Source organism: Haloprofundus salinisoli (genome assembly GCF_020097815.1).
Lineage (GTDB): Archaea > Halobacteriota > Halobacteria > Halobacteriales > Haloferacaceae > Haloprofundus > Haloprofundus salinisoli.
The window spans coordinates 1,421,287-1,475,266 of record NZ_CP083663.1 but is presented as its reverse complement, the minus strand read 5'-3'; the positions used below and the strand labels follow the sequence as shown (position 1 = coordinate 1,475,266).

Genomic DNA, 53,980 nt, shown 5'->3' with positions numbered 1-53,980 from the left:
GCGTCGCGACGGTCGACGACGTGCGAGCGCTCCGAGAGGCGGGCGCGGCGGCCGTCGTCGTGGGGACGGCGCTGTACGAAGGACAGTTCACACTCCGGGAGGCGATGTCGGCGTAGCGTGAACCCTCAGTGGCGGAACCGGCAGCCGAGACCGCGTTCGAGCGTGTCGACGGTGCCGATGGCCGCGAGCAGGACGAGTACGACACCGAGTACGACGCCGGTGAACGTCATCGAGGACACGAACAGCACTCCCGCGACGAGTGTGAGTGCTATGGTCAGTTCTCGCTTCATCGATGCTCGGTGAGAGAAACTTCAGATATATCAAAAGGCAGCAGACGGCTGTCTGCCTCGCGTCAGACGAGTGTAAACGCAGTGTCCAATTGGGTGGATCGGAACTGCGTGAGCGCGTCGTGGGTGTGTGAGAGCGCAACGGTGATACGCGCGGCGTTCGAGGTGCGAGCATGAGCGACCGCACGGCCGCCGTGTTCCGCGAGACGGCGGAGACCACCATCGACCTCACGCTCGACGTCGACGGCACCGGCGAGGCTGACGTCGACACCGGCATCGGCTTCTTCGACCACATGCTGACCGCGTTCGCCAAACACGGCCTGTTCGACCTCGACGTGGAGTGCGACGGCGACCTGCACGTCGACGACCACCACACCGTCGAGGACGTCGCCATCGTGCTCGGCGAGGCGTTCGAGGAGGCCCTCGGCGACAAGCGCGGCATCGTCCGCTACGCCGACCGCAAGGTGCCGCTGGACGAGGCCGTCGTCGGCGTCGTCGTCGACGTGAGCGGTCGCCCGCACTTCGACTTCGAAGGCGCGTTCTCGCAGGACCGAATCGGCGACTTCACGAGCGACATGGCGCGGCATTTCGCGTACTCGCTGGCGATGAACGCCGGGCTCACCCTCCACGTCGACGTCGAACGCGGCGTCAACGCCCACCACGAGGTCGAAGCGCTGTTCAAGGCGCTCACGCGGGCGCTGGACGACGCGACCCGCATCGACGAGCGCCGCGCCGACGACACGCCGAGCACGAAAGGCGAGTTGTAAGCCGCAGAAACCCACGTTTTTCTCACTCGACGCGCCGAAACAGGTCGGGGTAGTCTCGGACGACGCCCTCCGAATCGACCGCAATCTCGGCGGAAAAACCGCTCGTCAGGCTCTCGTAGCGGAAGCGCCCGCCGTCGGCGTCGACGGGGTCCAGACAGGTGTACTGCTGCGCTACGTTCGACACCTCCAGCGACGGAACCGAGACGTACACCATCGGGAGCGTCGCCGACTCGCCGGCGGCGAGGTCCAGACGACGGATCGGGAGCGCGTTCGTGAAGGGCGTCGCCGAGATGTCCACGTCCAGGCAGCCGTCGAGTTCGGGAATCGACGCGCCGTCGCCGTCGGTCCAGCGTCGCTCTCCGTCAGCGACGAGTCGGAGACCTGCGTCGCCGTCGAAGGAGTCGACCGACACCGAGCGGACGCGTCCGTCGGCGTTGCAGTCGAGCGCGTAGCGAATCCGAAAGCGGTCGTCGCCGCGCGAGCCGAGAACGACCGACTCGGCCGACAGCGGCTCGGTATCGTATCGAAGGTGTTCGAGACCGACGCCGTCGTCGGGTTCCCACAACACGTCGTTCATACGCGACCCGCGCGGACGAACACGAAAGCGCGTTCGGTCCGTCGTGACGGGGTTCGTGGCTCAGTCGCGGTGCAACTGTCCGTTTCGCTCGGCGAGCACGCCGCGGTCGACGGCGTAGTCGAGAATGTCGCGGACCTGCGAGTCGTCGAGGTCGTACGCGCCCGAGGCGAGCGACTCGATTTCCGCGCGGTCGACGGGGAACTGCCGGTTCGAGAGCAGGCGCATCACGGTTCTGAACTCGGCGGGTTCCTCGTCGCGTGCGGCCGTGTCAGCGCCGTCGGGTTCGTCGCCGTCGTCGCTCTCGTCACTGTCGGGAGCGGACGTGTCGGCGGCGTCGCCGGTGCCGTCGTCCGTCTCGTCGGTGACCGGCGTCCCGATGGTGACGCCCTCGGCGTCGGGCGCGAGCGGGTCGTCGAAGTCGGTCGTGTCGATGGCGTCGCCCGGCGGCGGTGCGGTGGGCGTCGGTTCCGGGTCCGACTCCGGCCCCGTCTCGCTGGGCGGAGCGTCGGCAGTGTCGATGGCGTCGGCGGCGTCCGCGTCGTCACCGAGCTTCGGCGATGGAGGCGACGTGTCGGGTGCCGAGGGGTTGTCAGCTGCCGAGGGGTCGTCCGGCGCCTCACCGCCGCCGAGCACGTCGACGACGGGTTCGAGGACGGTGCCGAGTTTCCGCCGGCAGGTCGTACAGAGCACGACCGTCCGCTGCTGGTTGTCGGTCGGGGCGAACCGCGGCGGGACGACGGCGAGTTCGGTGAGTCCGTCGCCGATCTCTCCGCAGAAGTAACACGAGTCGAGGTCGGCCATACGCCAGACGTGCGGGCCGGCGGCTAAAAACCCACGGCGAGGCAGGCGGAGACGGCCACAACTAAGACCGCGAGGCGCGCAGCCACTCGCAAGCGAATGTTCGACGAAATCATGGAGAAGTTCGAGGGAAGTCCGAGCCAACAGGCGGTCATCCGCCTGCTCCTCGAACGCGGCTTTTCGGTCAACGACGAGGGACGCGTCGTCTCCGGCGGCATCGAGATTCCGAACACCCAGATCGCCCGCGAGATCGGCGTCGACCGCCGCGTCATCGACTCGACCACCGAGGCGATTCTCGAAGACGACGACCTGCGGCCCATCTTCCAGAATATCAGCGCCATCCCGAGTCTGTTGAGCCTCGCGCCGGTGCTCGACTTGGCGGCGCTCACCGTCGAAGTCGGCGACGCCGACGAACCCGGTATCGTCTCGACGATTACGACGCTGTTGGCCGACGAGGGGATCAGCATCCGCCAGACCATCAGCGAGGACCCAGAGTTCACCGACGAGCCGAAGCTCTACATCGTCACCGACGAACCGATTCCAGGGGATCTGCTCAACGAGATTTCGGCGCTCCCGTTCGTCCGGCGAATCAGTCTGGCCTGAGTGGTTCGGGCCTCGAAGAGCGACCGTCGATGAACAGCGTCATCTACCCCGACGCCTCAAGAGGCGATATGGAAGAGCCGACGACGACGCGGACGGGCGAGTCGACGACGGAGAGTGCGGGACTCTTCGTCGCGCGTCTCGTCGCCGGACAGGCGGCGTTCGTCGCCGCGACGGTTCACCTCTGGTGGGGGTTCCCGCGCCTCCTCGTCTACCTACAAGCGGGGTCGTTGGCCGACCCGCGGCCGTACCTGTTCGTCCCCTCGGGACTGCTACTGCTCGGCGTCGTGGGCGCGATGCTGCTCGGTCGCCGCGACCGAGCGCTGTACGCCGTCGCCGCGGCGGTGCTCGCGGCGTACGTCCTCGGCTACGCCTGGTGGCATCTCGGCGACCACGGCGGGCTCGTCCCCGGCGGCCACGCGCGGGGCCCGCTGGCGACGATCCTCGAACACCTCCTCGAAGAACCGCGCGACTTCGTGTCGATGTTCGCCGAACTCGTCGGCCTCGGCGCGTTCGCGGCGCTGCTCGGACTCGACCGCTGAGTCGAACCGGTGAAACGACAGAGACAACCCTTTCTCCCCGCGCCCCGCGCACACGACCATGACCGATGCCTATCGAACCGTCGCCGGGCGGGCGAGCGCGCAGTTCGAGGTCCGCGGGTCGGAGTTCATCGGCTACGTCGCCCCCGCCGACGGCGTCGACGCCGCGGAGGCGTTCATCGCCGAAATCGAGGAGAAGCATCCCGACGCCACCCACAACGTCCCCGCCTACCGCGTCCCCGCGGGGCCCGTCTCGGCGTCGAACCCGGGCGAGGTGATGCTTCGGGAGTACCAGAGCGACGACGGCGAACCGACCGGGTCGTCCGGGAAACCGGCGCTGAACGTGCTCGTTCAGCAGGATATCAGGAACGCCGTCGCCGTCGTGACGCGCTACTACGGCGGGACGAACCTCGGCGTCGGCGGCCTCGCGCGGTCGTACTCCCGCGCCGTCAAGGAGGTCGTCGAGGCGGCAGGCGTCGTCGAGGAACTGCCCCACGAGACGCTTTTCGCGGAAGTCGAGTACGACGACTCGGGGACGGTCCGCGGCATCTTAGAGAGCGCGGGCGTCGAGTTCGACGCCGACTACGCGGAGTCGGTCCGCTTCGAGGTCCGGGTGCCCGTCGACGACGCCGACGCGCTTCGGGAGCGACTGCGGAACGCGACGAGCGGTCGGGTCGGACTCGAGTAGTCGGACGCGTTCGAGGGGCGAACTTCCGGCAACGACACACTGACAGCGGCGGCTTTCCTCGCATCGACCATGAGTGAACGAGACGACGCGTACGAGGCTATCGTCGTCGGCGGCGGTATCGTCGGCGCGTCGACCGCCTACCATCTCGCCCGCGAGGGCGTCGAAACGCTGCTCGTCGACCGCCGCGACGAGGGTAGAGCGACCGACGCGGGCGCGGGCATCCTCTCGGCGGCGACGAGCAGTCGCGGCAGCGACAGCACGTGGTTCGACTTTGCGACGATCGCCGTCGACTACTACGAGGACCTGGTTGCGGCGCTGGAAGCGGAGCAGGACGGCCCGCACGGCTACGCGAAACGGGGCCTGCTGAACGTCGCGTTCGGCGACGACGAAATCGAACAGTACGACGACGTGCTCGAACGTATCCGCGAGCGACAAGCCGCTGGCGAGCCCCCCGCCGAGGGGACGATTCACGAACTCACCCCCGAGGAAGCGCGGGAGCGTTTCCCGCCGCTCGGTGAGACGAAGCGGGCGTTCTACTACGACGATGCCGTCCGCGTCGACGGGCAGACGTTCGAGGGGGCGCTCCGCCGGGCGGGCGAGGCGCACGGCCTCGACACGCGAGAGGCGAGCGTCGACTCGCTCGTCCTCGACGGCGGCGAAGTTCGCGGCGTCGTCGTCGACGCGGCGGGTGAAGCGAGCGAGGAGGACGACGCGGGCGAGAGAGGAGAGATAGTCGCCGACGCCGTCGTCGTCGCGGGCGGCGCGTGGTCGAACAGTTTCGGCGAGCAGTTGGGCGTCGAGATTCCGGTCGCCCCCCAGCGCGGCCAGATCGTCCATCTGGACCTCGACACCGACACCGAGGGATGGCCCATCGTCAGCCCGTATCGCCACAAGTACATGGTGTCGTGGGACGACGGCCGCGTCGCCGTCGGCGCGACCCGCGAGACCGGTGCCGGGTTCGAACCGAAGACGACCGTCGACGGGTTGCACGACGTGTTCGGGGAGATTCTCCGGGTCGCACCGGGACTCGCCGACGCGTCGCTCCGGGAGGTTCGCGTCGGACTGCGACCGCTCGCCGAGGACGGACTGCCGGTGCTGGGTGCGGTCCCCGACGTCGACGGCGCGTTTCTGGCGACGGGCCACGGCCCGACCGGCCTCCAGCTGGGCCCGTACAGCGGGAGGCTCGTCGCCGACGCGGTTCGCGGCGAGGACGTGAGCGAGGAGCTCGAACCGTTCGGCGTCGAGCGGTTCCGAGCCGTCTGAAGAAGTAGTTACTCGTCTGAAATTTTATTGCGACTCCCCGAGTAGCGGCGCGTATGCTCCTCCAGACCGGTCTCGGCGAGCCCTCGTTCGCCGAATCCGCACCGAGACTCGCGCTCGTCGACCTCCTCTCGCTCGTCGCGTTCGCGGCGACGTATCTCGTCGTTCGCACGCTGTTCGTGGCGTTCGTCGAGTGGACGACGGGCGGCGCCCGGACTCGCCTCGGACGGGTCGGGGCGACAGCCGCGAAGGGGTACGCGCTTCTCATCGCGCTATCGACGGGACTCGGCGTCGCCGGGTTCGGGAGCTTCCAACTCCTGTTCTCGCTGCTCGGTGTCGGCGCAGTCGGCGTCTTCGCGGGCGTCGTCTACCGGGTCGAACGCTCGCTCACGGGGCGGCAGCGGTCGTAACGAGAGAAAAAATCAGAGAACGCGACGTCCTCTCGTCAGTCGGTCGTCGGCGACGCCGACGACGGTTCGGCGCGTTCGCCCTCCATCTGGCGGCGATTCCGTAGCGCCAGCGCGCCGAACAGCACACCGCCGACCGCACGGAGCAGCAGGTCGAGCGTCAGTATCTCGACGCCGATGCTCATACCCGCCCCAGACAGCAGCGTGAACAGCGGGTCGAGCAGCATCTGCGGTGCCATGAGCAGAATCGACGAGACGGCGAACAACGCGCGCTCGGCGCCCCCTACCGGCGAGTAGAAGTAGCCGATGATGGTCGGCCCGAGCGCGAGCACGCCGAGGAACAAGCCGACGATGGGAACGGCCACCTCCGGGACGAAGTAGCCGAGGTCGGCCACGTCGGCGAAGGTGAGGATGTGGTACTGCTCGGTGCTCTCGCCGCGGATGAGCAGGATGCCGGGCGAGAAGACGAACGCGAACGGCACGATGGCCTTGTTCAGCGAGAGCGAGAACGCCTCGATACCCGTCTTGAACGGGTCGGATTTGGCGACGCCGGAGGCGGCGTACGCAGCGACGGCGACCGGCGGCGTGATGTCGGCGATGACGCCGAAGTAGAGGATAAACAGGTGCGCCGCCAGAAGCGGAATGCTCGCCAGTTCCGCAATCGCACCGCCGAGCAGCGCGACGAGGATGATGTACGTCACCGTCGTCGGCATCCCCATCCCGAGGATGATAGAGGAGATGGCGGTGATAACCAACAGCAGGATGAGCGACCCGCCGGAGACGGCCTCGATGAGCGCGACGAGGTTCGGACCGAGCCCGGAGACGCTGATGACGCCGGGGATGACGCCCGCGGCGGCGACGGCGACGACGACCACCGTCGCGGTGCGCGCGCCCGCCTCCATCGATTTGAGGACGAACGTGCCGAAGCGGTAGGCGTTGTTGTCGGCGAGCGAACGCCGGCCGAACGTGGTGGCGGTCTTCTCGGCCGCCTCGTCGACGGCGGGGTCGTACTCCAGAAGCGGCGCTCGGAGGTGCGGCCGCGCGAGGAGGAACGCCGCGCTCACGAGCACGATGATAGTACCGAGCTGTCCGGCGGCGGCGTCGAGCGCGGCGCGGGGAGCCATCCCGCCGGTTCCCGCGCCGGCCAGCGCGCCGCCGATGCCCGCGCCCGTCAGCAGATTCGCGACCGTTTCGAGCGTGAACAGCGCGGCGATGGTCCCGATCAGCGGCAGGCGCGTCCGCTCGTTGTAGGTGGCGACGAGCGCGATGAGCGCGATGATGGCGACGATGGTGTACCACGCCGAGCGCGACACCGAGTAGCGGATGCCGATGAGGTAGACCAGAAGCAGCGCGATGGGCGCGAGATAGAACCAGCCGCTACGCAGGTGCTTACCGACGGCGACGAGCTCCGAGGGGTCGACGCCGCCGATGCCCGCCCGCGATGCTTCGAGGTGCACCATCACCCAGACGCCGAAGAAGAAGACGATGGCGGGAATCGTCGCGGCGATGATAACCTCGTCGTAGGAGACGCCGACGAACTCGACGATGAGGAACGCGGCTGCACCCATCACCGGCGGGAGAATCTGCCCGCCCGAGGAGGCGGAGGCTTCGACGCCGCCGGCGAACTCGGGGCGGTAGCCGGAGCGCTTCATCAGCGGGATGGTGAACGCGCCCGTGGTGACCGTGTTGGCGATTGACGAGCCGCTGATGGTGCCCATGAAGCCGCTGGAGAGGATGCTCGCCTTCGCGGGGCCGCCCTTGCGCGACCCGGTCATCGAGTACGCGAGGTCGATGAACCACTGTCCCGCACCGCTCATCTCCAGAAACGCCCCGAAGAGGATGAAGATGTAGATGTAGCGGACGCTCACCTCGACGGGGACGCCGAAGACGCCGTTTGCGGTGTTGTACCAGAGGTTCTGGATGACCGAATCCCACGACGCCGACGGCGTCGAGAGGATGCCGAGGTACGGGATATCCTGGGGGATGTTCCCCGCGTACCGCGCGTAGAGGATGAACGCCGAGACGATGGCCGTGAGAAGCGCCCCGAGCGTCCGGCGGGTCGCCTCCAGCACGAGCAACACGCCGATCGCACCGAGGACGTACGCGTACGACGCATCGTCGAGCGGAATCCCGAGCGCCGAGACGATGTCGACGAGCGGCGCGAGGAACGGGTAAATCTCCGCGGTCGTTCGACCCGACCCGACCCCGAGTGCACGCATCGTCTGGACCTCGTCGTAGTCGGTGATCATGTACGCCGCCGTCAGCGCCGAGAGGAAGACGAGTACGAGGTCGACGGGCGTCACCCGCCGACGGGACGGGTCGGCGATGGCCCAGCGGACGCCCGAGCGGACGCTCGTCGCCGCTCGCGTCGCCGGATGGTCGGGCCCGTAGGCGCGTTCGAGCCCGGGGACGACCCGCGAGAGTCGCCGCGAGAAGAGGCCGTCGGGCGACGTCGCCGGGTAGAGCATGAACGCGAGGATGAGTGCGAACACGACGTGAATCGCGCGAATCTGTAGCTGTTGGAGCGCCGCGAGGCGGACGGTCCCGACGACGGGCAGCGTCACCTCGAAGATGAATCCGTGGGCGGCGAGCCACATCTGAAACGCCGAGAAACAGATGCCGATGAACGCGACGGCGACGGCGGCGACGCCGCGGAGGTTCCGTTTTCGCTCCAGTTCGTCGATGAGTTCTTGCTTCTCCTCCTCGGAGAGTTCCGCTTCTTCCGGTGGGGTATCGTCGACAGTCATGGCATCATCCGTTGGAGTATACTTCGGTGTTCGACGTGAATCCGTACGGTTTCGCCGCCCGAACGCGCGACGAGGTCGTACGTCCTCTCGCCGACGTGGAGTCTGTGACCGGCGACGTCACCGGGAGAGACGTACAGTTCCGACAGCCGCACGTCGTCGGGGCGATAGACGAAACTGCCGTTCTCGCGGGTGACGTTCGCCTGCGCCGGGAATCCCCACCCGTAGGAGGCGAACTCCATGCGCGTCATCACGAGTTCGTCGCCGCGGACGGCGTACACGTCGCGGACGGCGCTGCCCTCGACGCTGTGGTTGTACGCGAGCGTCACCGGGGTCTCGTTTTCGACCGGCGTCGTGAACAGACGCTCGCCGGAGTCTGCGTCTTCGACGACGAGAACGTGTTCGGGTTGGGTCGCCACCGCGCCGCCGGCGAGGACGAGCGCGAGCGCGACCACAGACGCGAGTGCGAATCCGACCGAGCGACGGCCGAAGCGGCCGCTCATGGGCGGCGCGAAGAACTGATAGTCGGTCGAACGTGCATCTGTACGGGTCAGGGAACCGCACCGCCGCGTGCGGTCGGCCGAGCGGAGTGGGGTCGAGTGCGCTTAGTTCGACTCGTTGCCGCTCGTCTCGTTACCGCTCGTCTCGTTACCGCTGCCGCCGGTGCCGGCGGAGTCGAAGTACGCCTGCGCGCCGGGGTGGAGTTCGATGGACATGCCGTCCTGGGCGGTGTCGGCGGTGATGAACTCCTGTTTGATGTTGATCTGGTCGGTGTTCTCGAAGATGGCTTCGGTCACCGACTGAACGACCTCTTCGGACTGTTCTTCGTTGGTCGCGATCATCGCCTGCACGGCGACGGTCTGGACGGGTTCGTCGATGCCGCTGTAGGTGCCGGCGGGAATCTCGTCGTCGGCGAAGTACGACCCGGCCTGCTTGACCTGCTCGCGGGCGTCGCCGGAGATCTCGACGAGACGGATGTTGCTGTTGTTGGCGAGGTCCTCGATAGCGCCGACCGGCCAGCCGCCGACGACGAACGCCGCGTCGACGTCGCCGTTCTGAACCTGCTCTGCGGCCTGCGAGAAGTCGGTGTTCTGCTCGGTGTAGTCGGTGACGCCGACGGCTTCGAGAATCTGTCGGGCGTCGACCTGCGTCCCGCTGCCGAGGTCGCCGGTGTTGATGGTCGCGCCGCTGAGGTCCTGAATCGTCTGGATGTCGGAGTTACCGGGCGTCACCACGTGGATGGTCTCGGGGTAGAGCGTCGCCACGCCGCGGATGTTCGGGATGGCGTTACCCTGGAACGCGTCGATGCCCTCGCCGTTGACCGCGAAGTACGCGACGTCGTTCTGCAGGAGCGCGAAGTCGGCGTTGCCGCTGCCGAGACTTCCGGCGTTCTCGACGCTGGCACCCGTCGACTGCACCTGCAGGGTGTAGTCGGTGTTCGACTCGACGACGCTCTTGAACTGGTTCGACAGCGGGTAGTACGTGCCGCCGGTCCCGCCGGCGTGCCACGAGAGTTGATTGTTGCCGCCGTTTCCGCCGCCACCGTCGCTGTCGTTTCCGCCGTCGCCGCCGTTGCCACCATCGCCGCCAGTGCCGCCGTCGCCGCCGTCGCCGCCGTCGCCGCCGTTTCCACCGTCTGAACAACCAGCGAGGCCGACGAGGCCGGCCGCACCGGTCGCAGTGATAAACTTCCGCCGATTGAGATAGCGAGCCATACCTCTGAATGTCGCCCAGAGATATATATTAGTAACTGTCTCACAATGTCAACTAATCTCATGCATAGGAGAGTATCTTAGATAGGTAACACTAGTCGGCGGCGGCGTCCTCACCACCGGCGGACCGTTCCTGCTTCCGAAGGCTATTCCCGAGGGGGTACGAGAGGCGCGGTATGCGACACGTCAGCGCCGCTGATTACCACGACATCGCCAAGCCGGAGAGCCCTCGGCTGTCTCCGGACGGCGAGCAGGTCGCCTTCGTCCGGAAGGTGCCGACAGACGACGAATCGTACGAAGCGACCATCTATCTCGTTCCCGCCGACGGCAGCGACGAGCCTCGACGGTTCACCGTCGACGAGGGCGTCGATAGCCAACCGCGTTGGAGTCCGAGCGGCGACCGCCTCGCGTTCGTCTCTACGCGCGGCGAGGACGACGACCGCCCGCAGCTGTGGGTCGTCCCCAGGGACGGCGGCGAGGCCCAGCAGGTAACGGAGGTTCCCGGCGGCGTCAGCGCGCCCGCGTGGAGTCCCGACGGCAGCCGAATCGCGTTCGTGCAGGCGACGACCGAAGACGAACGCGAAGCGGAGCTCGATTTGAGCATCGCCGACGAGGAGGAGTACGAGCGCGAGACGCCCGACCCGCGGGTCGTCGACCGACTCGTCTACCGCCAGCTCGCCCGCTACATCGACGGCACGCGCGGCCACGTCTACGTCGCCGACGTCGAATCCGGAGAGATCGAACGACTCACCGACGGCGACTACGACCACAGCAGCCCCTCCTGGAGCGACGAGACGACGCTGTACTACACCTCCAAGCGCACCGAGGACCCCGACGACAACGTCTACGTCGACGTGTTCGCCTACGACACCGAGGCGGGCAAGGAAGAACACGTCCTCCAGACGACCGGATGGGGCACGGGTCTCGCCGTCGCCGGCGACGGCCGCGTTGTCTACGCTCGTACCCCCGAGGACCGCACCTCGATGCGACAGACGGACCTCGAACTGTTCGACCCCGACTCCGAGGAGACCACGACGTTGACCGCCGACATCGACCGCACCGTCGGCGCGGTTGGCTTCCAGTGGGACCCCGACGAGGAGTTCGTCTACTTCGTCACGCCCGACGAAGGCGACTACGTCTGCCGCCGCGTCGACGACGGCGGAACGGCGGTCGAAGTCGTCGCCGGCGACGGCCACATCACCGACATCTCGGCGGGCGACGAGGCGGTCGTCTACGCGAAGAGCGAGTGGGACCATCCCGGCGACGTCTTCGTCTCCGTCGGCGGCGACGAGACGCGCCTCACCGAACTCAACGCCGACTACCTCGCCGACCTCGACGTGGGCGAACCCGAGGAGCTCCGCTTCGAATCCGACGACGGCGTCGAGGTGCAGGGCTGGGTGCTGACGCCGCCGGAGTTCGACGACTCGCAGACGTACCCGCTGGCAGTCGAGATTCACGGTGGCCCGCACGCGATGTGGTCCACCTCGGGGACGATGTGGCACGAGTTCCAGACGCTCGCGGCGCGCGGCTACGTCGTCTTCTGGTCGAACCCGCGAGGGTCGACCGGCTACGGCGAGGCGTTCGAGATGGCCATCGAGCGCGACTGGGGGAGCGTGACGATGACCGACGTGATGGCGGGCGCGGAACTGGTCGCCGAGCGCGACTACGTCGACGCGGAGAACGCCTTCGTCACCGGCGGGTCGTTCGGCGGCTTCATGACCGGCTGGATCGTCGGCCACACCGACTTCTTCCGCGGCGCGGTCGCCCAGCGCGGCGTTTACGACCTCTCGTCCTTTTACGGGTCGACGGACGCGTTCAAACTCGTCGAGTGGGACTTCGGCGCGAAGCCGTGGGACGAACCGGAGTTCCTCTGGGAGCAGTCGCCGGTGGCTCACGCCGCGAACGCGACGACGCCGACGCTCGTCGTCCACTCGGACAACGACTTCCGCGTCCCCGTCAACAACGGTGAAATGTTCTACCTCTTCCTGAAGAAAAACGGCGTCGACACCCGCCTCATCCGCTACCCGCGCGAGGGTCACGAGCTCTCGCGCTCGGGCGAACCGGGCCACGTCGTCGACCGCATCGAGCGCATCGCCCGCTGGTTCGACGGTTACTCGGACCACCACGACGTCCCGCCGGCGCTGGAGCGCGGCGACGACGGCCTCTCGGCGGGAGAGGACGGGGACGACGCGGACGGCGACGAAGAATAGAGCGCTCGATAGCCCACCCCTGCGCTCTATGGGACCGTTTCGACAGGAGCGCGCCCGCGTCAGACGTGCTCTCTGCGGAGGGTTTCGAGTCGAAGAGAGGGGGTTCGAGAGGACGAAGAGGCGGTCGGGGGCGGACGCGTCAAGCCGACGACCGAAACCTTCCTATTTGGGCATCGACGGCGTACTTTCGGCGATGAGTGGACCCAAACTACTCGTTCCCGTTCGACTCTCCGCGCCCGAACCGTTGCCGCCGACGTTGACCGAGACGCTCTCGTGACGCGGTCGTGATGGGCGAGACGACCCGCGACGTCGAACGCGACGTGTTCGGGCCGGTGTCCGAGCAGGTCGCCGATGAGACGGGCGAACCCGTCTTCGTCGTCAGAAGGGGTTGAAAGGTTGAGAGGGAGAAGCGTGCGCGTCGCTACTTCGTGCGGAACGCGCGGTCGCCGGCGTCGCCGAGGCCGGGGATGATGTAGCCGTGCTCGTCGAGGTGGTCGTCGATGGCGACGGTGAGCAGGTCGGCCTCCTCGAACTGGCCGCCGACGCGCAGCAGCCCGTCGGGTGCCGACACCGCGGAGAGGACGAACAGATTCTCGAAGCCGTCGGCCTCCTCCAGTACGTGGTCCAAGACGGTGCACATCGTGCTCCCGGTGGCGAGCATCGGGTCGGCGACGATGACGGTGTCCTTCTCCGTGATTTCGGGGAGTTTCACGTAGTCGATCTTGATGGGGAACTCGCCCTCGTCGTTCATGCCTGCGTCCTCGTCGCGGCCGGCGCTGATGACGCCCTGTTTCGCGCGAGGGAACGCCTTCAACAGCCCCTCGACGAACGGGGTGGCGGCGCGGAGGACGTTGACGATGACGACGTCGTCGAGCCCTTTCACGCACTCGCCGGTCGTCTCGGCCATCGGCGTCTCGATGGAGACGAACTCGGTCTCCATCGCACCGTCGATAATCTCGTAGCCGGCGATGCGGCCGAGTTTCACGAGGCCTTTCCGGAAGGCGACCTGTTCGGTCTTGACGTCTCGCAGCTTCGAGAGCGTGTCCTTGGCGAGCGCGTGGGTGATGAGGTACGCGTCGTCGCGGTCTTCGATGGGCATGTGTAGAGCGGAAACGCCGAACGACATAAAGAACCTCATCGCCGTCTCCGCGGAGGAAAGAGTCACGTAGGCGGCGGACGCTCGGCCGCAATCGAACGTTTACTCGGTGAAACCGTCGGGAGGGTCTGCACGGTCGGAGTTCGGTGAGGAATAACAAAGCGTGCAGTCGCAGAGCGACATCACGATGTCCCCGACGACAGAGTCCGCCCGGGCCGGGCCGAGCGCGGAGACCAGATGCGACGGCGAGTATCGAATCCGGGGCTACGAGGCGGGCGACGGAGACGGTCTGCTGGCGCTCGACCGAACCGTGTGGGACCGCCAGCGCGGCCGCGAGTGGTTCGAGTGGAAGTACGTCGAGAACCCCTACGTCGACCACGTCCCGATTTTCGTCGCCGAGCGCGACGGCGAGATAGTCGGCGCGCGACCGTTTCTCGTCCTGCCGCTCCGCGGGCCGGACGCGACCGGAATCGCCTTCCAACCGGCGGATACGATGGTCCACCCCGACCACCGGCGGCGAGGGTTGTTCACGCAGATGACGACGGCGGCGCTGTCGTACTACGCCGACGCCGACGACGGTCCCGACCTCTACTTCAACTTCCCGAACGACGCGTCGCGGCCGGGTTACGAGAAACTCGGCTGGCGGGACGCGGGTCGGCGGACGACGTTCTACCGGGTCCAGAACCCGAGTTCGCTCGTCGGTACCCGCCTCAGCGAGGTCGGCGAGTCGGTCGCGCGGTTGACGACGCCCGTCGCCCGGCGCTACTACCGAAACCGTGACAGGGCCGCTCGAACCGACCGCCAGTTCGTCGTCCACAGACACCGAACGCTACCGGTCGACCGCCTCGCGGCGCTGTACGAGCGGTCGATACCGGACCGACTCCACGCCCACCGCGACGCGGCGTTCTACCGCTGGCGCATGGGGAGTCCGCTCTGGGGACGGCTGACGTACGTCGTCGAGAACGACGAAGGGCCGCTCGCCGCGCTCGTCGCACGGACGCGAACGACGAAGGACGGCGTCACCATCACGCAGTTCGCCGAACTCGCGCCGCTCGTCGGCGGCGACGAGTGGCTGACCGGCGTCGCCCGACTGTTCGACGCCGCGCTCGAAGAGCACGCCGACTCCGACATCGTCGCCGTCTCCGAGAGCGGAGTGCCGCGGGAGTTCCTCGCCGAGCGGGGCTTTCTCGCCGACGACGAGCGGCCGCTGTCGCTTCTGACCCGAAGTCGAGTGACCGTCGTCTCGCGCCCGGCGACCGAGAACGGGCCGCGGGAGTTCGGCGGCGTGCCGTTGGACGAACGCGAAAGTTGGTACGTCTCGTTTCTCGAACGAGACACGACGTGAGTCAGTGTCGTCGGTGCACTGACGGGACGCGGCGGCGAGACGCACCAGCGAGAGGCGGCGGCGAGACGCACCGACGAGTCAGGGCGACGAAACGAACGGGGACCGTCAATCGAACATTTCGGACGGAAGCGTCGCGGGAAACCCGTTTTCGAGCGAGCAGGACGCCCGTTCGTCGGCGACCACCATAGTCGAACCAGCCGGCGGTCGAAACAATCAGGCGGATGACGATAGCCACCGGATAACGATAGCCGAGAGAACTGACCCGAACTCGATGACAGAGACACGAACACGGGCGATAGCGACGCTGAAACGGGTATACAGACTCGGGCTGCTCGTGCTCAGCGTACCCATCGTCCTCGGCGAGTACTTCGACTCCGACACCGGCGCGGCCTACGGCGTCGACTTCGGAACGAAGTGTCGCCTCGTCGCCCAAATGTTCCGGAACAACCTCCGGCTTCCGACGGGGTCGTCGTTCGTCGAACACCTCGTCGTCGCCGCGAAGATACTGCAGATACCGCCCGGCGAGGAGGGCGTCGTCGTCGAGTGCGGCTGTTATCTCGGCGGGAGCACGGCGAACCTCTCGCTCGTGACGGGACTCTGCGACCGGAAGCTCGTCGTGTTCGACTCCTTCGAGGGGATGCCCGAACCCGACGAGAGGGACGAGGCGCACGTCCTCATGCAGTCCGAGCAGGTACACACGTACGAAGCCGGGTCGTGGCACGGGTCGCTCGATGACGTCCGCCGAAACGTCGCCGCTCGCGGCGACATCGACGCGTGCGAGTTCGTGGAGGGCTACTTCGAGGAGACGCTCCCGGCGTTCGACCGCCCGGTCGCGCTCGTCTTCCTGGACGTGGGTCTTCGAGGCTCGGCGGAGACGTGTCTCGAGGAGCTCTGGCCGCTGCTTCGACGGGAGGGGTATCTGTTCACTCACGACGTGAAACACATGGAGATCTCGTCGCTGTTCTTCGACCAAGCGTGGTGGCGCGACCACCTCGACAGAGACGCGCCCGGACTCGTCGGCGCGGGCAGCGGCGTCGGCCTCCACCCGCAGCGAAACGGCTTCGGAAGTCTGCTCGGCTACGTCGTCAAAGACCCGCGACTCGACCGGTTCGAGTGGGTAGAAGAGCGCGGCGCGGGAGCCTACGGCGACGAGATGCTTCGAGACGAGTGAGTAGACCGACGCCCCGTCTCCGGTCGCTCACCGGATGATGAGGAAGGTCAGCACCATCAACGCTGCTGTCACTCCCGCGAGTCGCTGCCAGGTGAAGGTGAGAAAGCCGACGAATTCGAGGCCGTAGAGCACGACCGACGCGAAGACGAGCGACAGGACGAGGTTCATCACGAACAGAACCCGCGGGTCCCCTTGAGACTGCATAGCGCCTCTGGTTCGGCGCACCACTTAGCTTCTTTGTGCAAGCGTCCGTCCCCGACGTATGCGACTCGGGAACCGTGACGGGACGCCCGTCGACGCCGTGCCGTTTCTCGTCGTGGCGTCGCTCACCTTCGGGCTGACGTTCGCGTTCGGTCCCGCCTACGGTCTCTCGCTCGGCCTCCCGTTGACCACCGCCGTCGCCGCCTCCGCAGTCGTTTTCGCCGCCGCCACGGCAGCGGCGTACTACCGACTCGTCTGGACGGCCAACCCCGACATCCGACGGGAGGTGCCTGCGGACGTGCGCCTGCTGAAACTGCTCTACTTCGTGCTCGCGGTGGTTCTGTTCCTGTCGTTTCTCTCGGTGCTGCAGCTGTGAACTACCCCACCCTACTTCGCTCGCTATGCTCGCTCCCCGAGGACGGGGCATCTACCTCCGTGTTCCGGTGAGCCCGGTTCGTCAGTCGGCGACACTTATCGTACCGCGGCGTCACGGACGACCCATGCACGAGGTGACGGTCTCTCGGTTCGTCCGCGCGCCCCCGCGGGTCGTCCGACGCGCGCTCACACCCGAGGCGATAATCCAGTACGAGGGGAGCTTCGAGGTCCGCGGCGTCGAAGAGACCGAGGACGGCCCCGTCGTCGTCGCCGGCACGAGTCGCTTCCAGTTCGCGCTCCGCTTCGAGACGCTCGACGACGGCCTCTACTACGAGCAGGACGGCGAGGCGGGACCGTTCGACGCGATGGAGACGACGGTGACCGTCGCCGCCGAGAACGAGGGGTCGCGGGTGACGACGCGCTCGTCGGTGAGTCTCGGCCTTCCGCTGTCGACCGTCACCGACCGTGTCGCGGCGTGGAAACGGAAGGGCGAGTTGAAGCGCGCACTGGACGCCTTGGCCGCGGACGTGGGGTGACTCAACGTAACGTGCCGAGTGGCGCGAGTCGGACGGGTGCCCGACTCAGGGTTCGGTGACGACGAGTTCCTCCCCCTGTCTCGGGAACGGGTTCTCGAACGCCCCCCAGTCGGCGTCCATCTCCTCGTCGGTGAGCAGACAGTCGTCGAGCGTCGCCGTCGTCGCCTCCTCGTCGAGATCGGTGCCGATGACGACGAACGCGGTGCGCCGGTCGCCCCACTCGTCGTCCCACGCCAGGTCGCGGCGGTTCGCCCGGTACAGTTCCTGGTCGACCTCGGGGAGACTCGCTATCCACTGACCGGCCGCCTCGGCGCGCACCGACGGCCCCGCCTGGCCGACGACGATGGGTGATTCCCGCCCGGCGACCCAGCAGGTTCCCTTCGAGCGGACGACGTTCGATGGGAGGTCGGAGAGCAGCGCGGCGAACCGTCCGGGGTGGAACGGGCGGCGGCGACGATAGGTGAACGACGAGACGCCGTACACCTCGTCGGGATGGCGGTGGTCGTGGCCGTCGTGTTCGTCGTGACCATCGTGGCCGTGGTCGTCGTGACTGTGACCATCGTGGCCGTGGTCGTCGTGACCGTCGTGGCCGCGGCTCTCGTCGCTCGCGTCGTCGGCGTCGAGCGCCTGCCTCCACCCGGCCATCTCGGCGGCCGTCGCCGGGTCGTACAGCTTTCGGTCGAACAGCCGATCGGGGTCGACCGCCGACTCCGTCGTCCGGAGAATCTCGGCGTCGGGGCTGAGCGCCCGCACCATCTCCTCGACGGCGGCCATCTCCGCCTCGGAGACGAGGTCGGCTTTGTTCAGGAGCACGACATTGGCGAACTCGACCTGCTCGACCAGCAGGTCCGAGAGCGGACGGCTGTCGTCCTCGTCGGTGCCGCGGCGCTCGGCGACGCCCTCGCCGCCGAAGGCGTCGTAGAACAGGCGACTGTCGAGCACCGTCACGAGCGAGTCGACCTCGTACAGCGCCGCCGCGCGCGACCCGGTGGTGAACAGGCGCGCGACCGGTTCGGGTTCGCTGATACCCGAGGACTCGACGACGAGCACGTCGAAGTCGCGGTTCCGCGCCAGTCGCGTGACCGCGGTCTCGAGGTCGTCCTGCAGTTCGCAGCAGATACAGCCGTTCGAGAGTTCGGCGACGCCGTCGCCGACCGAGAGGTCCGAGTTCGCGCTCACCAGTTCCGCGTCGACGTTGAGGTCGCCCATGTCGTTGACGAGGACGGCGATGTTTCGGTCGCCGGCGTTTCGCAGCAGCTGGTTGAGCAGCGTCGTCTTCCCCGCACCGAGGCTCCCGCTGAGAATCGTCACGGGAATCGTCTGCGTCATGTGGACACACTCGCCGCCCGACGACCATGAAGCTACGGCGTGCGGCGGTGCGTGCCGGGTCGCGCCGGGTCCGAGAGCGATGCTGGGACGAAGCGCGAGTCCCGGAAACGGACGACGTGAGCGATATGCTTTTGCCCGCTCCCCGAAGGACGTGAACGTATGACGCTCGCAGAGCGCATCGCGGCCTTCCGCGACCTCGCCGAGGAGTGGCTTCGGGGACTTTACCACGGCATGATAAGCCACCCGGCGTACGAGAAGATAGAGAACGAGGCCGAGGATATCGAGGATGCGTTCATGCTCGCCTGTTTCCCCGACGCGTTCGGCATCCCGTCGCCCGTCTCCTACTACACCGCCGAACTGCTTCCCTACCTCGAAGACGAGTTCGAGGCGTGGGAGCGGCGGATGTGGGACCGCGGGTCGTTGCTCGAACGCAAGGGTCAGCAGTATCACTTCTAACGATGCGGAAGTTCGTCTTCTTCGGCGGCAAGGGCGGCGTAGGAAAGACCACGGTGTCGAGCGCGTACGCCTACAAGTGTGCGAACGCGGGACTCCGAACGCTCGTCGTCTCGACCGACCCCGCGCACTCGACCTCCGACGTGTTCGACCAGCAGTTCGATGACACGCCGAAACCGGTCGACGGCGTCTCCGGCCTCGACGCGATGGAGCTCGACCCGGAGGAGGAGGTGAGCCGTCACCTCCAGGGAATCAAGCGGTCGCTGTCGACGCAGGTGAGTCCGGCGATGGTCAACGAGATAGACCGGCAGGTCGAGATGGCGCATCAGACGCCCGGCGCGTACGAAGCGGCGCTGTTCGACCGCTTCGTCGACGTGATGCGCGACTCCGACGAGTACGACCGCGTCGTCTTCGACACCTCGCCGACCGGCGGGACGCTCCGCCTGCTGTCGCTACCGGAGTTTCTGGAGGGGTGGGCCGAGCGCCTGCTCGCCAAGCGGAAACAGAGCGTCCGCCTGTTCGAGCGAGCGGCCATCGGCGGGAGAGAGCCGAGACGGATACGCGAGGGCGACCCCGTCATCGCGCAGTTAGAGGAGCGCCGCGACCGGTTCGCGCTCGCGGGGAAACTGCTCCGCGAGGAGGCGGCCTTCTTCCTCGTCGTCAACCCCGACGAACTGTCGATTCGGGAAACCAGACGGGCCATCGGCTCGCTCGACGACGCGACGCTCGACGTACGCGGCCTCATCGTCAACAAACTCACACCCGAACCCGACGACGACGAGAACGGCCGGGGCGCGCGCTTCCTGCGCGACAGGGTCCGGACCGAACGCGAGCGCCTGAAGACGCTGCGCGAGGAGTTCGACAAACCGGTCGTCGCCGAAATCGTGACGCGCATCGCGGAGGTGAAAGGCGACCTGCTGGCCGACGTGGCCGCGGAGATCGACGTCGAAGTGCGGGTAGAACCGGTTGAATGACCGAGTAGCGAATAAATATTAGTAGTTCTTTCATACATCTCCGTTGACTAGTTTAGGAGCCAACGCGAAAAATCCCCGAATACAACGTCTGTCGCGTCTATAATCCCCCAGAGGTAAGCTAATGTTTATATGTGCTATACGCACATCGTTGATGTGGTAGCGTAACATGGTGCAAATCATCTGGCTGGTGGCGACGGTTCTCGTACTGTTCAGCGTGGGGTATTTCGGCTACTCTCGATACCTCGCGCGCTTCGTCGAACTCGACGACGCGAACGCGACACCGGCGCACAAATACGAAGACGGACAGGAGTACGTCCCGGCGAAGAAGCCGGTGCTCTTGGGGCATCACTATTCGAGTATCGCGGGCGGCGCACCCATCGTCGGCCCCATCACGGCCGGCGTGGTGTGGGGCTGGGTGCCCGCGCTTCTGTGGATCGCCATCGGCAACCCGCTGATGGGCGCGACCCACGACTTCGTCTCGCTGTCGGCGAGTCTCCGACACGAGGGGAAGTCCATCGGCTACATCATCGGCGAGTACGTCGGCCAACGGGGCAAGAACATGCTGCTGTGGTTCGCGTTCCTCACCATCGTCCTCGTCGTCACCGTGTTCGCACTCGTCGTGGCGATCGTGTTCAACGCCTACCCGCAGGCGGCGACGGCGAGCCTGATCTACATCGGACTCGCGGTGCTGTTGGGGATCTACCTCTATCAGCTGAATCTCCCGTTCATTCCGGGGACCGTGGCGTTCGTCGTCGCGATGTTCGTCGGCGTGTTCGTCGGTATCGAGTACCCGCTCGCGCTGGTACCGGGCGAGGGGTACCCCGCGGGCACCATCGTCCTGTTCTCGATGGACGCGTCGTGGCTGCCGGCCGCGAGTGCGTTCGGGGCGAACACCGCCGCCTGGATTCCAGTCGTCCTCGTCTACGGTGCGCTCGCCAGCTCGCTCCCGGTGTGGGTGCTCTTGCAACCGCGCGACTACCTCTCGTCGTTCCTGCTGTACACCGGCGTCGGCGGCGCGCTGCTCGCCATCATCGTCGGTACGTTCTTCGGCGCGAGCCAACCGCTCACTACGAATCTCGAACCGTACTACGGGTTCATCGGGCGCGGCGGCTTACCGTTGTTCCCGCTGCTGTTCATCACTATCGCGTGCGGGACCATCAGCGGCTTCCACTCGCTCGTCTCCTCGGGGACGACCTCGAAGCAGCTGAACAAGGAGACCGACGCCCGTCTCATCGGCTACGGCGGGATGCTCGGCGAGGGTCTCTTGGCCGTCGTCGCGCTGTCGGCGGTGGCGATCGTCTCGCCCGACGTGGGCAGCGGTATCGGTCTCGCGCTCCCGACGTTCGCCGAGGGCGGCGGCATCATGCTCACGAGCTTCGGCATCCCGGCGAGCTTCGGCGGGCCGTTCATGGCCCTCGTGCTCGTGAGCTTCCTGCTCACCTCGACTGACACGGCCGTCAGGCTCGGCCGGTACATGATGGAGGAGATTATCGACACGCCCGAGTCGCCGGTCGAGTCGTTCGCGGCCGACCGGTACGGAAACACCCTAATCCAGACGATTCCCGCCTACATCCTCATCGCGAGCGGTTCGTGGGAGACGCTGTGGGCGCTCTTCGGGGGCGCGAACCAGCTGCTCGCCGCGCTGGCGCTGCTGACGGGGACGGTCTGGCTCGCGAACTGGAGCGACTCCAAGCAGCTCGTGAGCACCGGCGGCCCGATGGTGGTCATGGTCATCATCACGGTGCTCGGGCTGTCGTGGATCGCGTTCTACGACAACCTCTACGCGAAGTTCCTCAACTCTGAGTGGATGGCTTCCGCGAGTATCTTAGAGATACTCGCCGGGGTGACACAGGTCGTCATCGCGCTCACCCTCATCTACCTGGCGCTCTCGCTGGTGAAGCTGGGGTACGAGAACGTCCGAAAGGTCCGTCAGGAGCCCGGAACCGGCGAGTTCACCCCCGGCGACGACTAACTCCGAATCGACCGCTCGTCAGCAGACGAGCTACGACGGATTCTCGCTTTTTCACGCCTCGGAGTGACACCGACGTCGCGGTCTCGGAGCGCCGCGCGACCGCAACGCCCGCGATCAACCGCGGAGTCGGTCCACGATGCGTCGGACGAACCCGCGCCTTTCCGTGGGGTCGACGTCGCTCCACAGCGCGAACGCGCGGGCGACGTCGGCGTTCCGGCTGGCGACGACGGCTTCGTCGTCGGGAGCGACCACCGCGAGGTTCACCTCGTAGTGGCCGTAGTAGCCGTACTTGATGAGTGTGCGGCCGTCGAACGCGGTGACGAACTCGCGCACGTCCTCGGAGATCGCGGGCACGACGAGAACGAACGTGAAATCGGTGCCGTAGTGTTCTTCGTCGGCGACGAGCCAGTTCGGGTCGTCGGCGAGGTCGTCACCCAGCGAGACGAGCGCTTCGAGGTCGGCGACCGAGACACCGGAGCGACGCTGCGCGAAGAGGTACTCCTCGGAGGCGTGGTTCGCGTAGTTGAGTGCCGGGTGGAAGAAGTGCTTCTGGGTCTCGACGCGCATCGTCCCGAACAGATCGAACGTCCGCCCGCGGACGGTCCGATTCTTCTCGAGGTCGTAGTTGAACATGATGCGGTCGCTCACCCGGTCGAGATACTCGTCCTCCCAGTCGGGGACGTCCGGGTAGAGCGGTTCCTCGGCCTCACCGCTCTCGTCGCCGCCGATGGAGCGGCCGTCAGGACTGTCGCTCACGACTGCCCCCCTCGGCTCATGGTTCGTAGGCGGTAGCGTCGCCGCTGACGTTCGGTGCGCCGATGGCGAGCACCTCGACGGCCGACTCGGCGTCCTCCGGGTTGTACGCGCGCTGTGGGTCGCCCGGCGAGACGGCGAACAGACAGCCCTCCTCGACCTCGAACGTCTCCTCGGGCGTCTCGACGAACAGCGTCCCCGAGAGGACGAAAAAGGCCTCCTCCTGTTCGTCGTGGACGTGATACGCGAGCGGAATCTGCTCGCCCGGGTCCGCGCGGAACCGGTTGATCGCCATCTGCTGCAGTTCGGCGGCGTCGGTGAGTCGTCGAAGCTCACAGGGGCGGTCGGGCGTCGGATCGACCGCGTTCGAGTCCACGAGACGGTAACTCATACCGGAGACAAACAGTACGACGACAAAAACGCGTCGGGAGCGCGGGAGAAGCTTTAATCCGCTTTCTCCCCAACGACCGTGCGAGAATCACCCATGGGAGAAAAACGAACCGAGGCGTGCGGGCGATGCTCGATGAGCTCCGTCGTGTCACTGACGACGGAGGGGCGCGACGAGGCGGAGCGGGAGAGTCGAACCCCGTTTTCGGGCGCGCGAATCGAACTGGACGACGACGAACTCCGTCGCGTCTCGCCGTCGGCGTGGGTCGAGAACACGCGACGGCGACTGGATTCGTTCGCGACGAGAGTGGCCTACGGCAAGCGCTAACCACCCCACTGACAGCGTCGAGGGGTCGGAACTTCGACACGTCGATGCCCGGTCGACCTGAAACCACCGGGAGACGCTTATTAATGTCCGGCGACGTAGCACTGGCAGGCGATGGAAGAGAGCATATCCGGGTTCAAACTTCACGGGTCGTGGGATGATGTCGTCGAACACGGCGAACGAATCACCCGCGCCCTCCACGAAGTAGGCGTGTCGGGTGACGCGTTCGACGAGTGGGACGAGTGGCGGCCGAAGGCCCACGAACGACTCGGCGAGGACGTCAACCAGAAGACGGCCGAACAGGCCAGCGTCGGCGAGGGCGAGGGGGAGAAAGCCGGGAAGGACCCGGACGACGACCTCCGCACGGCCGGTGAGAAACTCTCGGAGTCCTACGAGAAAGTCGAGCAGGGAGACAACGAGGGCGCGATGGAACGCTGGCAGGACTCCATCGGCTACGTCGCGCGGGCGGCGGACTCGGCCAGCAGGAAAGCGGTTCGCGCCGTCGAGAGCACCGTCTACCAGAAGGTGATGACCCAACTCGCGCCGTACTACTTCGACAACGAACTCGTCAGCGCGAACATCCAGAAGACGACCCGCGGCGACGGAGAGCAGTTCATCTTCGAGGTGAACATCAACGACGACGAGCTGAAAGAACAGGTCTCCGATCGACTCGGCGAGTACGAGGACAGCATCGACCGCTGGCACCTCGACACCGAGAAGGAGACCGAGACGGCCGAAGCCGTCGACGGCGTCGAACCACCCGAACGGAAAGGGACGACGCGATCGACGACGAACTAAGGGGGTCTCGTCCCGCACTGAGTCGTCGGCAGCCACGAAGGGCCTCGGAGGCGACAGCGCACAGCTACCGAATCGACAACAGTCATAGCGGTCGCTCCCCATCGTACGGGCGATGGCAGGACCGCTCCGGGCAGAGGCGGGCGAACTGAGCGCAGACGAGATTCTGAGCGCGTTACGGGAGGGTCGTCGCGTCGTCATCACGACGCAGATGCTCGGCAACGACCACGACGTGACGCTCCGGCACGACGGCGCGACGTACTACTGCGACACGCCGACGACGCTGCACAAACACGAGGAGGAGTCCGAGATGCTCGCGTGTATCGAGAAGATGGGATACGGACGCGTAGACGCAGAGTGACGGTAACGGAGGGCTTTAACCGACAACCCACATACCTCGCCCATGGCCGACACACCCGAGATGGAAGACCTCGTCCGAACCGACGACCCCAGTTTCGGACAGGTTCTCGCGTGCGTCTTCGGGGTTCAGGAACACGAGAGCCGAACGTATCTCGTCTTGTTGGAGTATCCGGGAAGCACCGTCGCCGAACTCGCCGAGGAGCTCGACCGAGACAGGAGTAACGTCAATCGGTCGCTGATGACGCTGCTGGAGAAGGGTCTCGCCGAACGACAGCGCCGGCTGCTCGACCCCGGCGGTTACGTCTATCAGTACACCGCGACACCGCTACCGAAGGCGAAGACGATGTTACACGACGCCCTCGACGAATGGGTCGAACTCGTCCACGAGCGTATCGACGAGTTCGGCGAGGAGTAGCGTCGTCGGAAGCGTCGACGACGCCAACCGCGAGAGCGACCGCGCGGCGTCGACCCGCTCGGCAGCATTCCCCCAAACCTTCGGACTTTTCCCTCCCCGGCGTTTTCGCCCTACCGATGAGTCTGAAGCTCTCACAGGAGTCACAACCGGCCCCCGAGGTGGCCGACGACGGCGTCTGGTTGGAGTGTATCGAGTGTGGCGAGACGTTCGCGCCGTTCGAGACGGTGCGTTACACCTGCGACGACTGCGACGGGTTGCTCGAGGTCCGGTACGCCGAGTTGCCGACCTGGGACGACTTCGACGACGGCCGGCGCGGCGTCTGGCGCTACAACGCCGCGCTCCCGTTCGAGGAGGGCGTGAGTCTCCCCGAAGGCGACACGCCGCTCCACGAAGTACCCCGACTGGAGGAGTCGGTGGGCGTCCACCGCCTCCGCATCAAACACGAGGGGATGAACCCCACCGGGAGTTTCAAAGACCGAGGGATGACCGTCGGCGTCCGCGTCGCCGAAGAGTTGGGCGTCGACCGCCTCGCCTGTGCGTCGACCGGGAACACGAGCGCCGCCCTCGCCGCCTACGGTGCCCGCGCCGGATTGGAGACGCTCGTGCTCCTCCCGGAGGGCAAGGTAGCCGCGGGGAAGATCGCGCAAGCGAGTCTCCACGGCGCGCGGATTCTGGAGGTCGACGGCAACTTCGACAGCTGTCTCGACATCGTCCAGGACCTCGCCGCCCGCGACGAAGCCTATCTGCTCAACTCGCTGAACCCCTTCCGGCTGGAAGGCCAGAAGACCATCGGCCTCGAAATTCTCGAACGGTTCTACGAGGACGAGGGCCGGTATCCCGACCGCATCGTCCTCCCCGTCGGCAACGCGGGCAACACCGCCGCGCTGTACAAGGCGTTCCGCGAACTCGTCGCCAGCGGTGCGCTTCACCCGCGCGACGTACCGAAGCTCACCGGCGTGCAGGCCGAAAACGCAGCGCCGATGGTCGAAGCCGTCGAGAACGACGCCGACGAAGTGCGACGGTGGGACGAGGTGGAGACCAAAGCCACCGCGATTCGTATCGGCAACCCGGTCAACGCGCCGAAGGCGCTCCCCGGCATCCGGGAGACGGGCGGCACCGCCGTCGCCGTCTCCGACGCGTCGATCACGTCGGCACAGCGCGCACTCGCACAGGAGGGTATCGGCGTCGAACCCGCGTCCGCCGCCTCCGTCGCCGGCCTCCAGAAACTTCGGAATCGGGGCGTCGTCGACCCCGACGAGGACGTGGTCTGTCTCACCACCGGCCACCTCCTGAAAGACCCCGACGCCGCCTTCGAGGCGGGTGATGACCCCGAACCGGTTCCCAACGACACCGACGCGGTGCTCCGCCATCTCGAAGGTCGAAGCGGCGGTGTCGTCTCGAAGTTGAAAGGTGCGCTCGGACGCTGAGTGAACAGTAGAGCGGACACTCTTGCGTTCCTGTGTGAGTATGACCGTTGTCTGACACGGGTTTTTCCCGGCTGCACGACTTACGAGCGTCTATGCCGCTATCGGGCTTTCCGACGGGCACCGTGAGTAAATCGAACAGTCGAACCTATCCGGCCGGAGAACGCCGAGAACGAACCTCCGGGCGGCGTCAGGAGACGGAACAGAGCCGTCTGCCGCAACGAACCGCGCAGTCCGTCGACGTCGTCGATGTCGGTACTCCGCCGGACGCCGCCGACGCTCACGAGAGCACGCGTGCGCCGGTCGTAGTCTCCTCGTCGACGGCGTCGGCGCAGTCGTCGCAGTCGTCGTCTGCCTCGCCGCCGACGGCCGTCGACTCCTCTGTAACCCCGTTGGACCGTCTCGGAGCGGCCGAAGCGCGCATCCACCGACTGGAGTCCGAACTCGACCGCCTCAGGGCCGAACGAACCGTCGTCGACGTCGACGGACGCGCGAAGAAGAGGGGCGAGAACGTCTCGAAGCGCGAAACTCGGACTCGAAACCGAGCAGAGAGTCGAATCGGGAGTCGAAAGCCGCTCCGCGACCGGAACGGCGACAAGAACCTGCTGCCGAAGCAGCAGGGCGGTCGGTTCCTCCCGAAGAAGAACGACAACCTCCTCCGGAAACTGTTCTGGCCCTAAGCGGTCGGCGGTCCCCGCTGACACTCCAACGAAAGCGAGAGTCCACTATTCGTGAATAAGTGTGACAGCAGTCTGACGCAGACTTTTGTTACCTAATGACATACCAGAACGCGTGTCGCTCTCCGACCTCCCGACTGGTACCGTCAGCGAACCGACCTCCCGAACGTATCCCATCCGCGCGTCGACGCAGCGGCCGAGACGACTGCCGAAACCCGACGGCGGGTTCGACGACCGCCGCCCGCCGCAGCCGTCACGCGGAGGCGCGGACGACTCCAACGGTCGACTGTCGCCCGGGGCGGCGGCGGACCGACAGCAGCTCGAAGCGTTGCAGGCGCGCGTCCGGTACCTCGAAGCGGAACTCGAACACCTCGAATCCGAGCGACAGGCCGTTATCGACCACTACGAGGAGCTGTTGCGAGAACAGCGAATCCGGGACGACGAGAATCGAAAGCGTCGCCGCCGGGACGAACATCCCATCCGCCGCCTCCTCGGGCTCTGACCGTCGACTGCTCGGGCTCTGATTACTCCGCGGCGATGTCGAGTCGGCGCGCCTCGGCGTCGCCGTTGAGGATGATGGTGTGGACGCCGATGATGCGGTCGTCGGCCAGAAGCGCCTCGGCGGCTTCCTCCGGTACCGCCGAGTCGAGATTGTAGACGGTCAGTGCCTCGCCGCCGCGGGTCTCGCGGGCGTTGAACATCCCCGCGATGTTTACGTCGTGGTCGCCGAGGACGGTGCCGATGAGACCGATGACGCCCGGCTTGTCGTAGTTTCGCGCGACGAGCATGTGCCCGTGCGGGACGGCGTCGACGCGGTAGCCGTCGATGCGGACGATACGCGGTTCCTCGCCCGCAAAGAGCGTGCCGCTGACGGAGAGCGTCTCTTCGCCGTCGCCGACGGTGACCGTGACGAGGCTCTGGAAGTCCTCGCTCTGTCTGCTCTTGCTCTCGGTGACGTCGATGCCACGCTCCTCGGCGAGATGCGGGGCGTTGACCGCGTTGACCTGCCACTCCAGCGGTTCGAAGACGCCCTTGAGACCGCTCGCGGTGACGAGTTCGACGTTCTCCGCGGCGATGTCGCCGTCGTAGGCGACTGCGATTTCGGAGACGCGTTCGCCGAACACCTGCGCCGCGATCTTGCCGGCGGTCTCCGCGAGGCCGATGTACGGCTTGATGCGCGGGAACGCCTTCTCGTCGACCGAGGGCGCGTTCAACGCGTTGAGGACGGGCTCCTCCTCGAACGCCGCGAGCACCTGTTCGGCGGTGTCGACGGCGACGCTCTCCTGGGCGGCCTCCGTCGACGCGCCGAGGTGCGGCGTGACGATGATGTCGTCGACGCCGACGAGCGGCGAGTCTTCCGAAAGCGGTTCCTCCTCGAATACGTCGAGCGCCGCGCCGGCGACGGTGCCGTCCTCGACGGCGGCCGCGAGCGCCGGTTCGTCGATGATCCCGCCGCGCGCGCAGTTGACGACGTACCCGTGGCCGAACGTCTCGAGTTCGTCCTCGCCGATCATCCCGCGCGTCTCAGGGAGAAGCGGCGTGTGGATGGTGAGGAAATCCGCGCGGGCGAGGCAGGCGTCGAGTTCGTCGACGAGTTCCGCGCCGAACTGCTCGGCGCGCTCCTCGGAGATGTAGGGGTCGTAGACGACGAGGCCCATGCCGAGGTTGCCGAGGCGTTTGGCGACTTCCTGTCCGACGCGGCCGAAGCCGACGATTCCGAGGTTCTTTCCGTTGACTTCGGTACCGAGGTAGTCGCTCTTGGCCCACTCGCCCACCTTCAGACGGGCGTGCGCCTGCGGAATCGAGCGCGCGGCGGCGAACGCCATGGCGACGGTGTGCTCGGCGGCGGCGCGGACGTTCCCCTCGGGCGCGTTGGCGACGATGACGCCGTGGTCGGTGGCGGCGTCGATGTCGATGTTGTCGACGCCGATACCCGCGCGGCCGACGATGACGAGGTCGGAGGCGGCCTCGAACACCTCGCGGCTGACGTCGGTTCCCGAGCGGACGACCAGCGCGTTGGCGTCGGCGACGGCCGAGAGCAGTTCGTCGCCCGCTACGTCGTAGGCGGTTTCGACTTCGTGACCCGCCTCGCGGAGTCGGTCGAGTCCGGCGTCCGCGATCGGGTCGGTGACGAGCACCTTCATGAGTCTACGCTTTTTCGGATAGCGGTTAAGGGTTTCTTCACAGGCATGCTTGGCGAGAGGTGGTGCGGGTGGGTGAATATGCACGCATGTGCCCAGTTCGGCGCGTCGAATCGGGCGAAGGGTTCGGCGACGTGCATCGCTTCGGGTCGGCGGGACCGGTCGACGAGCACGTCGGCGAGAGTCGGGATACGACCCAATCGTCCGCGTTCGACTCCTCCCATCGAGAACGACGCCGGCGGAAAGTGGGGGGCGAAGCGTGCCCGTTTCGGGTGGTTTCAAACCCGCGGCCCCCCTCTCACCCGGCATGAAACTCGTCGCGTTCGACTTCGACGGAACGCTCTCGGACTCGGAAATGACGGTGCTCCTCGGCAAGCAGAAAGGCGTGGCCGACCGGATGGCCGACATCACCGAACGAGCGATGAACGACGAACTCAGCTACGCGGAGAGCCTCTACGACCGCGCGGCGCTGCTCGAAGGACTGGAAGAAGAACGCGCCCAGGAGGCGTACGACGAGGTGAAACTCCGACCGGGCGCGGCGAAACTCATCGACCGCCTCAACGACTACGGCCACCACACCGCCATCCTCACCGGCGGGTTCGAGCGCGGCGTCGAATCTGCACTGGAAGCGGAGGGGGTCGACGTCGACACCATCGTCGCCAATCGCCTCCCCGTGAAGGGCGGGCGGCTGACCGGCGAGGCGGAGGGGCCGCTCATCGAGGGGACAAAGGACCGCGAACTCGAACGGCTCGCCGAGGAACTCGACGTCGAGATGAGCCAGACCGTCGCAATCGGCGACGGCGCGAACGACCTCCCGATGCTCGAAGTCGCCGGTTTCTCGGTCGGCTTCCTCCCGAAGGACGCGGTTCGACCCGCCTGCGACACCATCGTCGCCTCGATGTACCGCCTCGGCAAGGTGTTCGAGGGCCGGGGCATGCTCCGGCCGGAGGAGTGACCTCAGTTCGTCGCCGCGTCGATGGCCTGCTCTAAGTCGGCGAGGATGTCCTCGGGGTCTTCGATACCGACCGAGAGACGGACCATGTCGGCGGTGACGCCCGCCGCCTCCTGTTCTTCGTCGGTGAGTTGCTGGTGGGTCGTCGACGCGGGATGGATGACGAGCGTCTTCGCGTCGCCGACGTTCGCCAGAAGCGAGGCGAGTTCGACGTTCTCGACGGTCGCGCGGGCCGCCTCGTAGCCCGCCGAGAGGCCGAACGTTATCATGCCGCCGTAACCGCCGTCCAGATACTCGGTCGCCTCCGCGTGGGTCGCGTGCGATTCAAGTCCGGGGTAGTTCACCCAGTCGACGGCCGAGTGATCGTCGAGGTACTCGGCGACGATCTGAGCGTTCTCGCAGTGGCGGTCCATTCTCAGTGGAAGGGTCTCCAGTTTTTCGAGCGTCTGCCAGGCGTCGAACGGCGACTGTTGGTTGCCGAGGTCGCGCAGCCCGCGCGCGATGGCGGCGTAGGTGAACGCCGCGTCGCCGAAGCGCTCGGCGAAGTTGACGCCGTGGTACGCCGGATTCTCTCTGGCGATTTCGGGGTAGTCGTCGGCGTACTCCGTCCACGGGAACGACCCGCCGTCGACAAGCGCGCCGCCGACGGTCGTCCCCGCGCCGGTTATCCACTTCGTCGTCGATTCCCAGACGAGGTCCGCGCCGCGTTCGAGCGGGCGGCAGAGCGCGGGCGTCGCGAACGTGTTGTCGACGAAAAGCGGCGCACCGTGGTCGTGGGCGATATCGGCCACGCGTTCGATGTCGGGCGTCACGAGCGCCGGATTGCCGATGGTTTCGAGGTGAACGTACGCGGTGTTTTCGTCGATAGCCTCGGCGTAGGCCTCGTAGTCCAGCGGGTCGACGAATCGCGTCGAGATGCCGCGGCGCTCGACGGTGTGGGTGAGATAGGTGTACGTCCCGCCGTACAGCGCCGACGACGAGACGACGTTGTCGCCCGCCTCTGCGAGCAGGAACGTCGCGAGGTCGAACGACGCCATCCCCGAGGCGGTGGCGACTGCGCCGACGCCGCCTTCGAGCGACGCGAGGCGCTCCTGGAGCATCGCGTTCGTCGGGTTCATCAACCGCGAGTAGATGTGTCCCGGTTTCTCCAGCGCGAACTGCGCGGCGGCGTCGTCGGCGTCGTCGAAGACGTAGGAGGTCGTCTGGTACAGCGGCGGTGCCCGCGCTCCCGTCGCCGGGTCGGGGTCCTGTCCCGCGTGGAGACTGCGAGTTCGGAAGCCGGGGCTGTCGGGTGCGTCGGGGGTGTCGTCGTTCTCCTCGGACATAGTGAAGCGTTGGCAGTCGAGGAGGGTAAAACGAGGTGGCGGAGACAGGTACTGCCAAGAACTACGACGCAAACGGCCGACGAGTCGTCGCGCGGAACCGAAGCGACCCGACCGCTCACCGCGAGAACAGACTGGAGTGAACCGGCGCGAACTCGGTGTCGGTGCCGCCGTCGCTCTCGGCGGGTGCGGTATCGGTGATGGCGCGGCCGCCGACGCCGTCTTCGAGGAAATCCGCCACCGGCGGACCGACGTTCTCCGGTTCGACGAGGAAGGCGTCGTGGCCGTGGTCGGAGTCGACGACGTGGTGGGCGACGGGCACCTCCGAACTCCGAAACGCCTCCGCGAGCGACTCGGACTGCTCGGTCGTGAAATGCCAGTCAGCGGTAAAGGAGAGCAGCAAGGCTTCGCCCGCGAACGCCGCCAGCGCGTCCGCGTCGGACTCGTACCCCTCCCGGAGGTCGAAGTCGTCCATCGCCCGCGTCAGGTAGAGATAGGCGTTCGCGTCGAAGCGGTCGACGAAGTTGGCGGCGTTGTAGTCGAGATACGACTCCACGTCGCGGTACGGGAAGAACGACGCCGCCGGGTCCGAGGGGAACGCCTCGCGGTGGGCGTCGCGGCCCGCCGAGCGCCGTCCGAACTTCTGGGCCATCGACGACTTCGAGAGGTACATCACGTGGCCCAACTGCCGCGCGAGCGCCAGGCCGTTCTCGGGTTCCGGGCCGCCGTAGTAGTCGCCGCCGTTCCAGTTGGGGTCGGTCGTGATGGCGCGGCGGGCGACGGCGTCGAGCGCGAGACACTGCGGGTCGAGGCGGGCGGCGGCGGCGACGACGACGAGACGGGACGCGTCGTCGGGGTAGCGCCGCGCCCAGTCGAGCGCGTTCATCCCGCCGACGCTCCCGCCGACGACGGCGTGGAGGCGGCCGACGCCGAGGGCGTCCAAGAGGCGGCGCTGGGCGCGCGTCCAGTCGCCGACGGTGACTGGCGGGAACTCCGTACCCCACGGTCCGCCGTCGGGGCTCTCGCTCGCGGGGCCGGAACTGCCGTAACACGACCCGGGGACGTTCGCACAGACGACGTAGTAGTCGGCGGTGTCGATGGCCTTGCCGGAGCCGACGACGTCGTTCCACCACGCCCGCGCCTGTCCGGCGGTCTGTGCGGCGGTGTCGTCTTCGGCTCCCTCTTCGTCCGTCTCGTCGACGCCCGCGTCGTCGCGCGACCACGCCGACCGGTCCACGTCGGCGACGTGCTGGCTTCCGGTGAGCGCGTGACAGACCAGGACCGCGTTGTCGCCGGTGAACTCGCCGTAGGCCTCGTAGGCGATTTCGAGGTCGTCGATGGACTCGCCGCACTCGAACTCGAACGCGCCCAGCGAGAGAGTGCCGCGGTCGACTTGAGTCATGTTCCTCCAGTTGCGTGTGTCGCTCGCCCGATGCCGCGTTCGACGTCCGCGAGGATGTCCTCGGGGTTCTCGATGCCGACGGAGAAGCGGAGCATGTCGGGTCGGACGCCCGCCGCGCGTTGCTCCTCCTCGCTCAACTGCGCGTGTGTCGTGCTCGCGGGGTGGATGACGAGCGTCTTCGCGTCGCCGATGTTCGCGAGGAAGGAGGTGAGCTCGGTCTCCTCGCAGAAGCGTTTGCTCGCCTCGTAGCCGCCTTCCAGCCCGAAGGTGACCATCCCGCCGAAGTCCGCGAGGTACTTTGTGGCGTTGTCGTGGGTCGGGTGGTCGTCCAGACAGGGATGGGTTACCCAGGCCACGTCGTCGTGGTCGTCGAGGTACTCGGCGACGATACGAGCGTTCTCGCAGTGGCGATCCATTCGCAACGGGAGGGTTTCGAGCCCCTGCAACGTCTGCCAGGCGTCGAACGGTGACTGCTGGTTGCCGAGCGAGCGGACGGCGCGCTGTCGCGCCGCGTTGGCGAACGCCGCGTCGCCGAAGCGCTCCGAGAAGTCGACGCCGAACGCCGGATTCTCGCCCGCGAGTTCCGGGTATTTGTCCTCGTAGTCGGCCCACGGGAACGAGCCGCCGTCGACGAGGATGCCGCCGACAGTCGTTCCAGAACCGTGGAGCCACTTGGTCGTCGATTCCCAGACGAGGTCCGCGCCGTGTTCGAGCGGGCGACAGAGCGCCGGCGTGGCAAACGTGTTGTCGACGAAAAGCGGCGCGCCGTGCTCGTGGGCGATTTCGGCGACGCATTCGAAGTCGGGCGTGACGAGCGAGGGGTTGGCGATAGTCTCGACGTGGACGTACGCGGTGTTTTCGTCGATAGCCTCGGCGTAGGCGTCGTAGTCGAGCGTGTCGACGGTTCGCGTCTCGATGCCCCGGCGACTGGCCATCTTCGAGAGGTAGGCGCTCGTGCCGCCGTAGGCGTCCGCGCTGGCGACGACGTTGTCGCCCGCAGATGCCAGAATACTCGTCGCGCTGTCGAACGCCGCCATCCCCGAGGCGGTGGCGACTGCGCCAGTACCGCCTTCGAGGTCGGCGAGGCGGTCTTCGAGCGTTCGAACAGTGGGATTGGAGATGCGCGAGTAGACGTCCCCCTCGGCGTCGAGCGCGTAGAGGTCGGCCGCGCGGTCGGCGTCGTCGAAGACGTACGACGTGGTCTGGTAGATGGGCGGCGCTCGCGCGCCTGTCGAGGGGTCCGGCGCGTGCCCGGCGTGGAGGCTCCGGGTTCTGAAGCCGCGAGTCATGTACGAGAAGCATATTCTTCGATGAGGATATAACCGTCAGTTACGGCAAATGCTGCAGGCTCGTCGCTCTGTATCTCACAGAGAGAAGGGAGAGAGACGGAAACGAAGCGCGCGCTCAGTCGTCCGACGGCGACGCTTTCGGCGCTTCCAACTGCTCCTCGGCCGTCTCGACGCCGGCCTCGATATCCACGTCGACGCCGACTTCCTCCATCGCCTCGCCCACGGTCCGAATCCCGCGGAGAATCTGCTCGCTCGTCAGGTGTCCCATGTTACTCACGCGGAAGATTTCGCCGCCGAGGTGCGCCTGGCCGCCGGAGATGCTGACGTTGCGGTCCTTGACGGCGTCGAAGAAGGCGTTCGAATCGTCGCCGCGAATTTCTTCGGGCAGCGAGATGGCGGTGAGCGTGTTCGAGAACTGCGTCGGGCCGTCGGCGCTCGGGAACGACTCCAGTCCCATCGCGCGGAAGCCCTCGCGAAACGCCGCGGACTGACGGCGGTGGCGGGCGATACGCTCGGACACTCCTTCCGCCTCGATCTCCTCGACGGCGACGGCGAGCGCGCGGAACAGCGGAACGGCGCTCGTGAACGGTGTCTGGTGGCTCTCGGCCTTGCGGAGGTGCCAGTCGAGGTCCTCATAGAACGGCGCGCACTCGCCGTCGAACGCCTCGACGGCGCGGTCGCGGACGTACATCGCGCTGACGCCCGGCGGCGCGGCCAGCGCCTTCTGGGCGTCGGTGATGGCGATATCGACGTTCCACTCGTCGAGTCGAATCTCGTCGCCGCCGATACTCGTGACACCGTCCATCACGAACAGCGCGTCGTGTTCTGCCGCGATTTCGCCGACTTCCTTCGCGGGGTTGAGCAGGCCCGTACTCGTCTCGTTGTGGACCATGGTCACCACGTCGGTGTCGTCGGTGACGGCCTCCTCCACCGCCTCGACGGAGATGGAGTCGCCCCAGTCGGCCTCGACGCGTGTCACCGACGCGTAGCGGTCGGCGATGCGGGCGAAGCGGCGGCCGAACTTCCCGTTGACGAGCGAGACGACCTCGCCGCCGTCGCCGACGAGATTGGCGACGGCCGCTTCCATCCCCATCGTCGCGGTGCCGTTGAGAATCAGCGACGTGCCGTCGTCGGCCGTCGACTCGCCCGAGAGCGTCGACTGCGTGAACACGTAGTCGAGTCCGTCCTGCGCGCGCTCGTAAACCGCCTCGAACTCGGCGGAGCGGTGTGAGACCATCGGTTCGGCCATCGACTGTAACACCTCGTCAGTGACCGGGACCGGCCCCGGATTGAGAAGCAGGAAGTCCTCGTCCATGCTCCGCCGTTATCCGCCCTGCGGGATAAGCATCGCGGGATTCGCAAACGTCGCCAGTAGGCGGGTCAGCCTCGGTACGAGTTGTCACGCACCGCGGTCCCAGCGCGTTCGGTCCGGGCCGAGGTCCTGACGCTTTTTATCGGAACGCCGACCAAGTGGGAGGTAATGAGCGACGAGTCGCCGAACCCCTATCTCCGCGACCCGCCGACGGCGTTCGAGGCCGTCGAGGACCTCTCTGAAGACGAGGCCGAGACGCAGACCGAGCGCTTGCGCGAGGCCATCCGCGAGCACGACCACCGCTACTATGTCCGGAACGACCCACTCATCGCCGACCGGACGTACGACGCGTTGTTCGCGCGACTGCAGGAGCTAGAGGACGAGTTCGGCCTGCAGACCGGCGACAGTCCGACGCGACGCGTCGGCGGCGAACCGATGGACGAACTGCAGACCGTCGAACACGTCGCGCCGATGCTCTCCATCGACCAGAGCGGCGAGGCCGACGACGTGCGCGCGTGGGCCGACCGCGTCCGCTCGGAGGTCGGCGAGAGCGAGTTTGTCTGCGAACCGAAGTTCGACGGTCTCTCGCTGGAAGTCGTCTACGAGGATGGACAGTACGAGCGCGCCGCCACGCGAGGTAACGGCCGCGAGGGCGACGACGTGACCGAGCAGGTTCGCCGGATTCGCTCGGTTCCGACGCGCCTCCGCGGCGATTTCCCCGAGTTCCTCGCGGTCCGCGGCGAGGTGTTCATGCCCCGCGACGCGTTCCAAGAGCACAACAAAGAGCGCGTCGAGCGCGGCAAGGACCCCTTTGCCAACCCCCGAAACGCCGCCGCGGGGACGCTCCGCCAACTCGACCCGAGCGTCGTCGCCGAACGACCGCTCGACTGCTTCTTCTACGACGTTTTGGATGCATCAATCGACTTCGAGACGAACGCCAGCGAGTACGCGGCGTTCGACGACTACGGACTGAAGACGAACGGGCGCATCGACATCGTCGACGACATCGAAGGCGCAATAGAGTACCGCGACCGGACGATGGAGGCGCGCGACGTCCTGAACTACGAGATAGACGGCGTCGTCATCAAAGTGAACGACCGCGAGAAGTGCGAGCAGTTGGGCGCGACTGCACGGTCGATCCGCTGGGCGTTCGCCTACAAGTTCCCCGCGCGGACCGAAGTGACGACGGTCCAGAACATCGTCGTCCAGGTCGGCCGGACGGGGCGACTCACGCCCGTCGCCCTCCTAGACCCCGTCGACGTCGGCGGCGTCACCGTCTCGCGGGCGACGCTGCACAACGCCGACGAGGTGGCCGAACTCGGCGTCAGCGTCGGCGACAAGGTCCGAATCAAGCGGGCAGGCGACGTGATTCCCTATGTCGAAGCGGTCGTCGAAGACGGCGAAGACGGCCACTTCGAGTTCCCCGCGCACTGTCCGGTCTGCGGCAGCGCCGTCGAGCGCGACGGACCGATCGCCTACTGCACCGGTGGTCTGGCTTGCGACGCCCAGCTCGAACGCGCCATCGAACACTACGCGAGTCGGGACGCCCTCGACATCGAGGGACTTGGCGGCGAGCGCGTCGAGCAACTACTCGACGCCGGTCTCGTCGACAGCCTCCCCGGCCTCTACGACCTCGCCCGCGAGAAACTCGCCGAACTCGACGGCTGGGGCGAGACGAGCGCCGACAACCTCGTCTCGGAACTCGAAGCCGCGAAGTCGCCCGCGCTGCCGGAGTTCCTGACGGCTATCGGCATCCCGGACGTGGGACTGACGACGGCGCGCGAACTCGCGGGCGAGTTCGGCACCTTAGATGCTGTCATGGACGCCGACGCCGAAGCGCTGGAGGGAGTCGACGGCGTGGGACCGACCGTCGCCGGGAAGATTCGGGAGTTCTTCGAGAGCGAGGAGAACCGCGAGACGATCGCCGCGTTGCGCGAACGCGGGGTCGAACCCCAGGAGTACGAAACGGACGACGGCGACGAACTCGACGGCCTAACGTTCGTCTTCACGGGCGCGCTGTCGGTGACGCGCGGCGAGGCCGAGGCGCTCGTACAGGCGCACGGCGCGAACGCGACGGGCAGCGTCTCGGGCAACACCGACTATCTCGTCGTCGGCGACAGCCCCGGACAGTCCAAGCTCGACGACGCGGACGCGAACGACGTACCGGTGCTGGAGGAAGCCGAATTCGCCGAGTTGCTGGGGGAGTACGGAATCGAGTACGAGGCGTAGCGCGGGCCTCCGTGGACGCGTCCGAGCGGACGGGACCGGAGGTAGATACAGTAGCCAGGGGGTTGAGCGGTGGTGTAGAAGATGGTCGACGTGGTGAAGGACGACCGCGGGGGCTGAGCAGCACGTCGAGACGCGCTGCGATCACCGCCTCAGAGGTCCGCGGACTCGAACCGAAGGAAGCCGAGCAGCGGCGGCACCGCCAGCCACACCAAGAGCATCCCGGCGGCGGCGAGTTGGAGCTGCGCGTTCTGGCCGGCGAACAGCTGGTCGTTGAGGAACGCGTTGGAGATGATTTTGAACGCCGCGTTCGGGTTCAGCAGCTGGAACGCGGTGAAGAGGTCCTGTCCGGCGACAGGTAACCAGGAGGGACCGCCGCCCATTCCCAGATACAGTTGCAGCGGGAAGCGAACCGCCCCCCACAGCGGGACGAAGAGGCAGTACAGCGCGAAGGCACCGCCAACGGCGATTCGCTGCGAGGACATCGCCGCGGAGAAACCGACGGCGATGGCGACGAAGACGACGCCGAGGAAGACGGTGAGGAGAGTGTACCCGATGTACGAGAGCGCGTCGAACTGCAGCGGGCCGAGCGTCAACAAAAGCGCCGGGACGATGAAGCCGACGACGATTGGCACCGCTAACGCCAGCGACCGACCGGCGACTTTCCCGAACACCACGTCGGCGCGCGAGTGCGGCAGCGAGAGCAACAGTTTCAGCGACCCGGAGTCGCGTTCGCCGACGACGGCGCTGTACGCCATCACCAGCGCGATGAGCGGGATGAGCGTCGTCACGAGCGTCCCGCTGACGAGACCGAGCAGTTGGTTCGAGCTGAACGTCTGCCCGGGCGAGGGTCGGACGAAGTAGGCCGCGGCGGCGATGAGAAGCACGAAGAACGCGGTGAGGCCGAGCACCCACCGCGAGCGGACGGCGTCCTCGAAATCCTTCTGCGCGATGGCTTGCCAACTCATGCCGACACCTCCCGTTTCTCTTCGCCTTCGGTGTAGGAGAGAAAGAGGTCCTCCAGCGACGCCGACTGCGTCTCGAAGTCCCGAACGGTCACGCCCTGGTCTTCGAGCGCGGCGATGACTTCTGTCTTCGCACCGCTGTCACAGGAGACGGTGACGGTGCCGCCGTCGGTCGTCGCGCCCGAGACGCCGTCGAGCGCCCGGACGGCGTCGAGGTCGTCCTGAGTCGCGCTGTCGACGGTGAGCACGAGCGTCTCGTCGCTCCCGGCGGCCTCGCGGAGGCTCTCGATGCTGTCCTCGGCGATGAGTTCGCCCTCGCGCATGATGCCGACGCGGTCGCAGACCGACTCGACCTGCCCGAGCACGTGACTGGAGAAGAACACCGTCGCGCCGCGGTCGGCCTCGCCGCGGACGATGTCGCGCATCTCCTTGGCTCCGGCGGGGTCCAGCCCGGAGGAGGGTTCGTCGAGGATGAGCAGGTCCGGGTCGCCGACGAGCGCCATCCCGAGCGCGAGGCGCTGACGCATCCCCTTCGAGTAGCCGCCCGCCTTCCGGTCGGCGGCCTCGGAGAGGCCGACGCGGGCGAGCATCTCGTCGGGGGAGACGTCGACTTCCTTCGAGCGGAGCGCGAACTCGATGTGTTTGCGCCCGGTGAGGCGGTCGTACACGTCGAACCCCTCCGGGAGCACGCCGGTTCGCCGCCGAACGGTGACGCTCTCGCGCTGGGCGTCGTGGCCCAACACGCGCACGGTCCCCGAGGTGGGACGGACGAAGTCCAACAGCATGTTTATCGTCGTCGATTTCCCCGCGCCGTTCGGGCCGAGGAAGCCGAACACCTCGCCCTCAGAGACCGTGAGGTCGAGGTCGCGGACGGCCGTCACGTCGCCGTACCGCTTGGTCACGTCCGACAGTTCGATAGCTGGCATGGTCCGGGCTTGCCGCGGTCCAAAATAAAGTGTTTTGGGTTTACTGCTACCGTAGCGCACGGACGGAGTTTCCAAAAGCACGTCGCCGTATGGGACGAAAACGGGCGTTTCGAGGGCTATACTTCGTCGTCGGGCGCGTGCGAGTCGGCCATCCGCTCGGCCTCCGTCGCGTAACGCTCGCGGCGCTCGGGGTCGTCGATAGTTTCGAGATTCTCCGGGTCGACGTCGACGGCGGCGGTTACGTCGTACTTGTCGATGACGGTGACCGCGAGTTCCTTCCTGTAACTTCGCTCGCCGTCGAGCGTCGCGTAAGTGAGGACGATGAGGTCGCGGTCGGTGTAGTCGCGTTCGACGAACCAGCAGCGGACGGAGTCGACCATGTCCCGACGTTCGGTCGACAACGGTTTGTAGATGGCGGAGCGGCCGAAGTCGGCACGCGGCGTCCGCGGTTCGCCGGACGCCGGGAGGCGGAGAGAGACGGGTGCAGTCGCCGGAGTCGGACGCGAGTCGTCGGAGTCGGACGCGAGCCGCCGAGAGAGGAGCCAGACCGCAGTCGAGTCGCTCGAACGCGTCACCCTCAAGCTCGTCCGTCACTAACCGAAGACGAATGGACGCGAGCGGCGTTCGTGAGCGCACACGCGAGTTACCGAAAGAGCCGGGCGTCTACCAGTTTCTGGCCGACGACACCGTCCTCTACGTGGGGAAGGCAGTCGACCTCAGAAGTCGCGTTCGGTCGTACGCCGACCCCCGAAGCGGCCGCATCCGACGGATGGTCCGGCGCGCTGAGCACATCGACTTCGCCGTCACCGACACGGAGACGCAGGCGCTGCTGCTGGAGGCGAACCTCATCAAGCGCCACCAGCCGAAGTACAACGTCCGCCTGAAGGACGACAAATCCTACCCGCTCGTCCAGTTGACCGACAACCCGATTCCGCGCATCGAGGTGACGCGCGACCCCGAGGAGGGCGCGACGGTGTTCGGGCCGTACACCGACAAAGGAAGAGTGGACGTCGTAGTGAAGGCGCTCCGCGAAACCTACGGCGTCCGCGGCTGTTCGGACCACAAGTACAGCGGCCGGGACCGACCCTGTCTCGACTACGAGATGGGGCTCTGTACGGCCCCGTGTACCGGCGAAATCTCGGAGGAGGCGTATCGAGTGGACGCGAGCTCGGTCGCGCGGTTCTTCGAGGGCGAGACGGGCGTGCTCGCCGACCCCCTCCGCCGGGCGATGGAGGAGGCGGCACAGAACCAGGAGTTCGAGCGCGCGGCAAACCTGCGAGACAAACTCAACGCCGTCGAATCGTTTCACAGCGGCGGCGGCGAAGCTGTCTCCGGGCGAAGTCGAGAACGCGAAGTCGACGTGCTCGGCGCGGCCATCGAGGGCGACACCGCCACCGTCGCCCGTCTGCACAGCGAGCGGGGGCAGTTGGTCGACCGGTCGAGACACCGCCTGCAAGCGCCCGAGGGCGAGGACCGAGTCGCCGAGGTGTTGGCGGCCTTCGTCCCCCAGTACTACGCCGAGCGGCGACTCCCCGACGCCCTGCTGCTCTCGGAGCGACCTGACGACGCCGAACTGTTCGCGTGGCTCGAAACCGAGGGCGTCGACGTCCGCGTCCCGGGCGCGGGTCGGGAAGCGAAGCTCGTCGAACTCGCGCTGAAGAACGCCCGCCGCGGTCCCGCCCGCGGCGACGAGCTCGGCGCTCTGGCGGACGCGCTCGGCATTCGGCGGCCGACGCGAATCGAGGGGTTCGACGTGAGTCACGCGCAGGGGAGGGCCGTCGTCGGCAGCGACGTGTGCTTCGTGGACGGGAGTGCGGAGAAATCTGACTACCGACGAAAGAAGCTCCCCAATCGGAACGACGACTACGCGAACATGCGCGAGTTGATCCGCTGGCGGGCCGAGCGCGCCGTCGAGGGCCGCGACGACAGACCGGACCCCGACTTACTCCTCATCGACGGCGGCGACGGGCAGCTGGGCGCGGCCCAGGACGCGCTTCGGGAGGTCGGCTGGGACGTTCCCGCAATCGCGCTGGCGAAGGACGAGGAGCTGGTCATCACCGACTCGGGGGTGTACAACTGGCCGAGCGACGCGCCGCACCTCCACGTGCTCCAGCGCGTCCGCGACGAGGCCCACCGCTTCGCCGTCGCGTACCACCAAACGCTACGAGACGACGTGAAGACCGTCTTGGACGACGTTCCCGGCGTCGGTCCGTCGACGCGGCAGAATCTGCTCAGACGCTTCGGGAGCGTCGATAGCATCCGCACCGCGTCGGCCGCCGACCTCCGCGACGTGCCGGGCGTCGGCGAGAAGACGGCGGCGGCGCTCAAACAGCGACTCTCGGGCGGGCGGTAGCGGACGACAGGTGTGCGAACTAGTCTGTCAAAAGTTATTTAATATATTCCAACAAATGTGAGACCGTAGCTCGCTCTGTGCTCTCCAAGCCCTCCACTGCTTGGTCGAGACGCCGAGCCGTGGCTACGACCAAACCATGACACGACGATTCAACCTGTTGCTCGTCGCGCTGGTCGTGCTGAGCGCACTGCCAGCGGCGGCCGCCTTCCCGGCCAGCGACGACCCTGCCGACGTGCCTGCGGCGACGGCCGACTCCGTCGCCGCGGCCGAGGAGCGAACCGAGACCAACTACACGCGACTGTACATCGACGTCGACGACAGCTACCGTGACGTGAAACCGGGCGAGAGCCTCGAATACACGGTCAGCGTCAAGAACGGCGAGGACGAGACCGTCGAGGTCGACCCTCACCTCTCGGCCGCGCCGATGATGGAGTTCCCGCTCGAGAGCGAGTGGGTCGACATCGACGGCCCGACCAGCATCGACGCCGGTGAGACCGCCGAGTACACCGTCACCGTCGAGGTTCCCGAAGACGCCGAGACGGCCGACTACCGCGCCCTCGTCGCGTTCACCGACGAGACGGTGACCTACCCCGGTCGTCCCGCACAGCCGATTCACTCCGCCCACATCGTGGCGAACGTGTGGCGAGAGCCGACGGTGACGATCCACTCCGACACCTACGTCCACGCGCAGGTCGAAGCCGGAGACAGCTTCACCCGTCAGTTGGTCGTCGAGAACACCGGCGACAGCGCCGTCCCGCTGAACCCGGAGCTGACCACCGAGCGCCGCTACTGCAGCGGTCACTGTCCGAACCAACTCAACCCCTCCTGGATAGATATCGACGCGCCGAGCCAGATCGCCCCCGGTGAGACGGCGACCGTCTCCATCACCGTGTCGCCGCCCGAGGAGGCCGACCGCGGCCGGTACAACGCCAACGTCAACCTCGGACTGAACGACCCGAACCGCCAGGCGAACAACGACTACTGGCAGCGAGTCGGCGTCAACTTCGTCGTCTGGAAACAGCCGTCGGAGGCGTTCGAGACCGACTTCGAAGTCAGCGACGACACCGAGAACGTGACGCTCACGCTCTCGCCGAACAGCCACTACGGTGCCGACGACGGCGACGAGGCCGACTTCGACGTCGAGTTCGTCGACCCCGACGGCAACGTCGTCGAGGCCGAACGCGTCCGCGTCAGCAGCAGCGGGTTCGTCGACCTGAGCGGCGAACGGGCGCGCAACGCCGTCGAACAGGGCGAGGACTACGCCGTCCGCAACGGCGGCGAGGAGTTCGTCTACCGCGTCGACGACCCGGCGGCGGGCGACTGGACGCTCCGCGTCACGCCGGAGAACACCATCGGCTTCCAGTACGAGCTAGACCGTCACGAGTCGAGCGAGTAACGGCGAAAAACAGCGCCGATTTTTTTTATTCGTCCGCTGACGCGATGAGACGGTAGTCCGCGACGTCTGCGGCGCCCGCACCCGTCCCGGGGTACGTCGACTCGAACGTCCACGACCGGCCGACGGCGAGTGTGCGGACGTCGATCGTCGTCGTCGCCAGCGACTCACCGGTGGCGTCGAGAAACTGCACGCGGAGCGTGAGTCCAGAGAGCGACTCGTCTCCGGTGTTCCGTACCGTGCCGGCGACGGCGACGAGTTCGTCGGACGCGCCGGCGTTCGTCCGGACGAGTTCGTGGTCGAGGAGTTCGACGCTCGCCGACCCGGCGTCGAACGTCGGTGCGGGCGTCGGCGTCGGTGTCGACGACCGAGTCTCGTCTTCGGAGTCGGAGGCGTCGTCGACGGTGTTCGAGCCGTCGAGGAACGCGTCGGTACAGCCTGCGGTGGTCGTTGCGACGATGGTGCCGGCGATCGAGAGGAGGGCGCGGCGGCGCATATCGGAGAGATAATGTCTACGTTACTAACTGTTTCGGCGTTGTGATTGTTGGCGCCGAGGGAACGGGAGTAGGCACCGATTTCGAGCGATTGGGGCGTGCTTACCGTCGAGTAGTCGGCGTATGTCGTTATACTCGGTGGACGTAGCGAGGAGTGTGATTTCGATGCTCCACGCCGCAGCGGTCTTCCCGCTCTTCGGAGTCGTTTCGGGCCTCGATCAGTTGAACCAGACCGGGTTCGAGTTAGCCGTCGGCGCGGGCCTGCTCGTCTTCTGTCTGCTGATGTGCGGGCACACCGCCGTCGGCTACGTCCGCGCCCGGCGTCGACAGGCGCGCCTGTTGGAGCAGCTGATACGGTAGCCGCGTCCGACCCGGCCGCGACACGTGACGCCGACGGGAACAAGACGCGAAAAACGTGAGAGAATCGGTCGCCAGCGCGTCGCAGTTACGCGATCTTGTCGTACTGGTCGCGGAGTTTCTCGGCGGCGTCGTCCATGAGACCCTGCTCGTACTCGTCGAGGTCCCAGTCGACGACCTCGACGATACCCTCCGAGCCGAGTTTGACCGGGACGCCGAAGGCGGTGTCCTCGTAGCCGTACTCGCCGTTGAGGACGAGACTGCCGGGGAGCACTTCGCCGGTGTCGCGAAGGACGGCCTCGACCATGTGGGCGACGCCGGTCGCCGGACCCCACTGGGTCGCGCCCTTTCGGCTGATGACGTCCATCGCGGACTCTTGGAGGTCGGAGAGAATCTCCTCGCGCTCGCCGTCGGTGAACTCGGGGTCGCGGCCGTCGACGCGGACCTTCGAGAACACCGGCACCTGCGCGTCGCCGTGTTCGCCGAGAATCGTCGCCTCGACGTTCTTGACGGGGACGTCGAAGCGCTGCGAGAGCACGTAGCGGAAGCGCGCGGAGTCGAGGCGGCCGCCGAAGCCGATGACTTTGTGGCGGTCGCGGTCGCCGGCCTCGTAGAGGTGGCGGTTGAGCAGGTCGACCGGGTTCGAGGTGGTGATGGAGACGAAGTCGTCGTTGTACTCCGCGAGCGAGGAGCCGATGTCGGCCATGATGGGTGCGTTGTCGCCCGCGAGATCGATGCGGGTCTGGCCCTCCTTACGCGGGATGCCCGCCGTGATGACGACGACGTCGGAGCCCTCGGTGTCCTCGTAGCCGCCCTGTCGGACGACGGTGTTCGAGTCGTAGGCGACGCCGTGGTTCGTGTCGGCCGCCTGGCCGACAGTCTTGTCCTCCATGTCCGGGATGTCGACGAAGACGAGTTCGTCGGCGATGTCCCGCAGCGCGATGTTGTATCCAGCGGCGGCGCCCACCGTCCCGGCGGCACCGACCACGCTCACTTTCGTCATACCACGTAAATCTGACCGCGGAACGCGATTAAACGCTTCGGAACCCCCCATAAAACCGAACTACCCGAGTTCGGGGTTCGTCAGCCGTCGAACTCCAGGCGAGCGTCGACTGGCGAGAGCGACCGAACGGAGCGCGGTTACGTCGCCGCCGCAGGCGCGCTTCCCGGTGACTTTTTCGGCACAGGAGACCTTGTGCCGCGACATGAGCGAGTTCGACAAGGAAGCCGAGCGGGAGAAGCTTCGGGAGAAGTTCGCCCGCGACGAGGAGAAGCGCAAATCCACCCAGCGGATGAGCGAACTCCTGTTGAAAGGCGCGACGATGACGAACAAACACTGCGACACCTGCGGCGACCCCATCTTCCGCTATCAGGGCCAGGCGTTCTGCCCGACGTGTCAGAGCGACCAGACCGCCGGGTCGGCGGAGGCGGCACGGGCGGAAGCGACCGACGACGAAATGCAGGCGGAACTGAAGTCGGGAGACGACGCCGACGGAAGCGACGAAGTCGAAGTCACGCCGGAGCCGCCGCAGTCGGGAGAGCCCTCGACGGCTCGGCGACCGTCGACCGACGAGAGCGACGACCCCGCAACCACGCAGCAGTCTGCTCCGTCGTCCGCCGCGTCGGTGCGCGGTCGAACGTCGACGGGCTCGGCGTCGCAGTCGCAGTCGGCGTCGGGTGACCTGAGCGACGCACGTGCCGCGCTCGTCCGAACGGTGACGCGCTACGCCACTGCCGCCGAGAACGCGGAGGATCCGCGGCGAGCCAAGGAGCTGTTGTCGGCGGCCAGAGAAGCGGCTGAGACGCTCTCGGCGCTGAATCGATAGCGTGACAGTCGAATCCGAAGAACAGTACCGACCCCCGCGGTCTCTCGATTCTCGGGCGGCTGAACGAATATCGGCCCCGAGACGACGTCAACCGGTCACAGAGACGTCTCGCGTCGGGAGATTTCCCCGGTCGGTGGTTCGCTCTCTTCGACGTCGTCGCCGTCGAAGTCGGTGGTAACGGTCGGACGCGCGAGTTCGCTTCCGGAACAGGGGTACGGGCCTGTCATCGTCTCGTGTCGCGGTGGCCCGTACACCCGTTCCGGCGTGTTCGTTTCCGTTTCGTGCTGTGCAGTACCGTACAGCGTCATCTCTTTACTCGAATCGAGCGAGTCGTGAGATGTCATTTGAGTACTGTTATGGGCGAGTTGCAGTCGGTGAGGGGCTGCGAATCGCGGTATTCTGATACACGCTGCGTTCGGGTGGAGCGAGCGTCCACGTCGCGAGAGTGTGGCGTGTGGGTGTATCGACTCCGTTCGGTCGGACGTGTCCGTGCACTACCGTAGAGTAGTTTCTCTTTCGACCAGTAGTACTCGTGTTGCGGGGATTCGTACTGCGAAGCGTCGCTGACCATACCGTGCTACTAAGTAGCAAACCAAGCTCTATGAGCTTTACCCCAGACCCCTAAGCGGCCACCAGAGGCCCTAATACGCCTAATAATCGCTGCCGACGACCTCTCGAATTCGGTCGGCGGTCACCTCGCCGACGCCGTGGACCTCCAACAGTTCCTCCTTCGAGGCGATCATCACGGCCTCGACGGAGCCGAAGTGTTCCAACAGCGCACGGGCGGACACCGGACCGATGTCGGCGATGGAACTGACGACGTACTCCTGCTGTTCGTCGAGCGTCTTCGCGCTCTTCTCGCCGTGGACGCGGACCGAACGCTCGGCGCTCACCTGCTCGCGTGTGGCGATGACCTCCAGCAGGTCGGCGGTGTCCTTCTCGTCCTCGGTTCGGAGGACGCTCACGCCGAAGTCGACGGCGAGACTGGAGAGCGCGCCGCGAATCGCGTTCGGGTGGACGTTCCGCTCCTCGTAGAGGCGGTCGCCCTCGATGACGACGATGGGCCGCGAGTAGTGTCTCGACATGTCCGCGACCTGCTCGAACAGCGAACGGTCGCCGCCGGTGAGCGTGTCGAGGAAGTCGGAGACGGATTTCCGTTCGACGGCGACGCGGTCCGAGAGCACGTAGTCACCGACGGCGAGCGTCTCCAGTCGGGTCCGGACACCCTCGCGCGTCGAGAGATCGCGGGCGATGGTCGAGTCGAGCTCGCGCTGGTCGGCGACGATTTCGACGACCTCCTCGTCGTCGCCGCTGTCGGCGGTGGCGACGATGCCGTCCGAACCATCGGTGTCGTCCTCGGCGGCGGTCGCTTCATCGTCGTCCGCGTCGTCGGTTGCGCTGTCAGCCGTCGCGTCGTCTCCGTCCGACACGGAGAACTCCGTCAGTCCGGGTTGCATCCGTTTTTCGCGGGCGGTCGGGCCGCTCTCTGTGCTCCCCTCGAAGGCGTCGAGACGCTGCTGGGAGTCGTCGAGCTCGTCTTCGACCTCCTCGGCGACGCCTTTCAGTTTCTTCAACTCGTCCTCCATCTGGCTCTCTTTGCGCCGCGAAATCCAGAAGTACGCCTCGTCGCGGGTGTCTTCGGCCATGAGAACGACGACGCGGCCCTCGGTCTGTCGGCCCGTCCGACCTTTCCGCTGGATAGAGCGAATCGCCGTCGGCACGGGTTCGTAGAAGAGCACGAGGTCGACCTCCGGCACGTCGAGCCCCTCCTCGGCGACGGAGGTGGAGACGAGCACCTCGAACTCCCCACCGCGGAAGGCGTCGAGCGTCTCCTGCTGTTCCTTCTGGGTCATCCCGTCGGAGCCCTCCTTGTCGCCTTGGCCGACGAACCGCTGGGCGTCGAAGCTCTGCGAGAGGAACTCCGTCAGGGCCTCGGCCGTGTCGCGCGACTCGGTGAAGACGATGACGCGCTCGCCGCCGCCGAGGCCCAGCGTTTCGGCGAGGAGGATGCGCGTCTTCGAGAACTTCGGGTGCAGTTCGTCGTACGACTCGGCCAGTCGCATCGCTTCGCGGACTTTGGGCTCGGCGACGAGACGCTGACTGGCTTTCGACGCCCCCGACGAGCGAGCGGCGTTGCGCTGGCGCTCGAAGTATCTTCGGACGGATTCGACGCTCTGCGTCTCGACGAGTTCGACCGCCCGCCGGAGCTTCATCACCTCCGCGTGGACGGACATCCCTTTGTAGCCGTCGCCGTTGTCGGCGTTTATCATCTTCTGCAACTCGGCGCGGATGCCGTTCAGCTGCTTCTGGGAGATGTCGGGACTCGTCGCCCGCGTCACGCCGAGCGACTTCAGTTTGCTCAGGCGGTCCGTGATGACCTCGTTGAGCGCGTCGCGGATAGTCAGAATCTCCTCGGGGAGACTGATCCGCTCCCACTCGACTTCGGTGTCGTAGGTGTACTCGGCGACGTCGGCGTCGTCCTCGGTCATCACCGTCACGTCGACGAGTCCGAGGTTCTCACAGACGGTGAGGATGTCCTCCTTGTCGCCGCCGGGCGACGCGCTCATCCCGGTGACGAGGGCGTTTTCCGCGTCCTGGTGGTAACGTTCGGCGATGTAGACGTAGGCGTAGTCGCCGGTGCCGCGGTGACACTCGTCGAAGGTGAGGTGGGTGACGCCTTCGAGGCTCACTCTGCCGCCGACGAGGTCGTTTTCGACGACTTGAGGCGTGGCGATGACGATCTGTGCGTCCTCCCACAGCGCCGCCCGGTCGTCGGGGCGGACGTCGCCGGTGAAGACGACGATGTCGTCGTCTGGTATCGACAGCGCTTCGCGGTAGAAGTCGGCGTGCTGTTGGACGAGCGGTTTCGTCGGCGCGAGAAGGAGAGATTTCCCGCCGACCTCCGAGAGGCGTTCGGCCGTGACGAGGAGGCTGACCGTCGTCTTGCCCAGACCCGTGGGGAGACAGACGAGCGTGTGGCCGTCGCGTGCGGTTCCGGCGAGTTGGATCTGGTAGAGACGGCGTTCGATGAAACTGGGGGCGAGAAGCGGGTGTTCGACGTAGGCGACCTCGTCGGTGGCGGCCATCGAGTCGGCTTCGTCGTTCTCTCGGATAAGCGTTCGTGAACCGCGGTGAAAGTAGAATGAGGAGTTGAAACGGTCTACGGGACCACTTGTTCGCCATCGTCGTCGTATACCCTGATGGCGTCGACGGGGCAGACGCGGGCGGCGAACTCAGCGTCGAACTCGGCGTCTTCGGGCACTTCGCGGACGAACAGTTGGTCGTCGGTCTCCTCTGCGCCTTCGAGGTCGGCTTTCCCCTCGTCCATGTTCTTCTCGAACGCCTCCCACTCGTCGACGCACTGGTACATTCCGATGCAGGTGTCGCGGTCGAACTCGATTCGCATATCGGGAGTTCGTCGGTCGGTTACAAAGCCGTGACGACGTGGGAGGCGGCGCACGAAAGGACGGTGAGAGTCACGGTCGGGTCGCCTGTGCGACTCGACCCGGAAGCAAAGTCCCTGGAAACCGTCGAGACGGTATGCCGACTCCCCTGTTTCCCGAGCGCTTCGAGACCGACCGCCTCGCGTTCGAGCGCGTCTCGCACGACGATACGGACCTCTTCGCGTTGTACGACCTCGCGCAGTCCGAGACGTGGCAGTCGCAGGTGACAGAACACATGCCGTGGTTCCGATTCGAGCAGTTAGACCAGGTGGCGCAGTTCGTCGACGACGCCGAACGCCAGCGGAAGGAACGAACGTTCGCCCGGTACGCGGTTTACCCGAAGGAAGGCGAAGCCGACGCGGGTGACCTCGCCGGACTGACAACGTTTCGCCCGCAGTGGAAATTACAGAGCGGAAGTTCCAGCGTCATCCTCGCCGAACCGTTCTGGGGTCGCGGCTACGGTACCGAGCGCGCCGAGAAGATGGTCGAACTCACCTTCGAGCGTTTCGACCTCGACTGCTACTACACGACCGCCGCTGCGGGAAACGACCGCTCACGACGGATGATTTCTCGCTACATCGAGTCGTTCGGTGGGACGTACGAGGGACTGCTTCGTAACTTCAAATCACGGCCGACCGGCGAGGTAACCGACCAGCATCGGTACACGATTACGCGTGAGGAGTACGAGGCGGCGACGGGGTAGAAGTCTCCCCGTTCGTCGCCACCACTTCCACCCCGCTCCCGACAGTTTAAACCGGAGGAGACGCCAACTCCGTCTAATGAAGACAGCGGACCTCACGGGTCTGCCGGCGGGCGTTCCGGAGTTCTTCCACGAGGGCGGCATCGAGGAACTCTACCCGCCGCAGGCCGAAGCCGTCGAGGCGGGCGTCACCGACGGCGAGAGCCTCGTCGCCTCCATCCCCACCGCCTCGGGAAAGACGTTCATCGCCGAGCTGGCGATGCTGTCGAGCGTCCGGCGCGGCGGCAAAGCCCTCTACATCGTCCCGCTTCGGGCGCTCGCCTCCGAGAAGAAAGCCGAGTTCGAGCGCTTCGAGCAGTTCGGCGTCGACGTCGGCGTCTCCACGGGTAACTACGACTCGACGAGCGAGTGGCTCGCGACTCGGGATATCATCGTCGCCACGAGCGAGAAAGTCGACTCGCTCGTCCGCAACAACGCCTCGTGGATCTCCGACCTGACCTGCGTCGTCGCCGACGAAGTCCACCTCGTCGACGACCGCCACCGCGGGCCGACGCTCGAAGTCACGCTCGCCAAGCTGCAGAAGATCAACCCCGGTCTGCAGGTCGTCGCGCTCTCTGCGACCGTCGGCAACGCCGAGGAGGTCGCCGACTGGCTCGACGCGAGCCTCGTCCGCTCGGACTGGCGACCCATCGACCTGAAGACGGGCGTCCACTACGGCAACGCCATCAACTTCGACGACGGAAGCCAGCGCGAGGTGGGCGTCGAACGCGGCGAGAAACAGACCGCCGCGCTCGTCGCCGACACCCTGGAGGAAGGCGGCTCGTCGCTCGTGTTCGTCAACTCGCGGCGCAACGCCGAAGCCGCCGCCAAGCGCCTCGCGGACGTCTCTGACGCGGCGCTCACACCGGCGGAACGCGACGAACTTTCCGAGCTGGCCGCCGAGATTCGAGACGTCTCCGACACCGAGACGAGCAAAGATTTGGCGCGAGCCGTCGCCAAGGGCGCGGCGTTTCACCACGCCGGGCTCGCGCCCGACCACCGAAGCATCGTCGAGTCGGCGTTCCGCGACCGCCTCATCAAAGTCGTGAGCGCGACGCCGACGCTCGCCGCCGGGGTAAACACGCCGAGTCGGCGCGTCGTCGTGCGCGACTGGCGGCGCTACGACGGCGAGTTCGGCGGCATGAAACCGCTGAACGTCCTCGAAGTCCACCAGATGATGGGCCGCGCGGGCCGACCCGGCCGCGACCCCTACGGCGAGGCAGTCCTCTTGGCGAAGAACGCCGACGAGATGGACGAACTGTTCGAGCGCTACCTGTGGGCCGACCCCGAACCGGTGCGCTCGAAGCTCGCTGCCGAACCCGCGCTGCGGACTCACGTGCTCGCTACCGTCGCCTCCGGATTCGCCAACAGCCGAGAGAGCCTCCTTGAGTTTCTCGACCGAACGCTGTACGCGACCCAGACCGACGACGAAGGTCGGTTGAAACAGGTAACCGATTCGGTGCTCCGGTATCTGGAGGTCAACGACTTCGTCGAACGCGACGACGGTACGCTGCGCGCGACCGGCATCGGCCACACCGTCTCGCGGCTCTACCTCGACCCGATGAGCGCCGCCGGGATCATCGACGGCCTGCGCGAGTGGGAGCGGAAAGGCGGCAAGAAGGGAGAAGCGAGTTCGACCGAGGCCAGCGACTCCGGTTTCGTCTCCGCGAGCGACCTGCGAAGCGACGAAGCGTCGGAGTCGGCGGGCGACGCGCCCAAGCCGACGGCGCTCGGCCTCTACCACCTCGTCTCGCGCACGCCGGATATGTACCAGCTCTACCTCAAATCCGGCGACCGCTCGACGTACACCGAACTCTGCTACGAGCGTGAGGGCGAGTTCCTCGGCCACGTCCCCTCCGAGTACGACGACGTCGCCTTCGAGGACTGGCTGGCCGCGCTGAAGACGGCGAAGCTGCTCGAAGACTGGTCGATGGAGGTCGACGAGGACCGCATCACCGAGCGCTACGGCGTCGGTCCCGGCGACATACGGGGGAAAGTCGACACCGCCGAGTGGCTGTTGGGCGCGGCCGAACAGCTCGCGGGCGAACTGAACCTGGGCTCGAACGTCGCCGTCCGCGAGGCCAAAAAGCGCATCGAGTACGGCGTCCGCGAGGAACTGCTCAACCTCGCGGGCGTCCGCGGTATCGGTCGAAAGCGCGCCAGACGGCTGTTCGAGGCCGGCGTCGAGAGTCGCGCCGACCTCCGCGAGGCCGACAAATCCGTCATCCTCGCGGCGCTCCGCGGCCGTCGAAAGACCGCCGAAACAGTGCTGGAGAACGTCGGCCGGCGCGACCCCGCGATGGACGACGTGAAGGCCGACGAATCAGCCGCACCCGCCGAGTTCACACCCGCGAGCGCTAGTCGTTCGGCGTCGAGCGGCGGAGGCGGCAGGGGCGGTGGCGACGACGACCAGTCGAGCCTGGGTGATTTCGGATGAGACTCGTCGAAGGCGACGCGAGAATCGAGGATATCGACGCCGTCGTCGCCGCGCTCGGCGACATCGCCGACGAGCACGAGACAACGGTCCAAGCATTTGATGCCCGCTACGTCGTCGACCGTCTGCATCTCGAACGAGCGGTCGAACTCGCCGACCGCGCCATCTCCCGTGGCGAGAACGTCGCCCGCGACCGCGCCGTCGAGGTTCTGCTCTACGCCGCCGGACGACGCCAAATCGACCAGGCGTTCGAGATGGGGCTTCGGGAAGGTCTCGTGTCGCTTGTCGTCTTAGTCGACGGCGGTGCGGAAGCCGTGGCCGTCGACGCGGTCGCCGACGAACTGAATCTCGACGAGACGCCGACGCTCGGCGAGTACGATAGAGACCGCCTCTTCGAGTTCTTCGACGTCACGGAACTGGAGTTGGCGGCGACCGAAGGGACGCTCTCGGACACCGTCCACGAGCGCGTCGCGTTGCTCGATGTCGAGAAGTGATTGTAAAGAATTTCGGTTTCGAACAACCCCTCCGTTTCGACTGGAGACCGAGAGACTGCGTCGGGTTCGGTTGCGTCGAAGAGGGACGAGTAGCCAGGTCCCGTCTGCGCAGAAATCCGCTTTAGGTCGTCTCGCCGGCGAACTACCGGAAACCGACGCGAGAAGCGACAGTCGTATTTCCGTCGCCGAACTACTGACCGGACAGTCAGTTATGCACTCGACGAATCCGTCTTCGCTCGGAGGTCGACGTCCGCGGTGAAACGTCCGCAGACAGTCGTCCTCGCGGTCATCGCAAGCACCTTCTTCGTCGGCTTCGGCGGCGGCGTCATCTTCCCCATCCTCCCGAACTTGGGTACTGTTCTCGGCATCTCGCCGTTTCTGGTCGGCCTGATCCTGAGCGCCAACCGCTTCGCCCGCATCGTCGCCAACGCTCCGGCAGGGGCGCTCGTCGACCGTATCGGTACCCGAAAGCCGTTCGTCGCCGGCCTCTTCGTCGAAGGGTTCGCCACGCTGGGCTACGTCGTCGCCGTCCAGTCGTCGCTGCCGGAGCTCTGGTTCCTCCTCGCGCGCGTCCTCTGGGGATTCGGCAGTGCCGCCGTCTTCGCTACCGCGTACACTATCGCCGCCGACGTCAGCGACGGCAGTTCCCGCGGGACGAACATGGGTGTGGTCCGCGGCGGCATCACGCTCGGCTTTCCCGCTGGACTGATCCTCGGTGGCATCGTCAGCGAGGCG

56 protein-coding genes and 1 pseudogene (2 of these 57 running past the window's edge) are annotated in these 53,980 nt (G+C 66.6%); 32 read left to right on the top strand and 25 right to left on the bottom strand.

Features of this window, described 5'->3' with window-relative positions:
* Nucleotides 1-116, top strand: partial view of a 1-(5-phosphoribosyl)-5-[(5-phosphoribosylamino)methylideneamino]imidazole-4-carboxamide isomerase gene (gene hisA / locus LAQ73_RS07850; RefSeq protein WP_224270670.1) — the final stretch only. 607 nt of this gene lie to the left of the window's left edge; 116 of the gene's 723 nt are visible here — the last part of the coding sequence; its start codon lies beyond the left edge, outside the window; its stop codon occupies nucleotides 114-116.
* A gap of 9 nt (nucleotides 117-125) precedes the next feature.
* Here hisA and LAQ73_RS07845 read toward each other — a convergent pair whose 3' ends face one another.
* Nucleotides 126-290: a hypothetical protein gene (locus tag LAQ73_RS07845; RefSeq protein WP_224270669.1), complete on the bottom strand. Its 165-nt coding sequence runs from the start codon at nucleotides 288-290 to the stop codon at nucleotides 126-128.
* Nucleotides 291-460: 170 nt separating this feature from the next.
* Here LAQ73_RS07845 and hisB point away from each other — a divergent pair, with 170 nt between their 5' ends.
* Nucleotides 461-1,054 (top strand): imidazoleglycerol-phosphate dehydratase HisB, encoded by a 594-nt coding sequence (hisB, locus tag LAQ73_RS07840; protein ID WP_224270668.1) that lies wholly within the window; start codon nucleotides 461-463, stop codon nucleotides 1,052-1,054.
* A gap of 22 nt (nucleotides 1,055-1,076) precedes the next feature.
* Here the strand turns inward: hisB and LAQ73_RS07835 are convergent, their stop codons facing one another.
* Together LAQ73_RS07835 and LAQ73_RS07830 are read right to left on the bottom strand one after the other, a co-directional pair.
* The gene (locus LAQ73_RS07835) at nucleotides 1,077-1,631 is read right to left on the bottom strand and encodes a putative glycolipid-binding domain-containing protein (RefSeq protein ID WP_224270667.1); all 555 of its coding nucleotides are present in this window, start codon (nucleotides 1,629-1,631) and stop codon (nucleotides 1,077-1,079) included.
* A 60-nt stretch (nucleotides 1,632-1,691) separates the two neighbouring features.
* A complete protein-coding gene (locus LAQ73_RS07830) occupies nucleotides 1,692-2,432 on the bottom strand; it encodes a hypothetical protein (protein WP_224270666.1) in 741 nt (246 codons plus the stop codon).
* A 96-nt stretch (nucleotides 2,433-2,528) separates the two neighbouring features.
* Here LAQ73_RS07830 and trpY point away from each other — a divergent pair, with 96 nt between their 5' ends.
* The 5 genes from trpY (at nucleotide 2,529) to LAQ73_RS07805 (ending at nucleotide 5,926) form a co-directional block, all read left to right on the top strand.
* Nucleotides 2,529-3,032, top strand: coding sequence for a TrpY family transcription regulator (trpY, locus tag LAQ73_RS07825; RefSeq protein WP_224270665.1), 504 nt, complete (start codon nucleotides 2,529-2,531; stop codon nucleotides 3,030-3,032).
* Between the two features lie 68 nt (nucleotides 3,033-3,100).
* Nucleotides 3,101-3,571 carry a hypothetical protein gene (locus LAQ73_RS07820; RefSeq protein WP_224270664.1) on the top strand — a complete coding sequence of 157 codons (471 nt, stop codon included), beginning with the start codon at nucleotides 3,101-3,103 and terminating at the stop codon, nucleotides 3,569-3,571.
* Nucleotides 3,572-3,629: 58 nt separating this feature from the next.
* Nucleotides 3,630-4,256: an IMPACT family protein gene (locus tag LAQ73_RS07815; protein WP_224270663.1), complete on the top strand. Its 627-nt coding sequence runs from the start codon at nucleotides 3,630-3,632 to the stop codon at nucleotides 4,254-4,256.
* Between the two features lie 69 nt (nucleotides 4,257-4,325).
* Nucleotides 4,326-5,519 (top strand): NAD(P)/FAD-dependent oxidoreductase, encoded by a 1,194-nt coding sequence (locus LAQ73_RS07810; RefSeq protein ID WP_224270662.1) that lies wholly within the window; start codon nucleotides 4,326-4,328, stop codon nucleotides 5,517-5,519.
* Nucleotides 5,520-5,572: 53 nt separating this feature from the next.
* Nucleotides 5,573-5,926 carry a hypothetical protein gene (locus tag LAQ73_RS07805; RefSeq protein ID WP_224270661.1) on the top strand — a complete coding sequence of 118 codons (354 nt, stop codon included), beginning with the start codon at nucleotides 5,573-5,575 and terminating at the stop codon, nucleotides 5,924-5,926.
* A gap of 35 nt (nucleotides 5,927-5,961) precedes the next feature.
* On the opposite strand, the gene LAQ73_RS07800 is transcribed toward LAQ73_RS07805, so the two are convergent.
* The 3 genes from LAQ73_RS07800 to LAQ73_RS07790 all read right to left on the bottom strand — a co-directional run bounded on the left by LAQ73_RS07800 (nucleotide 5,962) and on the right by LAQ73_RS07790 (nucleotide 10,382).
* On the bottom strand, nucleotides 5,962-8,670 hold the full coding sequence (locus LAQ73_RS07800) for a TRAP transporter permease (protein ID WP_224270660.1): 2,709 nt from the start codon (nucleotides 8,668-8,670) through the stop codon (nucleotides 5,962-5,964).
* On the bottom strand, nucleotides 8,667-9,170 hold the full coding sequence (locus tag LAQ73_RS07795) for a DUF1850 domain-containing protein (RefSeq protein WP_224270659.1): 504 nt from the start codon (nucleotides 9,168-9,170) through the stop codon (nucleotides 8,667-8,669). The genes LAQ73_RS07800 and LAQ73_RS07795 overlap by 4 nt, the downstream gene beginning before the upstream one ends.
* A gap of 102 nt (nucleotides 9,171-9,272) precedes the next feature.
* A complete protein-coding gene (locus tag LAQ73_RS07790; RefSeq protein ID WP_224270658.1) occupies nucleotides 9,273-10,382 on the bottom strand; it encodes a TAXI family TRAP transporter solute-binding subunit in 1,110 nt (369 codons plus the stop codon).
* Nucleotides 10,383-10,555: 173 nt separating this feature from the next.
* Here LAQ73_RS07790 and LAQ73_RS07785 point away from each other — a divergent pair, with 173 nt between their 5' ends.
* On the top strand, nucleotides 10,556-12,589 hold the full coding sequence (locus tag LAQ73_RS07785) for a S9 family peptidase (protein ID WP_224270657.1): 2,034 nt from the start codon (nucleotides 10,556-10,558) through the stop codon (nucleotides 12,587-12,589).
* Between the two features lie 421 nt (nucleotides 12,590-13,010).
* On the opposite strand, the gene upp is transcribed toward LAQ73_RS07785, so the two are convergent.
* A complete protein-coding gene (upp, locus tag LAQ73_RS07780) occupies nucleotides 13,011-13,688 on the bottom strand; it encodes a uracil phosphoribosyltransferase (RefSeq protein ID WP_224270656.1) in 678 nt (225 codons plus the stop codon).
* Between the two features lie 184 nt (nucleotides 13,689-13,872).
* Between upp and LAQ73_RS07775 the strand changes: the two genes are divergently transcribed.
* Both LAQ73_RS07775 and LAQ73_RS07770 read left to right on the top strand, forming a co-directional pair.
* Nucleotides 13,873-15,030: a GNAT family N-acetyltransferase gene (locus LAQ73_RS07775; RefSeq protein ID WP_224270655.1), complete on the top strand. Its 1,158-nt coding sequence runs from the start codon at nucleotides 13,873-13,875 to the stop codon at nucleotides 15,028-15,030.
* 271 nt (nucleotides 15,031-15,301) lie between these two features.
* The gene (locus LAQ73_RS07770; RefSeq protein ID WP_224270654.1) at nucleotides 15,302-16,201 is read left to right on the top strand and encodes a TylF/MycF/NovP-related O-methyltransferase; all 900 of its coding nucleotides are present in this window, start codon (nucleotides 15,302-15,304) and stop codon (nucleotides 16,199-16,201) included.
* Between the two features lie 27 nt (nucleotides 16,202-16,228).
* Here LAQ73_RS07770 and LAQ73_RS07765 read toward each other — a convergent pair whose 3' ends face one another.
* Complete coding sequence (locus tag LAQ73_RS07765; RefSeq protein ID WP_224270653.1) at nucleotides 16,229-16,405, bottom strand: DUF8107 family protein; 177 nt, start codon at nucleotides 16,403-16,405, stop codon at nucleotides 16,229-16,231.
* A gap of 58 nt (nucleotides 16,406-16,463) precedes the next feature.
* Here LAQ73_RS07765 and LAQ73_RS07760 point away from each other — a divergent pair, with 58 nt between their 5' ends.
* Both LAQ73_RS07760 and LAQ73_RS07755 read left to right on the top strand, forming a co-directional pair.
* Nucleotides 16,464-16,778, top strand: a complete 315-nt coding sequence (locus LAQ73_RS07760; protein WP_224270652.1) for a hypothetical protein — start codon at nucleotides 16,464-16,466, stop codon at nucleotides 16,776-16,778.
* A 124-nt stretch (nucleotides 16,779-16,902) separates the two neighbouring features.
* The gene (locus tag LAQ73_RS07755; protein ID WP_224270651.1) at nucleotides 16,903-17,313 is read left to right on the top strand and encodes an SRPBCC family protein; all 411 of its coding nucleotides are present in this window, start codon (nucleotides 16,903-16,905) and stop codon (nucleotides 17,311-17,313) included.
* Nucleotides 17,314-17,358: 45 nt separating this feature from the next.
* Here LAQ73_RS07755 and LAQ73_RS07750 read toward each other — a convergent pair whose 3' ends face one another.
* Nucleotides 17,359-18,642: a CobW family GTP-binding protein gene (locus LAQ73_RS07750; protein WP_224270650.1), complete on the bottom strand. Its 1,284-nt coding sequence runs from the start codon at nucleotides 18,640-18,642 to the stop codon at nucleotides 17,359-17,361.
* 159 nt (nucleotides 18,643-18,801) lie between these two features.
* Between LAQ73_RS07750 and LAQ73_RS07745 the strand changes: the two genes are divergently transcribed.
* The 3 genes from LAQ73_RS07745 (at nucleotide 18,802) to LAQ73_RS07735 (ending at nucleotide 22,041) form a co-directional block, all read left to right on the top strand.
* A complete protein-coding gene (locus LAQ73_RS07745) occupies nucleotides 18,802-19,098 on the top strand; it encodes a DUF7990 family protein (protein ID WP_224270649.1) in 297 nt (98 codons plus the stop codon).
* A gap of 2 nt (nucleotides 19,099-19,100) precedes the next feature.
* On the top strand, nucleotides 19,101-20,069 hold the full coding sequence (locus LAQ73_RS07740; RefSeq protein WP_224270648.1) for an ArsA family ATPase: 969 nt from the start codon (nucleotides 19,101-19,103) through the stop codon (nucleotides 20,067-20,069).
* A 166-nt stretch (nucleotides 20,070-20,235) separates the two neighbouring features.
* Nucleotides 20,236-22,041: a carbon starvation CstA family protein gene (locus LAQ73_RS07735; RefSeq protein WP_224270647.1), complete on the top strand. Its 1,806-nt coding sequence runs from the start codon at nucleotides 20,236-20,238 to the stop codon at nucleotides 22,039-22,041.
* Between the two features lie 114 nt (nucleotides 22,042-22,155).
* Here the strand turns inward: LAQ73_RS07735 and LAQ73_RS07730 are convergent, their stop codons facing one another.
* Nucleotides 22,156-22,797 (bottom strand): DUF8052 family protein, encoded by a 642-nt coding sequence (locus LAQ73_RS07730; RefSeq protein WP_317988516.1) that lies wholly within the window; start codon nucleotides 22,795-22,797, stop codon nucleotides 22,156-22,158.
* A 16-nt stretch (nucleotides 22,798-22,813) separates the two neighbouring features.
* The gene (locus LAQ73_RS07725) at nucleotides 22,814-23,185 is read right to left on the bottom strand and encodes a cupin domain-containing protein (protein ID WP_224270646.1); all 372 of its coding nucleotides are present in this window, start codon (nucleotides 23,183-23,185) and stop codon (nucleotides 22,814-22,816) included.
* A 93-nt stretch (nucleotides 23,186-23,278) separates the two neighbouring features.
* Here LAQ73_RS07725 and LAQ73_RS07720 point away from each other — a divergent pair, with 93 nt between their 5' ends.
* From LAQ73_RS07720 to LAQ73_RS07690, 7 genes are all read left to right on the top strand, one after another.
* Complete coding sequence (locus LAQ73_RS07720; RefSeq protein ID WP_486606356.1) at nucleotides 23,279-23,509, top strand: DUF8007 family protein; 231 nt, start codon at nucleotides 23,279-23,281, stop codon at nucleotides 23,507-23,509.
* 111 nt (nucleotides 23,510-23,620) lie between these two features.
* On the top strand, nucleotides 23,621-24,304 hold the full coding sequence (locus LAQ73_RS07715; protein ID WP_224270644.1) for a DUF5828 family protein: 684 nt from the start codon (nucleotides 23,621-23,623) through the stop codon (nucleotides 24,302-24,304).
* A 112-nt stretch (nucleotides 24,305-24,416) separates the two neighbouring features.
* Nucleotides 24,417-24,662, top strand: coding sequence for a DUF8001 family protein (locus LAQ73_RS07710; protein ID WP_224270643.1), 246 nt, complete (start codon nucleotides 24,417-24,419; stop codon nucleotides 24,660-24,662).
* 42 nt (nucleotides 24,663-24,704) lie between these two features.
* Nucleotides 24,705-25,076 (top strand): helix-turn-helix domain-containing protein, encoded by a 372-nt coding sequence (locus LAQ73_RS07705; RefSeq protein ID WP_224270642.1) that lies wholly within the window; start codon nucleotides 24,705-24,707, stop codon nucleotides 25,074-25,076.
* A 116-nt stretch (nucleotides 25,077-25,192) separates the two neighbouring features.
* Nucleotides 25,193-26,503, top strand: a complete 1,311-nt coding sequence (gene thrC / locus LAQ73_RS07700; RefSeq protein WP_224270641.1) for a threonine synthase — start codon at nucleotides 25,193-25,195, stop codon at nucleotides 26,501-26,503.
* Nucleotides 26,504-26,625: 122 nt separating this feature from the next.
* Nucleotides 26,626-27,180: a hypothetical protein gene (locus LAQ73_RS07695; protein ID WP_224270640.1), complete on the top strand. Its 555-nt coding sequence runs from the start codon at nucleotides 26,626-26,628 to the stop codon at nucleotides 27,178-27,180.
* Between the two features lie 112 nt (nucleotides 27,181-27,292).
* On the top strand, nucleotides 27,293-27,679 hold the full coding sequence (locus LAQ73_RS07690) for a hypothetical protein (RefSeq protein WP_224270639.1): 387 nt from the start codon (nucleotides 27,293-27,295) through the stop codon (nucleotides 27,677-27,679).
* A 22-nt stretch (nucleotides 27,680-27,701) separates the two neighbouring features.
* Here LAQ73_RS07690 and serA read toward each other — a convergent pair whose 3' ends face one another.
* Nucleotides 27,702-29,321, bottom strand: a complete 1,620-nt coding sequence (gene serA, locus LAQ73_RS07685) for a phosphoglycerate dehydrogenase (RefSeq protein ID WP_224270638.1) — start codon at nucleotides 29,319-29,321, stop codon at nucleotides 27,702-27,704.
* Nucleotides 29,322-29,625: 304 nt separating this feature from the next.
* Between serA and serB the strand changes: the two genes are divergently transcribed.
* Entirely contained in the window at nucleotides 29,626-30,273 is a 648-nt protein-coding gene (gene serB / locus LAQ73_RS07680) for a phosphoserine phosphatase SerB (RefSeq protein ID WP_224270637.1), read from the top strand.
* Between the two features lie 2 nt (nucleotides 30,274-30,275).
* On the opposite strand, the gene LAQ73_RS07675 is transcribed toward serB, so the two are convergent.
* From LAQ73_RS07675 to LAQ73_RS07660, 4 genes are all read right to left on the bottom strand, one after another.
* Nucleotides 30,276-31,595, bottom strand: a complete 1,320-nt coding sequence (locus LAQ73_RS07675) for an O-acetylhomoserine aminocarboxypropyltransferase/cysteine synthase family protein (protein WP_224270636.1) — start codon at nucleotides 31,593-31,595, stop codon at nucleotides 30,276-30,278.
* 115 nt (nucleotides 31,596-31,710) lie between these two features.
* Entirely contained in the window at nucleotides 31,711-32,994 is a 1,284-nt protein-coding gene (gene metX / locus LAQ73_RS07670; RefSeq protein ID WP_224270635.1) for a homoserine O-acetyltransferase MetX, read from the bottom strand.
* Nucleotides 32,991-34,283 carry an O-acetylhomoserine aminocarboxypropyltransferase/cysteine synthase family protein gene (locus tag LAQ73_RS07665; RefSeq protein WP_224270634.1) on the bottom strand — a complete coding sequence of 431 codons (1,293 nt, stop codon included), beginning with the start codon at nucleotides 34,281-34,283 and terminating at the stop codon, nucleotides 32,991-32,993. The genes metX and LAQ73_RS07665 overlap by 4 nt, the downstream gene beginning before the upstream one ends.
* A 115-nt stretch (nucleotides 34,284-34,398) precedes the next feature.
* Nucleotides 34,399-35,598 (bottom strand): pyridoxal-phosphate-dependent aminotransferase family protein, encoded by a 1,200-nt coding sequence (locus LAQ73_RS07660; protein ID WP_224270633.1) that lies wholly within the window; start codon nucleotides 35,596-35,598, stop codon nucleotides 34,399-34,401.
* A 165-nt stretch (nucleotides 35,599-35,763) separates the two neighbouring features.
* On the opposite strand from LAQ73_RS07660, the gene ligA reads away from it, so the two are divergent.
* Nucleotides 35,764-37,824 carry an NAD-dependent DNA ligase LigA gene (ligA, locus tag LAQ73_RS07655; RefSeq protein ID WP_224270632.1) on the top strand — a complete coding sequence of 687 codons (2,061 nt, stop codon included), beginning with the start codon at nucleotides 35,764-35,766 and terminating at the stop codon, nucleotides 37,822-37,824.
* 149 nt (nucleotides 37,825-37,973) lie between these two features.
* Here ligA and LAQ73_RS07650 read toward each other — a convergent pair whose 3' ends face one another.
* The 3 genes from LAQ73_RS07650 to LAQ73_RS07640 all read right to left on the bottom strand — a co-directional run bounded on the left by LAQ73_RS07650 (nucleotide 37,974) and on the right by LAQ73_RS07640 (nucleotide 40,092).
* On the bottom strand, nucleotides 37,974-38,789 hold the full coding sequence (locus LAQ73_RS07650; RefSeq protein ID WP_224270631.1) for an ABC transporter permease: 816 nt from the start codon (nucleotides 38,787-38,789) through the stop codon (nucleotides 37,974-37,976).
* Complete coding sequence (locus LAQ73_RS07645; RefSeq protein WP_224270630.1) at nucleotides 38,786-39,712, bottom strand: ABC transporter ATP-binding protein; 927 nt, start codon at nucleotides 39,710-39,712, stop codon at nucleotides 38,786-38,788. Before LAQ73_RS07645 ends, LAQ73_RS07650 begins: the two co-directional genes overlap by 4 nt.
* 116 nt (nucleotides 39,713-39,828) lie before the next feature.
* Nucleotides 39,829-40,092, bottom strand: coding sequence for a DUF7967 family protein (locus LAQ73_RS07640; RefSeq protein WP_224270738.1), 264 nt, complete (start codon nucleotides 40,090-40,092; stop codon nucleotides 39,829-39,831).
* Between the two features lie 227 nt (nucleotides 40,093-40,319).
* On the opposite strand from LAQ73_RS07640, the gene LAQ73_RS07635 reads away from it, so the two are divergent.
* Together LAQ73_RS07635 and LAQ73_RS07630 are read left to right on the top strand one after the other, a co-directional pair.
* Complete coding sequence (locus LAQ73_RS07635) at nucleotides 40,320-42,065, top strand: excinuclease ABC subunit C (RefSeq protein ID WP_224270629.1); 1,746 nt, start codon at nucleotides 40,320-40,322, stop codon at nucleotides 42,063-42,065.
* A gap of 136 nt (nucleotides 42,066-42,201) precedes the next feature.
* Nucleotides 42,202-43,461, top strand: coding sequence for a COG1470 family protein (locus tag LAQ73_RS07630; RefSeq protein ID WP_224270628.1), 1,260 nt, complete (start codon nucleotides 42,202-42,204; stop codon nucleotides 43,459-43,461).
* 25 nt (nucleotides 43,462-43,486) lie between these two features.
* Here LAQ73_RS07630 and LAQ73_RS07625 read toward each other — a convergent pair whose 3' ends face one another.
* The gene (locus LAQ73_RS07625; protein WP_224270627.1) at nucleotides 43,487-43,954 is read right to left on the bottom strand and encodes an FxLYD domain-containing protein; all 468 of its coding nucleotides are present in this window, start codon (nucleotides 43,952-43,954) and stop codon (nucleotides 43,487-43,489) included.
* Between the two features lie 163 nt (nucleotides 43,955-44,117).
* On the opposite strand from LAQ73_RS07625, the gene LAQ73_RS07620 reads away from it, so the two are divergent.
* On the top strand, nucleotides 44,118-44,312 hold the full coding sequence (locus LAQ73_RS07620) for a hypothetical protein (protein ID WP_224270626.1): 195 nt from the start codon (nucleotides 44,118-44,120) through the stop codon (nucleotides 44,310-44,312).
* An 85-nt stretch (nucleotides 44,313-44,397) separates the two neighbouring features.
* Here the strand turns inward: LAQ73_RS07620 and mdh are convergent, their stop codons facing one another.
* Nucleotides 44,398-45,312: a malate dehydrogenase gene (mdh, locus tag LAQ73_RS07615; protein ID WP_224270625.1), complete on the bottom strand. Its 915-nt coding sequence runs from the start codon at nucleotides 45,310-45,312 to the stop codon at nucleotides 44,398-44,400.
* 60 nt (nucleotides 45,313-45,372) lie between these two features.
* Nucleotides 45,373-45,516, bottom strand: a complete 144-nt coding sequence (locus tag LAQ73_RS07610; RefSeq protein ID WP_224270624.1) for a hypothetical protein — start codon at nucleotides 45,514-45,516, stop codon at nucleotides 45,373-45,375.
* Here LAQ73_RS07610 and LAQ73_RS07605 point away from each other — a divergent pair.
* The gene (locus LAQ73_RS07605) at nucleotides 45,515-46,135 is read left to right on the top strand and encodes an Sjogren's syndrome/scleroderma autoantigen 1 family protein (protein WP_224270623.1); all 621 of its coding nucleotides are present in this window, start codon (nucleotides 45,515-45,517) and stop codon (nucleotides 46,133-46,135) included. The genes LAQ73_RS07610 and LAQ73_RS07605 overlap by 2 nt on opposite strands.
* 95 nt (nucleotides 46,136-46,230) lie before the next feature.
* On the opposite strand, the gene LAQ73_RS07600 is transcribed toward LAQ73_RS07605, so the two are convergent.
* The 3 genes from LAQ73_RS07600 to LAQ73_RS07590 form a co-directional block, all read right to left on the bottom strand.
* Nucleotides 46,231-46,479, bottom strand: coding sequence for a hypothetical protein (locus LAQ73_RS07600; protein ID WP_224270622.1), 249 nt, complete (start codon nucleotides 46,477-46,479; stop codon nucleotides 46,231-46,233).
* 306 nt (nucleotides 46,480-46,785) lie between these two features.
* Nucleotides 46,786-49,221: a DEAD/DEAH box helicase gene (locus LAQ73_RS07595; protein WP_224270621.1), complete on the bottom strand. Its 2,436-nt coding sequence runs from the start codon at nucleotides 49,219-49,221 to the stop codon at nucleotides 46,786-46,788.
* Between the two features lie 74 nt (nucleotides 49,222-49,295).
* On the bottom strand, nucleotides 49,296-49,541 hold the full coding sequence (locus LAQ73_RS07590; protein WP_224270620.1) for a ferredoxin: 246 nt from the start codon (nucleotides 49,539-49,541) through the stop codon (nucleotides 49,296-49,298).
* 134 nt (nucleotides 49,542-49,675) lie between these two features.
* On the opposite strand from LAQ73_RS07590, the gene LAQ73_RS07585 reads away from it, so the two are divergent.
* The 4 genes and pseudogenes from LAQ73_RS07585 to LAQ73_RS07570 form a co-directional block, all read left to right on the top strand.
* Nucleotides 49,676-50,281, top strand: coding sequence for a GNAT family N-acetyltransferase (locus tag LAQ73_RS07585; protein ID WP_224270619.1), 606 nt, complete (start codon nucleotides 49,676-49,678; stop codon nucleotides 50,279-50,281).
* A 76-nt stretch (nucleotides 50,282-50,357) separates the two neighbouring features.
* Entirely contained in the window at nucleotides 50,358-52,754 is a 2,397-nt protein-coding gene (locus tag LAQ73_RS07580) for an ATP-dependent DNA helicase (protein WP_224270618.1), read from the top strand.
* The gene (cgi121, locus tag LAQ73_RS07575) at nucleotides 52,751-53,245 is read left to right on the top strand and encodes a KEOPS complex subunit Cgi121 (RefSeq protein WP_224270617.1); all 495 of its coding nucleotides are present in this window, start codon (nucleotides 52,751-52,753) and stop codon (nucleotides 53,243-53,245) included. Before LAQ73_RS07580 ends, cgi121 begins: the two co-directional genes overlap by 4 nt.
* Before the next feature lie 192 nt (nucleotides 53,246-53,437).
* Nucleotides 53,438-53,980 (top strand): annotated as a pseudogene (locus tag LAQ73_RS07570) (MFS transporter); its annotated part runs 726 nt beyond the window's last position; the annotation flags it as partial.

Bases quoted from the DNA above. Each gene is read 5' to 3' on its own strand.
- LAQ73_RS07710 (WP_224270643.1), top strand. From the start codon at position 24,417: ATGGCAGGACCGCTCCGGGCAGAGGCGGGCGAACTGAGCGCAGACGAG.
- serB (WP_224270637.1), top strand. From the start codon at position 29,626: ATGAAACTCGTCGCGTTCGACTTCGACGGAACGCTCTCGGACTCGGAA.
- LAQ73_RS07765 (WP_224270653.1), bottom strand. From the start codon at position 16,405: ATGCAGTCTCAAGGGGACCCGCGGGTTCTGTTCGTGATGAACCTCGTC.
- LAQ73_RS07585 (WP_224270619.1), top strand. From the start codon at position 49,676: ATGCCGACTCCCCTGTTTCCCGAGCGCTTCGAGACCGACCGCCTCGCG.
- mdh (WP_224270625.1), bottom strand. From the start codon at position 45,312: ATGACGAAAGTGAGCGTGGTCGGTGCCGCCGGGACGGTGGGCGCCGCC.
- thrC (WP_224270641.1), top strand. From the start codon at position 25,193: ATGAGTCTGAAGCTCTCACAGGAGTCACAACCGGCCCCCGAGGTGGCC.
- LAQ73_RS07635 (WP_224270629.1), top strand. From the start codon at position 40,320: ATGGACGCGAGCGGCGTTCGTGAGCGCACACGCGAGTTACCGAAAGAG.
- metX (WP_224270635.1), bottom strand. From the start codon at position 32,994: ATGACTCAAGTCGACCGCGGCACTCTCTCGCTGGGCGCGTTCGAGTTC.
- LAQ73_RS07660 (WP_224270633.1), bottom strand. From the start codon at position 35,598: ATGGACGAGGACTTCCTGCTTCTCAATCCGGGGCCGGTCCCGGTCACT.
- LAQ73_RS07620 (WP_224270626.1), top strand. From the start codon at position 44,118: ATGCTCCACGCCGCAGCGGTCTTCCCGCTCTTCGGAGTCGTTTCGGGC.
- LAQ73_RS07645 (WP_224270630.1), bottom strand. From the start codon at position 39,712: ATGCCAGCTATCGAACTGTCGGACGTGACCAAGCGGTACGGCGACGTG.
- LAQ73_RS07665 (WP_224270634.1), bottom strand. From the start codon at position 34,283: ATGACTCGCGGCTTCAGAACCCGGAGCCTCCACGCCGGGCACGCGCCG.
- LAQ73_RS07740 (WP_224270648.1), top strand. From the start codon at position 19,101: ATGCGGAAGTTCGTCTTCTTCGGCGGCAAGGGCGGCGTAGGAAAGACC.
- cgi121 (WP_224270617.1), top strand. From the start codon at position 52,751: ATGAGACTCGTCGAAGGCGACGCGAGAATCGAGGATATCGACGCCGTC.
- LAQ73_RS07580 (WP_224270618.1), top strand. From the start codon at position 50,358: ATGAAGACAGCGGACCTCACGGGTCTGCCGGCGGGCGTTCCGGAGTTC.
- LAQ73_RS07750 (WP_224270650.1), bottom strand. From the start codon at position 18,642: ATGACGCAGACGATTCCCGTGACGATTCTCAGCGGGAGCCTCGGTGCG.
- LAQ73_RS07715 (WP_224270644.1), top strand. From the start codon at position 23,621: ATGGAAGAGAGCATATCCGGGTTCAAACTTCACGGGTCGTGGGATGAT.
- LAQ73_RS07720 (WP_486606356.1), top strand. From the start codon at position 23,279: ATGGGAGAAAAACGAACCGAGGCGTGCGGGCGATGCTCGATGAGCTCC.
- LAQ73_RS07760 (WP_224270652.1), top strand. From the start codon at position 16,464: ATGCGACTCGGGAACCGTGACGGGACGCCCGTCGACGCCGTGCCGTTT.
- LAQ73_RS07605 (WP_224270623.1), top strand. From the start codon at position 45,515: ATGAGCGAGTTCGACAAGGAAGCCGAGCGGGAGAAGCTTCGGGAGAAG.
- LAQ73_RS07630 (WP_224270628.1), top strand. From the start codon at position 42,202: ATGACACGACGATTCAACCTGTTGCTCGTCGCGCTGGTCGTGCTGAGC.
- LAQ73_RS07800 (WP_224270660.1), bottom strand. From the start codon at position 8,670: ATGACTGTCGACGATACCCCACCGGAAGAAGCGGAACTCTCCGAGGAG.
- upp (WP_224270656.1), bottom strand. From the start codon at position 13,688: ATGCCCATCGAAGACCGCGACGACGCGTACCTCATCACCCACGCGCTC.
- LAQ73_RS07640 (WP_224270738.1), bottom strand. From the start codon at position 40,092: ATGGTCGACTCCGTCCGCTGCTGGTTCGTCGAACGCGACTACACCGAC.
- LAQ73_RS07650 (WP_224270631.1), bottom strand. From the start codon at position 38,789: ATGAGTTGGCAAGCCATCGCGCAGAAGGATTTCGAGGACGCCGTCCGC.
- LAQ73_RS07625 (WP_224270627.1), bottom strand. From the start codon at position 43,954: ATGCGCCGCCGCGCCCTCCTCTCGATCGCCGGCACCATCGTCGCAACG.
- LAQ73_RS07775 (WP_224270655.1), top strand. From the start codon at position 13,873: ATGTCCCCGACGACAGAGTCCGCCCGGGCCGGGCCGAGCGCGGAGACC.
- hisB (WP_224270668.1), top strand. From the start codon at position 461: ATGAGCGACCGCACGGCCGCCGTGTTCCGCGAGACGGCGGAGACCACC.
- LAQ73_RS07610 (WP_224270624.1), bottom strand. From the start codon at position 45,516: ATGTCGCGGCACAAGGTCTCCTGTGCCGAAAAAGTCACCGGGAAGCGC.
- LAQ73_RS07795 (WP_224270659.1), bottom strand. From the start codon at position 9,170: ATGAGCGGCCGCTTCGGCCGTCGCTCGGTCGGATTCGCACTCGCGTCT.
- LAQ73_RS07675 (WP_224270636.1), bottom strand. From the start codon at position 31,595: ATGTCCGAGGAGAACGACGACACCCCCGACGCACCCGACAGCCCCGGC.
- LAQ73_RS07805 (WP_224270661.1), top strand. From the start codon at position 5,573: ATGCTCCTCCAGACCGGTCTCGGCGAGCCCTCGTTCGCCGAATCCGCA.
- LAQ73_RS07845 (WP_224270669.1), bottom strand. From the start codon at position 290: ATGAAGCGAGAACTGACCATAGCACTCACACTCGTCGCGGGAGTGCTG.
- LAQ73_RS07815 (WP_224270663.1), top strand. From the start codon at position 3,630: ATGACCGATGCCTATCGAACCGTCGCCGGGCGGGCGAGCGCGCAGTTC.
- LAQ73_RS07810 (WP_224270662.1), top strand. From the start codon at position 4,326: ATGAGTGAACGAGACGACGCGTACGAGGCTATCGTCGTCGGCGGCGGT.
- LAQ73_RS07830 (WP_224270666.1), bottom strand. From the start codon at position 2,432: ATGGCCGACCTCGACTCGTGTTACTTCTGCGGAGAGATCGGCGACGGA.
- LAQ73_RS07755 (WP_224270651.1), top strand. From the start codon at position 16,903: ATGCACGAGGTGACGGTCTCTCGGTTCGTCCGCGCGCCCCCGCGGGTC.
- serA (WP_224270638.1), bottom strand. From the start codon at position 29,321: ATGAAGGTGCTCGTCACCGACCCGATCGCGGACGCCGGACTCGACCGA.
- LAQ73_RS07735 (WP_224270647.1), top strand. From the start codon at position 20,236: ATGGTGCAAATCATCTGGCTGGTGGCGACGGTTCTCGTACTGTTCAGC.
- LAQ73_RS07590 (WP_224270620.1), bottom strand. From the start codon at position 49,541: ATGCGAATCGAGTTCGACCGCGACACCTGCATCGGAATGTACCAGTGC.
- LAQ73_RS07745 (WP_224270649.1), top strand. From the start codon at position 18,802: ATGACGCTCGCAGAGCGCATCGCGGCCTTCCGCGACCTCGCCGAGGAG.
- LAQ73_RS07600 (WP_224270622.1), bottom strand. From the start codon at position 46,479: ATGACATCTCACGACTCGCTCGATTCGAGTAAAGAGATGACGCTGTAC.
- LAQ73_RS07835 (WP_224270667.1), bottom strand. From the start codon at position 1,631: ATGAACGACGTGTTGTGGGAACCCGACGACGGCGTCGGTCTCGAACAC.
- LAQ73_RS07705 (WP_224270642.1), top strand. From the start codon at position 24,705: ATGGCCGACACACCCGAGATGGAAGACCTCGTCCGAACCGACGACCCC.
- LAQ73_RS07725 (WP_224270646.1), bottom strand. From the start codon at position 23,185: ATGAGTTACCGTCTCGTGGACTCGAACGCGGTCGATCCGACGCCCGAC.
- ligA (WP_224270632.1), top strand. From the start codon at position 35,764: ATGAGCGACGAGTCGCCGAACCCCTATCTCCGCGACCCGCCGACGGCG.
- LAQ73_RS07770 (WP_224270654.1), top strand. From the start codon at position 15,302: ATGACAGAGACACGAACACGGGCGATAGCGACGCTGAAACGGGTATAC.
- LAQ73_RS07785 (WP_224270657.1), top strand. From the start codon at position 10,556: ATGCGACACGTCAGCGCCGCTGATTACCACGACATCGCCAAGCCGGAG.
- LAQ73_RS07820 (WP_224270664.1), top strand. From the start codon at position 3,101: ATGGAAGAGCCGACGACGACGCGGACGGGCGAGTCGACGACGGAGAGT.
- LAQ73_RS07790 (WP_224270658.1), bottom strand. From the start codon at position 10,382: ATGGCTCGCTATCTCAATCGGCGGAAGTTTATCACTGCGACCGGTGCG.
- LAQ73_RS07595 (WP_224270621.1), bottom strand. From the start codon at position 49,221: ATGGCCGCCACCGACGAGGTCGCCTACGTCGAACACCCGCTTCTCGCC.
- trpY (WP_224270665.1), top strand. From the start codon at position 2,529: ATGTTCGACGAAATCATGGAGAAGTTCGAGGGAAGTCCGAGCCAACAG.